General features: G+C 67.3%; 53 protein-coding genes, 34 tRNA genes and 2 pseudogenes. 29 read left to right on the forward strand and 60 right to left on the reverse strand.

The window, feature by feature from the left end; all coding sequences use genetic code 11:
- Positions 1-44 precede the first annotated feature (44 nt).
- From OHA25_RS60450 to OHA25_RS60485, 8 genes are all read left to right on the forward strand, one after another.
- On the forward strand, positions 45-1085 hold the full coding sequence (locus OHA25_RS60450; protein ID WP_327591366.1) for an NAD-dependent epimerase/dehydratase family protein: 1041 nt from the start codon (positions 45-47) through the stop codon (positions 1083-1085).
- Between the two features lie 75 nt (positions 1086-1160).
- Entirely contained in the window at positions 1161-2165 is a 1005-nt protein-coding gene (locus OHA25_RS60455) for a Gfo/Idh/MocA family protein (protein ID WP_327591367.1), read from the forward strand.
- A 38-nt stretch (positions 2166-2203) separates the two neighbouring features.
- Positions 2204-3781: a glycosyltransferase family 4 protein gene (locus tag OHA25_RS60460; protein WP_327591368.1), complete on the forward strand. Its 1578-nt coding sequence runs from the start codon at positions 2204-2206 to the stop codon at positions 3779-3781.
- 46 nt (positions 3782-3827) lie between these two features.
- A complete protein-coding gene (locus OHA25_RS60465) occupies positions 3828-4520 on the forward strand; it encodes an HAD family hydrolase (RefSeq protein ID WP_327591369.1) in 693 nt (230 codons plus the stop codon).
- A gap of 161 nt (positions 4521-4681) precedes the next feature.
- Positions 4682-5269, forward strand: coding sequence for a hypothetical protein (locus OHA25_RS60470; RefSeq protein WP_327591370.1), 588 nt, complete (start codon positions 4682-4684; stop codon positions 5267-5269).
- A 21-nt stretch (positions 5270-5290) separates the two neighbouring features.
- Entirely contained in the window at positions 5291-6634 is a 1344-nt protein-coding gene (locus OHA25_RS60475) for a hypothetical protein (RefSeq protein WP_327591371.1), read from the forward strand.
- Positions 6635-7169: 535 nt separating this feature from the next.
- Positions 7170-7832 (forward strand): 3'-5' exonuclease, encoded by a 663-nt coding sequence (locus OHA25_RS60480; protein WP_327591372.1) that lies wholly within the window; start codon positions 7170-7172, stop codon positions 7830-7832.
- A 130-nt stretch (positions 7833-7962) separates the two neighbouring features.
- Positions 7963-8292: a hypothetical protein gene (locus OHA25_RS60485; RefSeq protein WP_327591373.1), complete on the forward strand. Its 330-nt coding sequence runs from the start codon at positions 7963-7965 to the stop codon at positions 8290-8292.
- A gap of 197 nt (positions 8293-8489) precedes the next feature.
- Here the strand turns inward: OHA25_RS60485 and OHA25_RS60490 are convergent, their stop codons facing one another.
- A complete protein-coding gene (locus tag OHA25_RS60490; RefSeq protein WP_327591374.1) occupies positions 8490-9095 on the reverse strand; it encodes a hypothetical protein in 606 nt (201 codons plus the stop codon).
- A gap of 22 nt (positions 9096-9117) precedes the next feature.
- The gene (locus OHA25_RS60495) at positions 9118-9915 is read right to left on the reverse strand and encodes a GP88 family protein (protein WP_327591375.1); all 798 of its coding nucleotides are present in this window, start codon (positions 9913-9915) and stop codon (positions 9118-9120) included.
- Between the two features lie 504 nt (positions 9916-10419).
- Here OHA25_RS60495 and OHA25_RS60500 point away from each other — a divergent pair.
- Positions 10420-10770, forward strand: coding sequence for a hypothetical protein (locus OHA25_RS60500; protein WP_327591376.1), 351 nt, complete (start codon positions 10420-10422; stop codon positions 10768-10770).
- A 382-nt stretch (positions 10771-11152) separates the two neighbouring features.
- On the opposite strand, the gene OHA25_RS60505 is transcribed toward OHA25_RS60500, so the two are convergent.
- A complete protein-coding gene (locus tag OHA25_RS60505) occupies positions 11153-11332 on the reverse strand; it encodes a hypothetical protein (RefSeq protein ID WP_327591377.1) in 180 nt (59 codons plus the stop codon).
- A 338-nt stretch (positions 11333-11670) separates the two neighbouring features.
- Between OHA25_RS60505 and OHA25_RS60510 the strand changes: the two genes are divergently transcribed.
- From OHA25_RS60510 to OHA25_RS60555, 10 genes and pseudogenes are all read left to right on the forward strand, one after another.
- Complete coding sequence (locus tag OHA25_RS60510) at positions 11671-12261, forward strand: Pycsar system effector family protein (RefSeq protein WP_327591378.1); 591 nt, start codon at positions 11671-11673, stop codon at positions 12259-12261.
- 98 nt (positions 12262-12359) lie between these two features.
- On the forward strand, positions 12360-12719 hold the full coding sequence (locus tag OHA25_RS60515; protein ID WP_327591379.1) for a hypothetical protein: 360 nt from the start codon (positions 12360-12362) through the stop codon (positions 12717-12719).
- A gap of 2 nt (positions 12720-12721) precedes the next feature.
- Positions 12722-13018 (forward strand): annotated as a pseudogene (locus OHA25_RS60520) (HIT family protein); the annotation flags it as partial.
- Positions 13019-13129: 111 nt separating this feature from the next.
- Positions 13130-13606 (forward strand): annotated as a pseudogene (locus tag OHA25_RS60525) (nucleoside 2-deoxyribosyltransferase domain-containing protein); the annotation flags it as partial.
- A 239-nt stretch (positions 13607-13845) separates the two neighbouring features.
- Positions 13846-15333 carry a hypothetical protein gene (locus OHA25_RS60530; protein WP_327591380.1) on the forward strand — a complete coding sequence of 496 codons (1488 nt, stop codon included), beginning with the start codon at positions 13846-13848 and terminating at the stop codon, positions 15331-15333.
- 42 nt (positions 15334-15375) lie between these two features.
- On the forward strand, positions 15376-15954 hold the full coding sequence (locus OHA25_RS60535; RefSeq protein WP_327591381.1) for a hypothetical protein: 579 nt from the start codon (positions 15376-15378) through the stop codon (positions 15952-15954).
- 26 nt (positions 15955-15980) lie between these two features.
- Positions 15981-16151, forward strand: a complete 171-nt coding sequence (locus tag OHA25_RS60540; protein WP_327591382.1) for a hypothetical protein — start codon at positions 15981-15983, stop codon at positions 16149-16151.
- Entirely contained in the window at positions 16148-16291 is a 144-nt protein-coding gene (locus tag OHA25_RS60545; RefSeq protein ID WP_327591383.1) for a hypothetical protein, read from the forward strand. Before OHA25_RS60540 ends, OHA25_RS60545 begins: the two co-directional genes overlap by 4 nt.
- The gene (locus tag OHA25_RS60550) at positions 16288-16635 is read left to right on the forward strand and encodes a hypothetical protein (protein ID WP_327591384.1); all 348 of its coding nucleotides are present in this window, start codon (positions 16288-16290) and stop codon (positions 16633-16635) included. The genes OHA25_RS60545 and OHA25_RS60550 overlap by 4 nt, the downstream gene beginning before the upstream one ends.
- Before the next feature lie 2 nt (positions 16636-16637).
- The gene (locus OHA25_RS60555) at positions 16638-16763 is read left to right on the forward strand and encodes a hypothetical protein (protein WP_327591385.1); all 126 of its coding nucleotides are present in this window, start codon (positions 16638-16640) and stop codon (positions 16761-16763) included.
- A gap of 128 nt (positions 16764-16891) precedes the next feature.
- On the opposite strand, the gene OHA25_RS60560 is transcribed toward OHA25_RS60555, so the two are convergent.
- The 3 genes from OHA25_RS60560 to OHA25_RS60570 all read right to left on the reverse strand — a co-directional run bounded on the left by OHA25_RS60560 (position 16892) and on the right by OHA25_RS60570 (position 18509).
- Entirely contained in the window at positions 16892-17446 is a 555-nt protein-coding gene (locus OHA25_RS60560) for a hypothetical protein (protein WP_327591386.1), read from the reverse strand.
- A 38-nt stretch (positions 17447-17484) separates the two neighbouring features.
- Entirely contained in the window at positions 17485-18027 is a 543-nt protein-coding gene (locus tag OHA25_RS60565) for a hypothetical protein (protein WP_327591387.1), read from the reverse strand.
- Between the two features lie 92 nt (positions 18028-18119).
- Positions 18120-18509, reverse strand: a complete 390-nt coding sequence (locus tag OHA25_RS60570) for a hypothetical protein (RefSeq protein WP_327591388.1) — start codon at positions 18507-18509, stop codon at positions 18120-18122.
- A 481-nt stretch (positions 18510-18990) separates the two neighbouring features.
- On the opposite strand from OHA25_RS60570, the gene OHA25_RS60575 reads away from it, so the two are divergent.
- Complete coding sequence (locus OHA25_RS60575; RefSeq protein ID WP_327591389.1) at positions 18991-20175, forward strand: cytochrome P450; 1185 nt, start codon at positions 18991-18993, stop codon at positions 20173-20175.
- On the opposite strand, the gene OHA25_RS60580 is transcribed toward OHA25_RS60575, so the two are convergent.
- On the reverse strand, positions 20150-20998 hold the full coding sequence (locus OHA25_RS60580; RefSeq protein WP_327591390.1) for an SAM-dependent methyltransferase: 849 nt from the start codon (positions 20996-20998) through the stop codon (positions 20150-20152). The two genes, OHA25_RS60575 and OHA25_RS60580, sit on opposite strands and share 26 nt — an antisense overlap.
- A 549-nt stretch (positions 20999-21547) precedes the next feature.
- Here OHA25_RS60580 and OHA25_RS60585 point away from each other — a divergent pair.
- A complete protein-coding gene (locus tag OHA25_RS60585) occupies positions 21548-23554 on the forward strand; it encodes a BTAD domain-containing putative transcriptional regulator (protein WP_327591391.1) in 2007 nt (668 codons plus the stop codon).
- A 35-nt stretch (positions 23555-23589) separates the two neighbouring features.
- On the opposite strand, the gene OHA25_RS60590 is transcribed toward OHA25_RS60585, so the two are convergent.
- The 5 genes from OHA25_RS60590 to OHA25_RS60610 form a co-directional block, all read right to left on the reverse strand.
- Positions 23590-24939, reverse strand: a complete 1350-nt coding sequence (locus OHA25_RS60590) for a DUF5753 domain-containing protein (protein WP_327591392.1) — start codon at positions 24937-24939, stop codon at positions 23590-23592.
- 91 nt (positions 24940-25030) lie between these two features.
- Positions 25031-25324: a hypothetical protein gene (locus OHA25_RS60595; RefSeq protein WP_327591393.1), complete on the reverse strand. Its 294-nt coding sequence runs from the start codon at positions 25322-25324 to the stop codon at positions 25031-25033.
- Positions 25321-25644 (reverse strand): hypothetical protein, encoded by a 324-nt coding sequence (locus OHA25_RS60600; protein ID WP_327591394.1) that lies wholly within the window; start codon positions 25642-25644, stop codon positions 25321-25323. Before OHA25_RS60600 ends, OHA25_RS60595 begins: the two co-directional genes overlap by 4 nt.
- 288 nt (positions 25645-25932) lie before the next feature.
- Positions 25933-26310 (reverse strand): hypothetical protein, encoded by a 378-nt coding sequence (locus OHA25_RS60605; protein ID WP_327591395.1) that lies wholly within the window; start codon positions 26308-26310, stop codon positions 25933-25935.
- Positions 26311-26497: 187 nt separating this feature from the next.
- Positions 26498-26977 (reverse strand): hypothetical protein, encoded by a 480-nt coding sequence (locus OHA25_RS60610; RefSeq protein ID WP_327591396.1) that lies wholly within the window; start codon positions 26975-26977, stop codon positions 26498-26500.
- Between the two features lie 664 nt (positions 26978-27641).
- Here OHA25_RS60610 and OHA25_RS60615 point away from each other — a divergent pair.
- Positions 27642-27974: a hypothetical protein gene (locus OHA25_RS60615; RefSeq protein WP_327591397.1), complete on the forward strand. Its 333-nt coding sequence runs from the start codon at positions 27642-27644 to the stop codon at positions 27972-27974.
- A 370-nt stretch (positions 27975-28344) separates the two neighbouring features.
- Positions 28345-30276 carry a hypothetical protein gene (locus OHA25_RS60620; protein ID WP_327591398.1) on the forward strand — a complete coding sequence of 644 codons (1932 nt, stop codon included), beginning with the start codon at positions 28345-28347 and terminating at the stop codon, positions 30274-30276.
- 50 nt (positions 30277-30326) lie between these two features.
- Here the strand turns inward: OHA25_RS60620 and OHA25_RS60625 are convergent, their stop codons facing one another.
- From OHA25_RS60625 to OHA25_RS60635, 3 genes are all read right to left on the reverse strand, one after another.
- Complete coding sequence (locus OHA25_RS60625) at positions 30327-32159, reverse strand: hypothetical protein (protein WP_327591399.1); 1833 nt, start codon at positions 32157-32159, stop codon at positions 30327-30329.
- Positions 32160-32197: 38 nt separating this feature from the next.
- Positions 32198-32386, reverse strand: a complete 189-nt coding sequence (locus OHA25_RS60630; protein WP_327591400.1) for a hypothetical protein — start codon at positions 32384-32386, stop codon at positions 32198-32200.
- A gap of 421 nt (positions 32387-32807) precedes the next feature.
- Positions 32808-34973: a hypothetical protein gene (locus OHA25_RS60635; RefSeq protein WP_327591401.1), complete on the reverse strand. Its 2166-nt coding sequence runs from the start codon at positions 34971-34973 to the stop codon at positions 32808-32810.
- 888 nt (positions 34974-35861) lie between these two features.
- Between OHA25_RS60635 and OHA25_RS60640 the strand changes: the two genes are divergently transcribed.
- Complete coding sequence (locus OHA25_RS60640) at positions 35862-36221, forward strand: STAS domain-containing protein (protein ID WP_327591402.1); 360 nt, start codon at positions 35862-35864, stop codon at positions 36219-36221.
- A 956-nt stretch (positions 36222-37177) separates the two neighbouring features.
- Here OHA25_RS60640 and OHA25_RS60645 read toward each other — a convergent pair.
- The 31 genes from OHA25_RS60645 to OHA25_RS60795 form a co-directional block, all read right to left on the reverse strand.
- A tRNA-Arg gene (locus OHA25_RS60645) sits at positions 37178-37254 on the reverse strand.
- Between the two features lie 2 nt (positions 37255-37256).
- Positions 37257-37325: transfer RNA gene (locus OHA25_RS60650), tRNA-Cys, on the reverse strand.
- A gap of 39 nt (positions 37326-37364) precedes the next feature.
- Positions 37365-37446, reverse strand: a tRNA-Tyr gene (locus tag OHA25_RS60655).
- A 5-nt stretch (positions 37447-37451) separates the two neighbouring features.
- Positions 37452-37523: transfer RNA gene (locus OHA25_RS60660), tRNA-His, on the reverse strand.
- An 8-nt stretch (positions 37524-37531) separates the two neighbouring features.
- Positions 37532-37605, reverse strand: a tRNA-Val gene (locus OHA25_RS60665).
- Between the two features lie 20 nt (positions 37606-37625).
- A tRNA-Asn gene (locus tag OHA25_RS60670) sits at positions 37626-37699 on the reverse strand.
- Positions 37700-37731: 32 nt separating this feature from the next.
- A tRNA-Met gene (locus OHA25_RS60675) sits at positions 37732-37806 on the reverse strand.
- A gap of 1 nt (position 37807) precedes the next feature.
- Positions 37808-37882 (reverse strand) — tRNA-Glu (locus OHA25_RS60680).
- Between the two features lie 15 nt (positions 37883-37897).
- A tRNA-Glu gene (locus tag OHA25_RS60685) sits at positions 37898-37968 on the reverse strand.
- A 47-nt stretch (positions 37969-38015) separates the two neighbouring features.
- Positions 38016-38086: transfer RNA gene (locus OHA25_RS60690), tRNA-Lys, on the reverse strand.
- Position 38087: 1 nt separating this feature from the next.
- A tRNA-Ser gene (locus tag OHA25_RS60695) sits at positions 38088-38179 on the reverse strand.
- Positions 38180-38183: 4 nt separating this feature from the next.
- Positions 38184-38270: transfer RNA gene (locus OHA25_RS60700), tRNA-Ser, on the reverse strand.
- A 5-nt stretch (positions 38271-38275) separates the two neighbouring features.
- Positions 38276-38349 (reverse strand) — tRNA-Ile (locus OHA25_RS60705).
- Between the two features lie 3 nt (positions 38350-38352).
- A tRNA-Ser gene (locus OHA25_RS60710) sits at positions 38353-38438 on the reverse strand.
- A 10-nt stretch (positions 38439-38448) separates the two neighbouring features.
- Positions 38449-38522, reverse strand: a tRNA-Leu gene (locus tag OHA25_RS60715).
- 1 nt (position 38523) lies between these two features.
- Positions 38524-38598, reverse strand: a tRNA-Gly gene (locus OHA25_RS60720).
- 93 nt (positions 38599-38691) lie between these two features.
- Positions 38692-38765, reverse strand: a tRNA-Thr gene (locus OHA25_RS60725).
- Positions 38766-38930: 165 nt separating this feature from the next.
- Positions 38931-39004, reverse strand: a tRNA-Thr gene (locus OHA25_RS60730).
- Between the two features lie 159 nt (positions 39005-39163).
- Positions 39164-39236 (reverse strand) — tRNA-Leu (locus tag OHA25_RS60735).
- A gap of 194 nt (positions 39237-39430) precedes the next feature.
- Positions 39431-39503: transfer RNA gene (locus tag OHA25_RS60740), tRNA-Gln, on the reverse strand.
- Positions 39504-39508: 5 nt separating this feature from the next.
- A tRNA-Leu gene (locus tag OHA25_RS60745) sits at positions 39509-39593 on the reverse strand.
- Between the two features lies 1 nt (position 39594).
- Positions 39595-39667: transfer RNA gene (locus tag OHA25_RS60750), tRNA-Lys, on the reverse strand.
- A 1-nt stretch (position 39668) separates the two neighbouring features.
- Positions 39669-39743 (reverse strand) — tRNA-Pro (locus OHA25_RS60755).
- A gap of 110 nt (positions 39744-39853) precedes the next feature.
- A tRNA-Gly gene (locus OHA25_RS60760) sits at positions 39854-39926 on the reverse strand.
- A 129-nt stretch (positions 39927-40055) separates the two neighbouring features.
- A tRNA-Phe gene (locus OHA25_RS60765) sits at positions 40056-40127 on the reverse strand.
- Between the two features lie 2 nt (positions 40128-40129).
- A tRNA-Pro gene (locus OHA25_RS60770) sits at positions 40130-40203 on the reverse strand.
- 14 nt (positions 40204-40217) lie between these two features.
- Complete coding sequence (locus tag OHA25_RS60775) at positions 40218-40430, reverse strand: hypothetical protein (RefSeq protein WP_327591403.1); 213 nt, start codon at positions 40428-40430, stop codon at positions 40218-40220.
- A 33-nt stretch (positions 40431-40463) separates the two neighbouring features.
- Positions 40464-40535, reverse strand: a tRNA-Arg gene (locus tag OHA25_RS60780).
- 85 nt (positions 40536-40620) lie between these two features.
- Positions 40621-40693: transfer RNA gene (locus OHA25_RS60785), tRNA-Arg, on the reverse strand.
- Positions 40694-40782: 89 nt separating this feature from the next.
- Positions 40783-40855 (reverse strand) — tRNA-Asp (locus tag OHA25_RS60790).
- A 285-nt stretch (positions 40856-41140) separates the two neighbouring features.
- On the reverse strand, positions 41141-41302 hold the full coding sequence (locus OHA25_RS60795) for a hypothetical protein (protein WP_327591404.1): 162 nt from the start codon (positions 41300-41302) through the stop codon (positions 41141-41143).
- Between OHA25_RS60795 and OHA25_RS61775 the strand changes: the two genes are divergently transcribed.
- Complete coding sequence (locus tag OHA25_RS61775) at positions 41231-41455, forward strand: endonuclease VII domain-containing protein (RefSeq protein ID WP_442942261.1); 225 nt, start codon at positions 41231-41233, stop codon at positions 41453-41455. The genes OHA25_RS60795 and OHA25_RS61775 overlap by 72 nt on opposite strands.
- Here OHA25_RS61775 and OHA25_RS60800 read toward each other — a convergent pair.
- From OHA25_RS60800 to OHA25_RS60840, 9 genes are all read right to left on the reverse strand, one after another.
- Positions 41415-41488 (reverse strand) — tRNA-Met (locus OHA25_RS60800). The genes OHA25_RS61775 and OHA25_RS60800 overlap by 41 nt on opposite strands.
- A 67-nt stretch (positions 41489-41555) precedes the next feature.
- Positions 41556-41628, reverse strand: a tRNA-Pro gene (locus tag OHA25_RS60805).
- 207 nt (positions 41629-41835) lie between these two features.
- Positions 41836-41908 (reverse strand) — tRNA-Ala (locus tag OHA25_RS60810).
- 118 nt (positions 41909-42026) lie between these two features.
- A tRNA-Ala gene (locus tag OHA25_RS60815) sits at positions 42027-42100 on the reverse strand.
- 196 nt (positions 42101-42296) lie between these two features.
- Positions 42297-42368, reverse strand: a tRNA-Trp gene (locus tag OHA25_RS60820).
- Between the two features lie 805 nt (positions 42369-43173).
- The gene (locus tag OHA25_RS60825; protein ID WP_327591405.1) at positions 43174-43995 is read right to left on the reverse strand and encodes a M55 family metallopeptidase; all 822 of its coding nucleotides are present in this window, start codon (positions 43993-43995) and stop codon (positions 43174-43176) included.
- A 24-nt stretch (positions 43996-44019) separates the two neighbouring features.
- Positions 44020-44679 carry a peptidase gene (locus OHA25_RS60830; protein WP_327591406.1) on the reverse strand — a complete coding sequence of 220 codons (660 nt, stop codon included), beginning with the start codon at positions 44677-44679 and terminating at the stop codon, positions 44020-44022.
- On the reverse strand, positions 44621-45649 hold the full coding sequence (locus tag OHA25_RS60835) for a threonine ammonia-lyase (protein ID WP_327591407.1): 1029 nt from the start codon (positions 45647-45649) through the stop codon (positions 44621-44623). The genes OHA25_RS60830 and OHA25_RS60835 overlap by 59 nt, the downstream gene beginning before the upstream one ends.
- Positions 45650-45669: 20 nt before the next feature.
- Positions 45670-46683: a D-alanine--D-alanine ligase family protein gene (locus OHA25_RS60840; protein ID WP_327591408.1), complete on the reverse strand. Its 1014-nt coding sequence runs from the start codon at positions 46681-46683 to the stop codon at positions 45670-45672.
- A gap of 161 nt (positions 46684-46844) precedes the next feature.
- Between OHA25_RS60840 and OHA25_RS60845 the strand changes: the two genes are divergently transcribed.
- From OHA25_RS60845 to OHA25_RS60860, 4 genes are all read left to right on the forward strand, one after another.
- The gene (locus OHA25_RS60845; protein ID WP_442942262.1) at positions 46845-48383 is read left to right on the forward strand and encodes a peptide deformylase; all 1539 of its coding nucleotides are present in this window, start codon (positions 46845-46847) and stop codon (positions 48381-48383) included.
- Positions 48376-48882 carry a hypothetical protein gene (locus OHA25_RS60850; protein WP_327591410.1) on the forward strand — a complete coding sequence of 169 codons (507 nt, stop codon included), beginning with the start codon at positions 48376-48378 and terminating at the stop codon, positions 48880-48882. Before OHA25_RS60845 ends, OHA25_RS60850 begins: the two co-directional genes overlap by 8 nt.
- Positions 48883-49022: 140 nt before the next feature.
- Positions 49023-49442, forward strand: a complete 420-nt coding sequence (locus OHA25_RS60855) for a transposase (RefSeq protein WP_327591411.1) — start codon at positions 49023-49025, stop codon at positions 49440-49442.
- Positions 49439-50473, forward strand: coding sequence for an IS3 family transposase (locus OHA25_RS60860; protein ID WP_327591412.1), 1035 nt, complete (start codon positions 49439-49441; stop codon positions 50471-50473). Before OHA25_RS60855 ends, OHA25_RS60860 begins: the two co-directional genes overlap by 4 nt.
- Positions 50474-50656: 183 nt before the next feature.
- Here OHA25_RS60860 and OHA25_RS60865 read toward each other — a convergent pair whose 3' ends face one another.
- From OHA25_RS60865 to OHA25_RS60885, 5 genes are all read right to left on the reverse strand, one after another.
- Entirely contained in the window at positions 50657-51580 is a 924-nt protein-coding gene (locus OHA25_RS60865; protein ID WP_327591413.1) for a class II glutamine amidotransferase, read from the reverse strand.
- The gene (locus tag OHA25_RS60870) at positions 51511-51900 is read right to left on the reverse strand and encodes a hypothetical protein (RefSeq protein WP_327591414.1); all 390 of its coding nucleotides are present in this window, start codon (positions 51898-51900) and stop codon (positions 51511-51513) included. The genes OHA25_RS60865 and OHA25_RS60870 overlap by 70 nt, the downstream gene beginning before the upstream one ends.
- The gene (locus OHA25_RS60875) at positions 51890-52318 is read right to left on the reverse strand and encodes a gamma-glutamylcyclotransferase family protein (RefSeq protein ID WP_327591415.1); all 429 of its coding nucleotides are present in this window, start codon (positions 52316-52318) and stop codon (positions 51890-51892) included. Before OHA25_RS60875 ends, OHA25_RS60870 begins: the two co-directional genes overlap by 11 nt.
- Positions 52319-52512: 194 nt before the next feature.
- On the reverse strand, positions 52513-53319 hold the full coding sequence (locus OHA25_RS60880; protein WP_327591416.1) for a hypothetical protein: 807 nt from the start codon (positions 53317-53319) through the stop codon (positions 52513-52515).
- 526 nt (positions 53320-53845) lie between these two features.
- Entirely contained in the window at positions 53846-54205 is a 360-nt protein-coding gene (locus OHA25_RS60885) for a hypothetical protein (RefSeq protein ID WP_327591417.1), read from the reverse strand.
- Positions 54206-54887: the final 682 nt, after the last annotated feature.

The raw sequence follows: 54887 nt of genomic DNA on the forward strand, positions 1-54887 counted from the left end.
ACCTCGTGACGCCTGCTCACCTCGACGACCTGCGCGGAGCCCGCGTGCTGATCACCGGCGGCGCCGGTTTCATTGGCACAGCCGTCCGCCGAATCCTCAACGCCGTGGGCGCCGCCCCCGCACTCCTGGACAACCTGAGCGCCTACGAGCCGACCACCCTCAGCCTGCTCGGCACCGGTCCAGACGACCCACAGCTGACCGTCGGTGACATCTGCGACGAAACCCTGGTGCGCGACATGGTGGCTCAGGCGGACTACGTCATCCACGCCGCCGCCCATTCCACCGTCGGCGGCTGCGCCACCAACCCCGCCACACACTTCCATTCCAACCTCGCCGGCACCGACACGGTCCTGCGCGCCGTCGCCGAAACCCCCGGCGTGCGACGCTTCGTGCTGCTGTCTACAGCTCAGGTCTACGGCAGCGGAGATCCGCACGCCGATCCCGACCAGATTCGCCTCTTCACCGAAGATCAGCCCGTCCGCCCGCTCAACCTGTACGCCAGCGCCAAAGTGTGGGCGGAATTCCACACTAGGCAGCTGCTGGCCCCGGCTGGCCGAGACTTCACGGTGCTGCGCCCGTTCAGCGTCTATGGTCCAGGCCAGGTACCTAAGCCGGCCGCACCCTCCTGGGTGATCGCCCAGTTCACCATGTACGCCGCTCTCGGCCAGGAGCTTATCCTCAACAACGGCGGCCGCCAGGTCCGAGACTTCCTCTACCGAGACGATGCTGCGGAGGCCGTTACCCGATCCTTGCTCGCCCCCGCGGCAAGCGGCCAGACCCTCAACCTCGGCACCGGCACAGCCACCTCCATCCGCACCGTGGCTGGCCATGTCCGGGCACACTTCCCCGAAACCGAGGTCGTCGACGCCCCCCGTCCCGCGCAGGACCCCCTCGGCGGCCGCGCCGACATCACCCGCTCGACCAGCGTCCTGGCGTGGATGCCAAAGGTGTCCGTCACCGAGGGCATCGCCCGCTACGTCGAGTGGGTCAGCACCACACCAGCGGCAATCCCCCCGTGGCTGCGCGAGGAGACCAGCCAGAGCCGGATCACGGCCTGGAACTCATCGGCTGCTTCCCGCCCCTGACTCTGACTCGGGACCCGAACGGCGCTCACCAGCGCGTACGGGTCCCAGCCTCCTACCCGTAACGGAGATCGTGCTGTGAAAAAGCTGCGCACTGCAGTGATCGGCCTTGGTTGGGCGGGCACCGTTCACGCCCAAGCGCTGGCCACCATGCCGGGGATCGACCTCATCGCCCTGGCCGACCCCGATCCGGCCCGGCGCGCCGCCTTTCCCGGCCTACGCACCGTCAAATGCATCAGCGACCTGCTGGATTTGGGCCTGGACTACTGCGTTGTCGCGACACCGACCGCGACACACGAAACCATCGCACTCCGTCTCGCGGACGCCGGCATCTCCTCCCTGATCGAAAAACCCCTCGCCCCGACGTTGGAGGCCGCCTGGCGCATCGGCGACGCCTTCCAGCGCGCCAGCGTGATCGCAGCCGTCGGCCACACCGAGCGCCACAACGCCGCCACCGCAGAACTCGCCCGCCGCCTACGCAGCGGCGAATTCGGCACCCTGTGGCAGATCACCACCTGCCGACAAGGCCCCCACCCTGGCCGCATCAGCGACGTCGGCGTCGCCCGCGACCTGGCTGTTCACGACCTCGACCTCGCCGCCTGGCTCGCTCAGCAACCCATCACATCGATCACGGCCGCCGTCGCGTGCATCGTCGGCCCGCACGAGGACACCGCCACCGCGACCGCGCGCCTGCACAACGGCCTGCTCTCCCACCTTCACGCCAACTGGATCACTCCCTTTAAACACCGCACCCTCCAGGTTCACACCCCAGCAGGGGTCCTGACCGCCGATGCGGTGAATCTCACCCTGACGCTCCACCCCAACACGGCATCACAGCGCAACACGGAAACATTCGTCGACGTGCACGCTGGTCAGGCTCAATCCCTGCCCGTACCCGACCGCCCAGCCCCTTTCACCGTCGAAAACCAGATAATGCGCGACGCGCTACACGGCCACGGCACCGACGGCCTCGTCACCCTCGCCGACGGCGCCGCCGCCGTGGCCGCCACCGAGGCCCTACTCACCGCCGCCCGCACCGGCCAGGCGACCAACGTCATGCACCGCCAAACCGTTCCCGCCTGACCTCTCCACCTTCACGCCGCCGACCACAAGGACCAGCCGTGCCCCGTACTCCCCTGACCGTCGACACCGCCGTCCAGTTCTTCCCTCGCGGCGGCTCCGCGTTCGTTGTCAAATACCTCAACCAGCATCTGATGGCGCGCGGCGTCCGCACGAACGTCATCTGCGGATCCCTCGGCAAGCCCGGCCAGGCCAGCCATGCCGCCACGTTCTACCAGGGCCTGCCCATCGCCCCCTACGACTACAACTCGGCCGCCGCCGCGCATGCGTCCGGCCTGTCCTCCATGGACGGCCAGCGCGCCCCCTTCCACCCCTCCTTCGAAGACCGGGGACCCGCAGCTCCGGACACGCAGGCCACTGCCGTCGCGCCAGCAACCTTCATTCACCTGATCAACGTCTGGCACCGGCATCTGGCCCGCCATCGCAGCGCCAGCCCTGACATCGTGCATCTGCACCATCTCAGCCATCTGCAACAGGCCGCGCTGTACGCATACCCCAACACCCCCCGCGTGACCACCCTCCACGGCACCGACCTCAACCTCCTCCACCAGGCGCATGCCATCCGCGCCCTCGCCGAGCGCGCCGGCACCGACCCTGATCACCTCGCCGACACCCTCCCTCCCGCACCAGACGAGCGAGCAGCCGTCCTGTCCGCTCTCGCCCACGAACACGGCTTTGGCGACGATGACGCGCACCACCTGACCGCCACCGACTGGAGGCTGTGGCGGCACACCACGTCCTGGATCACCTCCATGCAGCGGTGGGCGAGACACGCCGGCCACCTCGTCACTGTCTCCGCCGGTGACCGGGCCGAGGCCCGACACCTGCTCGGCGTAGACGAGGAGCACATCACCGTCATCGGCAATGGCGCCGACCTGACGCGCTTCATCCCGCGCGACCTGACCACCGCCGAACGCTTTGCGCACCTGCGGCGCTGGCTCGTCGAAGACCCCCGCGGCTGGGCGCCCGGGCAACAGCCCGGAACGATCCGCTACAGCGACCACGACCTGGAGCGCCTGCGGGACCACCACGGGCACCTGCGGCCCATGGTGTTGTGGATAGGCCGCTACCAGAAAGTCAAGCGGCTCAGCCTGCTCATGGAAGCGTTCGCCGCCGCGATGCGAGAGGTCAACCCTGCCCCTGCCCTCCTGCTCTGGGGCGGGGCCCCCGGCGAATGCGAAGGCGAGCACCCCCTGCGCACCGCCCAACGCCTGGGCATCGACAAGAACGTCTACGTCATCGGGTGGCGCGGACACGACGAACTCCCTCTCGGGCTGGCCTGTGCCGATCTCATGGCCGCCCCTGCGGTGGGTGAGTCCTTCGGCATGGTCTACGTCGAAGCCATGGCCTGCGGTGTGCCGCCGATCGCCACACACACCGGAGGCCCCGCCGATTTCATCGTCTCCTCCGGACCCCAGGCCAACGGTTGGACCGTCCGCCCTGACGATCCCCACCACCTCGCTAGCGCCCTGCAGGAGGCACTCATCAACCCCGGCGAGCGCGCCCGCCGGGGGCGCAACGCGGCCGCCCTGGCCCACAGCACCTACGGCTGGCCCACCGTCGTGAACCGCTATCAAGCGCTGTACGAACGCCTGCGCCGCAGCGCGTCCTCCGCCTAGAGACCGCTCTCCACTCGAACCTGTGGCCCAACCATCGGAGAAGCCCATGGCCAACACACACTCCCGCCCGATCCGCGGCGTCTTGTGCGACATGAACGGGCTGTTTAGACATTGGCGCAATGCTGGCGCCCGCGAAGCCGAACATCGCGCCCACCTGCCGGTCGGCACCATCGCCCGCTACGCCTACGGACACCCGGCCTACCGGCTGGCCAGAGTCGGCGTCCTCACCGACGACCAATGGGCCGACGACGTCGCCGACCGCCTTGCCCACGACCACGGATCCCACGTCCGCACCGCTCTGACCGCTTGGCGGGCTGATCGCGGCGAGGCCGACCAGACGATGATCGGCCTGTTGGCCCAGCTGCGCCTCCACGTTCCTGTCGGCGTGCTGTCCAACTGCACCGACGCGCTCCGCAATGATCTGGACCACCACGGCATCCAGTTCGACTACGTGTTCCCCTCCGCTGAACTCGGCGTCGACAAACCGTCCCCGCTCGCCTTCTGCGCCGCCGCGGACCACATGGCGGTGTCCGCGCACGAACTGGCCTACTTCGACGACGAGCCCACCTTCGTCACGGCCGCCAGCTCAGTCGGCCTGCAAGCCCACCTGTTCACAGGACCCGAGCGGTTCGCTGCCGATCTGAGCCGACTCGGTCTGCCCATCGTCGGGCCCGAGCCCGGCACACTCGGCACACGACCGCAGGCGTGCGGCGCATCTGCTTTCTGGCGGCTTCCATGACCTCACCAGCCCCTGACCCACGTGCCGGTTCGCTCAAAGTGCTCGCCGAGCGCCGACAGCTACCGGCCCATCAATCTATGGATCGCGCCACACTCGCCTGGATCGCGGCGAACCGACCACACGATCCAGGCTCCCGCCCTCCGCTGCCGCACCCAGCGATCATGCTGCTCCCGCACGCTACGTGGTTCGCCAACCCCCTGTCCAGCGACTCCATTCACGGAATCCTGCACAACGGCCGCGTCTGCGTCCTTGCCGACCTGCTCGCCCACGAGGCTGGGCTCGACCGCGACCACACCCTGGCCGTGTGCGCAGCAGCAGCAGTTCACGACTGCCGGCGACTCAACGACTGGAGCGACCGCGGCCACGGACGCCGCGCAGCCGTGTGGTTCCTCCACAACCAAAATGCCATCACCGCCGTAACCGGACAGCAACTGCGCCCCGCCCTCGCCGCACACGCGGCCAAAGCCATCAGCCTCCACGACATCCCCTACGGTGACTTCACGCCGGCGCAGGAGCGCGCTTACCAATACGCCCCGCACCTGACTGACGTCCTCAAGGCAGCAGACTGCCTGGACCGCTACCGGCTCCCCCTGATCCGCTGGTGGCCGAACCCCTCCTACCTGCGCCTCACCGTGCCGTCCTGGCTTTTCCCCCTCGCCTTCGACCTCGTCGTCCGAAGCGAACAGGCCCGACTCGACGGCGCAACCCACGAGGAAGCCCTCACCCACGCCAACCACGTCCTGGCCTAACCCTGCACCAGAAGGTTCCTCATGGACATCAACTGGGAAAACGTCCACACCGACTACACCACCACCGTCAAGCGTCCTGCCCCCCGCGGGCTCACCGAGAGCGAAGCCGACTGGCGCGCTCATCTCGAACACGAAACACCCAACGGAGGTCTCCTGCGCAACAATTCCATCACCCAGGCGTTGACCAGCGGACGTCCCATCCACCTCATGCACACGACTGTCGCCCTAGATGCCATCCGCCGCAGCGGACAGCTCTATGCCTCGACCGGCTGTCTCATGGCGGCACTGTACTGCGCCCTGCTGACGCCTGAGCCGGCGGGATTGCGCCCCCATAACCTTGGCACCTACTTGTTGGAAACTAAGAAGCACACCCGCACGCTCGTCTTCGAGATCACCCCGGATGCGCCGGTTCCCCCCAAAGGCACGGATTACCTGCGGGCAGGACCAATCCACCTGAAGACCTATCTCGACCACCGCGACTTTCTGACTCCTGCAGAGGACGCCCACCTGCGTCAAGTCGTCGTAGACAAGGTGCGCGCAGCTGCTCCTGTCCTTGACACCCTTCTCGCCAACGCGGTCGGCAAGCATACGCCCGACACCGAGTTCATTGACCAGTTCGCCGCCGCCGTGGCCGTCATGCCATTTCTCGGCTACCTCTACTTCGAGGTGCTGTCTGAGTACCTACTGCTTCACTCCGTCACCCCAGAGACCAAGTCATACGCCCTGACAGGGGAAATGAACAACCGCCTCTACAAGCGCCTGGCGTTCTCGGCCGTGCAAGGCATGGACCAACTCTTCGACCTGGGCCGCTTCGCCCCTCGGCACGAGCGTCTACTTCAGATCATCGGTCAGGTCGAGCCGGGGCTGGAGTCGGCTGTCGTGTGCTACACCCGCCGCCGTCTGTCCCACCTCTTCGCCTGCATCTCTCTCGATTCATCTCTAGACGCTGCGTCCATCACCTTTCGTCATATGCGCTTCGACGAGCTCGCGACCACGGCACCAGGGTTGCTGGGACACCTCATCTTCCGCCATATGCGGATCATGGATCGATATCCTCAGCTCTACCTCTGCTTCGAAGAAGCTAAGGCCTTGTCGCTGTGGAACTACTGGAACACACAGGGCATCCCGACGCCCTACAACGGCACCCTCCCTAAAGGCGAGATCGGCATCAACACGGCCTACCCGAGGTCCACGTACAAGGCGTGGGTGGCTGAAGCGTGCGAGCGAGGTCTCCTCCACCCAACGGAAGAACTAAGGGTGACTCCCGTCCCGCGCCTGGCTGATCTAAGCTTGACGGCCATGCGACGGGACGAAACGGGCAGAGCCACGGGTCACCCGCGCCGGCCCGCGGCAATGGTGCGCTGAAGCTACGCACGCAAACCTATGCCCACGCGTCCGTCCACAACCGATGACGCCCCGTCTACTGAGATCGCCGTCTGGGCGCCAGCGAGAGCCCTTTGGCCCTCGTCACAGAGACCTAGCGCCTTCTTTCTCGAGTGACGGTGTTCAAACCGAGCTCTGCTGCGGTGGTGTCATCGTCGGTTCTGGCCCCACAAGGTGCACTGCGGCAAGCAGGTCCTCAGGAACTGGTACGTGAGGCACCAGCTCGAGGTACCAAGTCAGCAAGCTGATCGCCGAGGGCGTGCCCAGAGCCAGTGGCCGCAGCCGGCACCACTCCCGCCCGAGTTCCTGCCGGTGATGTCGGACCTGTATCGGTCCCTGAGCGAGACCTGGACCGGCGAGCGCCCCTGGAACGCGCCGGACCTGCACGCCGCCACGCAGGCCGTTGCCCGCCTCATCGGTCAATGACGGCACACGACGGCCAGCGCTCAGGCATGCTCGCCTCGATGTGGCGGGTGTGGCCCGGCAACGCTGCGGAACCTGCGAGAACGGTGGACACATGGGCGACTTGACGGAAGACCCCGCCTTCGCGGCGACGACGTTCGTGGTCATCGACTTCGAGGCGACGACCCCCAAGGGCTACCCGGCCCAGCCCATCGAGGTCGCCGCTCTCGCACTCCGCTACGAGAGCGGCGCCTGGGCGGCAGGCAGGCAGTTTTCATCTCTCATCCAACCGCCCGCCTTCGCCCCGGTGACGCCAGCTGTTACGGCCCAAACCGGCTTGACCCCAGAGCAGGTGAGTCAGGCCCCCAGCCCGGCCGAGGCGCTGGGCGCACTCGATCGGCGGTTCGCCGCAGGCAAGCAGTATCTGCTGGTGGCTCAACACGCCGCCACCGAAGCCAACATCATCTACAACCAGCGCGAGCACTGCCCGGCCCTAGCTCGCATTGATCTTCTGGACACGGTCCCGCTGGCCAGATACCTCGTCCCAGGTCTGCACAACTACCAACTCGACACGCTGCTGGCACATTTCTCCATCAAGCAGCCGGCGGATCGCCATAGGGCCTACGCCGACGTCGAGGTCACCGCGCAGGTGTTCATCCGGCTCGTCAGCGCCGCGGACGGGAATCCTGAGCTCAGCGATCTCGCTGCTCTGGTGAAGATCGCGGGGCGCACGGCCAAATGGAACCTGCCCGTCCAAGGCGGACTGTTTGATATCTGAGAGGACGGAGCCGGCAGCGCTCATGGCGTGTACGGGCGGTATTCATCTTGAGATCCAGGTAGGGGAGTGCTGCCTTTGGGGTAGCGATTGGGCGGTTTTCGTCGGCGGTCGAGGGTGCACGATGGAGTCCATGGCGAGCACCGTTGTCGAGATCCACGTTCCGCTGCAGGAGCCCCCGGGCCTTCCTGAGAACGCTTATCCGTTCCCCTGGATCGACGAGATCGACGAGTTCCTGTTCGAGATGGAGCAGCAGGGCCAGACCAAGGTCTTCGACGACAGCGAGGAGTTCGGAGAGGTCTATGTCTTCTTCATCACAGGTGCTGACGAAGAGGCACTCCTCGCCATTGCCTCCCGCGTGGCGGACCTCGATGGGGTGCCCAAGGGTGTCTTCGCCATGGTCACCGACGATCAAGCAGGTGAGTTCGGGTTGGGGCGCCGGGTAGACCTGCCCCTGACGTAACGCCCCAGCCAACAGGGGGCCGGCCTCGGACGCCTTCGGCCTGCCACGGTGGGGTTCTCCTTCACGGAGGACGACGCCTGATCCACTGCGCGCCTTCCACGACATCGCGCGCGGATCAAGAATGTGGCGGCGCCCGGTAGAGAGACGCTCAGGTACTGGACGACCGCGCCTCTTGGTACGGGCGCCTCTCCTCCTGGCTAGTCGATGGGCATAGGCAGTCCGGCCAGGAGAATCCGGCCCATATCGATGGGATCGGGAGGATTGGGTGTGACAAGCCTGACCTTCAGGAAAGAGACCTCACGCAAGTCCACCTGAAGACGGCTCGGGCGGGCGGAATCGGGAACGGCACGGTAGTCGACGGCACGCATCCAGGCGATGTAGAAGGGCGGGAGCGCGGCGCCCGTGCCGCTGGGAGAGGTAGGCGGGAGCGTCCAGAAACGACACTCACACAGATCGTCGCCGCACCTCACGGAGCGAGCCGTGGCACGATAACGAGTCGTCTGCTGGCTGAGAGCGGGGCATGCCCGTCGGGCGTAGGCGGCGCAGTGGGGATGCAAGCCTGCTTCACCCGCATACCCGCGAGTGAAATCCATCGGACGCAGCATGAGCGCAATGCGATCATCGACGCCGAACGGCGCATCGCAGATTCCGCACAGCCGACGGCGCAGGCACCGCCGTAGACGTAGCGGATCATGAAGCCCGAACACGGGGAGGCCGCTGCGGTGGCGTGCCGCGGTGCTGGGGACAGCCAGGCCGCCGTGGACGGGAAGGTGTGCCAGCGGCAGGGGAATGACGGGAAGCATGGCAGGCTCCTACGACTACGCGTTACGAGGGGTCGTGATCCGCAGATGAGGCTTGAGATCGGCGATCGCGCGCCCGGCGGTCTCGTTCGGCTTGCAGCTGGCCGAGGGTGTGGTTGCCCAGGCGGCGCTTGGCCGTCGGATGGTTATTGACGACCATGCCGACCGGCGCAGGACCGAGAACAGCAAGCAGGTCGGAGGCGGTTTGGGGATGCCAGCCGGCATCCTCGATCGCCCTGTCAGTGGGGAAGACGTCGGCGACTCGATCGACCTGCGGATCCAGGCAATTGTCCTGCCTGCCGCCTAAGGAGTAGGCCCAGAGGAAGTTCGGCAGGGATTTGCGCTGCGGCTCGACCAACCTTTGAAAGCGCAGAACTTCCTTGGTGTAGCAGTAAAAGAAGACATTCGGCCGGGCACGGATGATCGAGATCCAGCGTTCGAGATAGGGATCGGAGAAGAAATCGCCCGCGTCGTGGATGCGTACCCGCCCTTCGGCGAGGCGCCGCGATGCCAGCTCAGCGAGCATCGCCTGCTCCCATCCGCGAGGGTCCTCGATGACGAAGGCCAGGTTGGCGAGATGCTTGGCACGCACGTCGGGCCACGTGTAGGCGCCATAGCGGGCATAGCAGATGGATGCGCACGCACCGGCTGCGGGGCAGGTCGAGATCGTACGGCCGTCGGGAAGACGGGCACCGAGCGCGGGCAGGGTCCAGTTCCATACGCCGATCCGGCGGAGCCTTGAATTCTGGGTGAGCAGACGACGTGGACGCTCGTGGGCCGACGCCTGCTTGGCAGGCGGTGGTGGCGGATGAGGCAGATGCATGCAGCATGCTCCGTGATCATCAGGGTGCGCGCCGGTCGCCCGTCCAAGGAGGGCAGGTCGTTTGCGCGCGCGTCGGCACTGGAATCTCCGGTCGACGGATCACAACTCGATTAGATATTAATATACATCAATCCTGGCGTCGGAGCACTCGGGAAGCGCTGAAGGCGCACCTCGTGCGATGCCCGGCACCCTTCACGATAACGATCAGGAGCCGAGCCACTCACCGGCGGCTGACCGCTGCTGGCTCACCGCCTTCGCCGCCAATTTGATCCAGGTCCGCGCCGGCAAAGGACGTCACTCCTGGAAGCGTTCAGGCTTCAGCGGACAACATCCAAACAAGATCGTAACCGTTCTATAACCCAGACCACTGGCTGCTCCCCGCTACCGTCGAGCGAAGCGAGTGCCCTCTGAGAACCGGGAGACTGCGGTGAACGGTCCCACGTTCCCCGACCCGACCCCGAGACCAACGATCACGATGCGGCCAACGCGTCGCACAACAGCGGCGTGGAGCACAGCAAGCTCTTCTGCACCTTCGCGCGCAATAGCGAGCTGGAGATCCAAGGTGCTCGCCGCCAACTTGACACCCTGGCGCTCGATGAGCACGGCGAGTTGAGCGGTGCTCTCAATCCTGCCGACTACTTCGATGCGGTGGCCGAGATCGACACAGCCCTCCGCGCGATGCGCAACGTGGACCGCATCGCTCACCGTCAACTCGACCGAATCATGCCATCTGTCCAGTTGATCAATCACTGTAGATCCCTGCTTTCGCCGCGTGCATCCGACAATGCGCCTGCACAGCAGCCCCGCCCGGCCGACCCGCGGCCTGAGCCCATAACCGCGGCAATCCAGACATGAGCGTAACCGCTCCATAACCCACGCGAACGGTCCTGCGCGCTACTGTCAGTCCAACCCTCCAGGTCTGGTACCTGCCGCAACCCGCACCATGCTCATCCTTCAGGTGTTCGCGCCTGTGAGCTCACGTTCTGGGCTCGGAGGGGGCTTAGCGTCGTAGGGCGGCGGAGAGGCCCCGGCCCCTCTCATTCCTCGCTCGCCCTACGGCCGGCCGGAGACTCTGCCTCGCAACGATCAGCCGTGGTGATCTGCGCGAGGCAGAGTCTGGCTCCGCACCCACCAGCAAGGCCCCCTAGGGCCGACATTGGCTGGCCCATGCCAGAGCATTGGCGCCGGTCACGGGCCTACCGCGAGGTCAGGGAAGCCGGCCGAGATGGAGAGCCCCTCAGACCGTAAGGCCATAACTCTGCAGGTAAGCCAGCACAGCGGCGATGACGTCCCCGCCGTTCCATTCCTCATCGTCCAGTTCCAGGCCCTCCATGGCCAAGTAGCCGATGAGTCTGGCGACGTCGATCGGGACGTCGACGGGTGCGTGCTGTCCGGTGGTGATGCTGACGGTGCTCATGGCGCGTTCTCCTTTGCTCCTCGAGCACCGCCTCCAGGGCAACCAGGCAGCCTGCCGCGGGCCGCAGGACAGATCGCCGGCGGCGGAGGAAAGGGTCCAGCTCAGGCAGTGACAGCGGACATTTCCGGGGCTTACACGCGGGCATAGTCTCCCGTCACAATGAACTCATTGATTGCATGTATTGCATGTAATTAGTCGAATTTCGTAGGGTGGTTTCGTTAGAGCGGAGAAGCCGCGGAAATGCCTGCGGGTTGAGCAGAGTCTGGGAGCTGCCCTCGCACACCCTCAGACGGCACACTCCGCACCTCGACACGAAAACCGGAATCGAGGTGACGTCCGTGACGATATCGCTGGACGAGTATCGGCAATCGCGATCAGCCCGCCCTCGGCGTGCCCGGGCTCTGCCGCCGACCAGGGACTGGTACGTTCCCGCCAAGTCAACACCCTCGCGGCTGTCACGAATCGACGCCCAGGTGCTGGCCGACATGGACAGCGCGAACAGCGCCGCCACCTACGAGTTGGCGCACTGCGACACCACGGCGAGCATCCTGATGCTGTTCCCCGGCCTCATGCTCACGGGACTCTCCACGGCGCTTCAGTCGGGACCACCGTCCGTCGACGCGGCTCTTCCAGCTGTGCTGGCCGCGACGCTCCTGCTCGCGGCGTTGGGGATTCTCGCCTGTCTCGTTGTCATGGCCAGGAGGGCGCGCGCAGAAGGGACGGGTATCTCCGCGTACGCGGCCTGCGACTCCGCAGACGAGGTAGTGGCACTTTTCATGGAAGAGCGCCCAGAGGACCGAAGGGCGTCCCACTTGCGACAGACATCGCAGCTCACAGTACGGAAGTACCGGCGAGTACGAGCGGCCATGCTCCTGATGGTCCTGGCCGTGCCGTTCTGGACCTGGGCCATGGTGACGCAGGTCAGCTGACCCACCGGCTGCCCGCCTGCCAGAAGACCTGCAGCCGGGCGCCATCCCTCAGACCTGACCTGACACGCCGGGATCCCCTCTCGAAAGGATCACACACGATGCGGGCCAGAGCGATTCCCCTTCTGCTCGAGGCAGCCGTGCGCGAGTACTTCCCCGACGACGTCGCCGAGGCCATCACCAGCGCCCAGGACGGTGTCCTGGCGGCCGCCGCATGCGACGCTGGCTATGCTGCCGACACCCCCAAGGACCTGACCGCCCTCGTCAAGGCCATCGCCGCCGACGTCAACGACCGCCTGGCGGACTGGTTGGTCGGCCCGACCGCCAGACCGGCTGCCTGGCTGGCCAGGCAACTTCGCGGCCACATGACCGCCCTCGAATCGCCCACGGGCCCGACAACGTCGGCTTCGAGTGCGCAGGGAGCAAGCACCGCGCCGCTGACCGGGAATCCGGGGGCCTGACCATGACTGTGAAGGCTGGATGTGTCTTCTGCGCCATCGTTGCCGGCCAGGCTCCTGCCACCGTGGTACGCGAGTGGGAGGATGCCATCGCGATCAAGCCGCGTAGCGGCGGCGTAACCGAAGGCCACCTTCTGGTCATCCCGCGGACGCACGTAGCCGATGTCGGGATTGACCCAGCGGTATCAGCCGCCACCATGGCGCGCGCCGCCGAGCTCACGGCCGAACTTCCCGCGGCGAACGTCATCACCAGTCGCGGTGTCGAGGCGACCCAGAGCGTGTTTCACCTTCACGTCCATGTGGTGCCGCGCGCGCCTGGCGACGGCCTGCCGCTGCCGTGGGCCACGCACCATGCCGATCGAGCCGCCAGTGTCACCGCGAACGCCGTGGGCCCACACTGGACCCTGACCGAGATGCCCCCCAACGTCCACTTGGTCTGCGCGCGTGAACCGATCCCCGACGGCCCGAAAGTCTTCCTGGCTGGCCCCACCCCGGATCGGACGATGCCGGTGCCCTCCTGGCGACCCCACGCGATCGCCACCATGGCCGAGCAATGGACCGGCCCCGAGCTCTTGATCGTGCTCTCCCCTGAGTCCCGCGGGCGCGTCCGTACCGGCCGCTACGAGGATCAAGTCGGCTGGGAGACTGAAGCCCGCGCCGCAGCAAACGCGATCCTTTTCTGGGTTCCCCGCGACTTGAAGACGCTGCCCGCCATGACGACGAACGTCGAGTTTGGCCTGGACGTCAGCACCGGGCGCGTTGTCTTGGGCTGCCCACCAGGCTGCCCGAACCCGGAACGCAACCGGTACCTGATCTACGTCGCTCATCGACATGGCGTTCCCGTACGCGCCACCTTGGCCGACACCGTCACCGCAGCGCTGGCCGTAGTCCAGAAACGCATCCCCGCTTCGCCTGAACGGCCGGACCCCCAGGGGCGTGAGCGCCGCTCTGGGGCCGAGGCGACGCACCCGCAGGTGCACTCTCTCGGTTGCTGACAGGAGCGCCCCGCGCAATCGAACCCGATCAGCAGTCGAACCTGGCCGACGCCGTGGCTCAGGCCCACAGGGCCGCAAGTCTCGATCGCGTCCCGCTGTAACCCCACTCGAAGCGAACGAAGGAGCTCGGTTCCATGACCACGAAAGCAGCGCACGATGATGTGCTGGCACTGACACGCCGCGTTACCCGGTTCGGCACGTCGTACGCCCGCACGCGCGTCACGGTCGCCAGCGAGACGCAGATCCGCACCCTCGAGGCGATGTGCCGACTCGCCGGGCGCCGCCCGAGCGCACTGGTCAGTGACATCGTACGGCGCGCGATCCATGCAGCCTGGAGCCGTCGGGAGGTGCTGGAGGCCATCGCCGAGCTGGCGCTGGCCCGCCACGCCGGCGCCGGTCCCGCGTGCTGGCTATGCGGCTGTACCGATGAATCCGCCTGCCCCGGCAACTGTCACTGGGTACGGGATCCGCTGATGCTCGGCGATCTGTGCAGTTCGTGTCAGGACATCGTGCTGCTGCTGAGCGCCGGGCTTGACGGCCGGCAGCCGGGCTTGGCACCCGCCGGCACCTGGCCCAGCCGGAATCCGCTGGTCGACCCGCCGCAGGGCTTCGAGAGTCAGGGCCTGCACCTGTACGACAGCGAGGACGGGGCGTCCCTGTTCACTTTCGGGCACGTCAGTACCGAGCGCATGGTCGCGGCCGTGGCCGACTACGTCCGGGGCACGCAGTTCGGGCCCGGCGCCGTTGTGAAGGATCCGCTGGCCAGCCTGGTCGGCGGCGCTGAGCGGGTGCGCTTGTCGATCTGCTACGGCTACGCCACTTACGATCCCGCGCCGTGCGGGTTCGGCGAGTTCTCCGCCGAGTTGTTCGTCGACCCGTGCAGCGACGGAGCCGTCCCCATCACCTATTGGAAGGGCGCTGAGACACGGCCCGAGCTGCCTCAAGGATCGCATCTGGTCGGTAGCCGGGACGGTATCACCCACGCCATCGCCCGTGCGGACGCGCTGAGGGGCGTGGACTCCGGCGGGGACAGACTTTGGACCGCGTGCTTGGGCTTCGCCGACCTGATCGCCGGTGCCGGGGCGTTCGACGCAGCCGCCCTGCGGCATCCGGCGCCCTGCCCTGCGTGCGAGCGGCGCGATGATCCTTGGAAGGCGTGTCGGCGCCACACCGTATGCGCCAAGTGCGCCTGGGCCGTCGCGCTCCAGGCCGGTCCCGAGGCCATCGAGCGGGAACTGCAGGCCATCACACCGGCCGGCGACGACCCGAAGGCACTGCCGATCCCCGACCCGCTGATCGCCCGCCGGCTGTGCGAGGCGATCCTCGCCGCTGAGAACGCTGCCACCGGCCAGCTGGAGGTGACCAGGCCGCACGACAGGGGCCTCATCGAACTCCTGGCCGCCGTGACGCAGCACGCTCCCGCCGTGCGCCCCGCCGATCACACTGCCGACGAACCGCTCTGGGCCATAGCTGGCTGCGCGGCATGCACGCTCAGCATCGGTGACCAGGCCAGGAGGCTGAGGACCCGAGCCAGTAAGGAGGAGTGCGTGGTGGCCGCGCCTTGCTCGGTGCTGGCCGCTCTGGTTGAACGCTTCCTGACCTCGTCACACACGAACACCTGAAACGACTCCACACCTGACACCGGTAAGAAGGAGATCAACGGAGTGAAGAGCAAGAAGCCCTCGGTGAAGATCCGCCGCCGCCACCCCGACGAGACGACCTGTACGCACAAGATGACGCCCGGCGGTAAGCCACGCCCCGGACAGGGCTGCCCCGGCGGCGCCGGGTACGAGGCCGCGTGCGACTGCGGCTGCGGCTGGAAGAAGACGGCCGGGATCCGCGCGATCGTGGAGGAGCAGCGCACCCTCTACCTGGCGAACCATCCGTACGAGTACGCCGTCCGGCACACCGACCAGCTCAACGACGTGACGCTCGCCTACAACCCGGAGATCGCCAACCCGTTCGATCGGGCCGACGCGTGGGCGCGGGCTGGATGCCTGCGCACCTGGCAGGAGGACCGGCTGATCGAGAAGGACGCCACGCTGATGCGCCGCCAGCCCGGCCAGGAGTGGGAGGATGACCCGGTGTGGGCCGCCGAGCTGGCTGCCTACGCGAGGTTGTGCGCCCAGGTCGAAGCCGCTTTCGACGCCGACGACCCGGCGGCGATCGAGCGGGCCCGAGGCGAACTGGCGGCGTGGGTGGACGCGCCCAAGCGGGCGGTCGCCGCTGGGAGGGCCAAGTAGCCATGGCCGCTCTACCACGGCGACGAATGCTGGCACGACACCTCCGAGGGGCGGCTGATCTCGATCGGCGGCATGCGGATCTCGCCAAGCATGCCGACGCCCTCGACCGGAGCGAGGCGGAGGGTGCGTCGCTGCTGAAGGACGCCAAGGCAGCGCTGCAGCGGCTGGAGAACGCGTTCGGGCTGGGGGGCAAGTGAGGGTCGTCACCATCTCCTACACCGCGGACGGCGAGAGGACCTGCGGCAGCAACGCCCGTGGCGACGAGCTCGATACGTGGCGGGCCGATCGCGAAGCCAGCGGGTGGACCGTCGTCGACGAGTCGGGCGGTGGCCAGTGACCCGGCCGAAGCAGGGTGTCTCGAAGCCTGAGCCGCGGCCAGGCGAGTCCGAGGGCGCCTATCGGGTCCGGACGGCGGGCTGGGACGTCATGGCCGACATCGCGGCTGAGATGAAGACGGTCTCCTCCCGTACCGAGAGCGCGGTCCGGAAGGTCGACGCGCTGCGCAGGGCCGGGCATGTGTGGCGGGTCGACGGGACGATGCCGGCCTCGCAGGTGGTGCGGGTGGCCGCGTGGCACGCGGCGCTGGCGTCCGCTCTGGAAACGTTGCAGGCGTTCGATTACGACGCGTGGAGGGCCGAGGTCGCCGCGGAGGTGGACCAAGTCGGCGAAGGGAGCCGATAGCCGTGCGCATCAAGCCCATGGTCGACGTGGCCGAAGTGCTGTGGCCGGGACATGCACACACCGCCGATATGGGGCTGCTCGTCACCGACCTCGCAGCGCGGGACCTACCGGTTCACCGACTTCGGTGAGATCGCCGTGGGTGAGCTGCAATCCGAACACCGGCCCGCAGCCTTGCGTCAGTGAGCGAGGCGGACGGCTACAAGAACGGAAGGGTGGGCCAGGATGCTAAGCGGCAGTCGCCTACAACAGGGAGCGATCAGCATGCGGCCGATCGGGCCTTGTCAGATACGAGCTCATCCAGCCGCTCGAGAAAACGATCGATCTCGGCGCGGGAGGTGGCGAGCAGCCACACGGTGCGGATGAGCTCGCCGAAGGCATGCCCCCGGTCTTGGCCAAGCGTCGCGAAGCCAAGCCGCCGCCAGCGGTCGGCCTGGCCGAGGATACTGCGCTCATGTGCTTGGCGAGTTGCCTCGTCGGCGTCGGGCGCCAGCAGCGGTGGGTACAGCCGGAGATCGACCTCGTCGACGCCGATGCCGAGGCGTTCCGCCTGTATCGCACGAGCGGCCTCGGTGCGGTTCATGAGGGCCTCGTTGAGGATGTGGAACATCGCCAGCAACTCGCCCACGAGCTGCTGCAGCCGTTCGCCCTCAGCCTGGTCAGCGAGGGTGACGATCTCAGTGACGGCGTCGGCGTACTGCTTGTAGGAGAACAGCAGCGGCTTGAACGTCTCACCGGCGGCGACGAGGGCGCAGGCGGCGAGCCTCGACTCATAGATGATCTTCCGGCAGTGTGCTTCGGCCATTTCGCTCATACGTCCGAATATTAGACCGCGTGCGCCTTGAACGGAGATCAACCGTTGTCGTTCATGGTCAGTGTCTCGCCGATCGCCTCGCGCAGTCGGATCAAGGCGGCGACCCGGGCGTGCGGACGCCAGCGTGGACCGTCCAGGACCGTGGCCAACTGCTGCGTCATCTCATAGATGGTCTCTGCTTGCTGGTACTGGGCTTGAGCGGACAGCAGCAGGCCCCACGTCGTCGATGCGTAGGAGACCAGCAGGGTGCGCACGGGGCCAACGAAGACGCTGACGTAGCGCGGAAGAGTATCGCCCAGCCGCTGGGCTTCGTCGCGTAGCCGGTCGTACTGACGTGTGCGCTCCACCACGAGGCGCTCGCGCACGGTGGCGTCAATGCCGTGCGGAATCTTTGTCCGGACGGCGTCGGCGGCGACTGCCATCACGGTGAGCGAGGTGAGCAGCTCGCGCCGCGCGCGGAGCGCGTCCAGAATCCGCTCCTTGCGTGCCTCTAGCCGAGGTTTGGCCAGATATTCCACCCCGAGGGTGACGATGAGCGCGGTCAGCGCTGATGTCGCTACGGTGCTCCAGTTGATGCTCACCACATCGCCTGCCTACCAGCGGGCGCGGTCCGAATTCCAGCGGTGGTACGCAACCGTCCGCGGCGAACGCGGATATGGCGCCGGTGGTCGGCTCAAGGGCCCCTCCTGCGGCCATGCCCTCGCATGGTCTCGGTGAACATAGCCCCGCGCAGGGCCTGGTCGACCACCTCGATGGAGCGGATCAGCCGAATGAGACGGGGCCCTTCCTCGCGGTAGACCTCGCGTACTGCCTCAATGGCGCCCGGCGGAAGGTGGCCGTGCAAGTCGGTCGGCGCGTTCCGATACCCGGCTCTGGCCGCCTCTACAGCGGCGTTGACGTGCTGAAGGGCGAGCCGGGCCAATGCCAGGGGGTGCCGGCGAAGCACCTCATACGCCCTGTGCTCAGGCGGCACCGCATCCAGGAGCCAGGCCACGGCCGATGTCTCCCACTCGGGGTCGCTCGGTGAGCGGACCTCGGGCGGCCAGTCCGGTGGGAGATACATGGGACCACCGTTCTCCCGCTCGACCTCCATCCCGCCCCTCCCGCCTCGAACGCGGCATCGAGTCGCAGCGTAGCGCAGGAAGAAGAGCGGTCTAGGTGCCGGATGACCCCGCGTCGCCGGCCGTGGAGTGGCGCCTCTCCAGGAACAGACGAAGCCCTCGAGAAGGTTTCCTCGAGGGCTTCGTCCTCCCAGAGGTGCCGCGAGCCACCTCCGGGATTATGTTTCCTATTATAATACATCAAACATGCCTTGGGAAGTCCTAGGGGACGGGGGAGCCATCCTCGGCCGCGCCCAGGACAGCGGATGAATCCGTAATGTAGATCGAATGTAGTCGGCCGGCGCTACCGTTCGTATAACTCCTACAGGTAGAGGAATGCGAATGGAATGCACATCTGCCCCTAGGCATAAGCACCACTTACCGTTAGCGTCACAATCGCGGGTTAGGGGCTAAGTCAGCCATATGGGGCAGAGGAGAACCTCCGTGATTGCGTACAACCCGAACGATCCGGTGACGCAGGCCGACCCCTTTGGGATCTATCAGCAGCTCAGGGATCAGGCGCCGCTCTACCACCGCAGTAAGGCACCCGAATTCTGGGCGCTGAGTCGACACGCCGACGTCGCCGCAGCGTTACCCGACTTCCGCCGCTACTCCAGTGATCATGGTCCTGCTCTGGAGCAGTGGGCGCCCGACGCTCGGAAATCCATGTCCTTTGTGGCGATGGATCCGCCCGACCAGCACCGGATGCGGACGCTGATCTCGCGCGGCTTCACTCCCGGCCGGGTGCGCCAGCTCGAACCGCGCGTCCGCGAGCTCACCCGCATGTACCTGGAGCCGGCACTGGAGCGGGGCACCTTCGACTTCGTCGAAGATCTCGCTGCCAAGATTCCCATGGACGTCATCGGTGAGCTCATCGGCGTTCCCCGAGCGGACCGGGCCGCGCTCCTGCAACTGGCGCAGCAGGTGATGACCCGTGACGACGTCACCGGGCGGCTCACCCTCGCGGTCCGCGACGCGAACGCCAAACTGGCCCACTACTACCTGGAACTCATCAAAGACCGTCGCCGTCATCCCCGCGAGGACCTGGCCAGTGCTCTGCTTAAGGCCGAGATCGATGGCGACCGGCTCAGCGATGGCGATGTCGTGGCCACTCTCATGCTGCTCGGCATCGCCGGCGTCGAGACCACCGTACGCCTGCTCGGAACCGCATGGCGGCTTGCCTGGCAGCATCCCGACCAGCGTGCTGCGGCCTTCGCCGACGTCGGCAGCTGGGTGGAGGAGACGCTGCGCTTCGACGGCCCCTCCCAGTACACCGCGCGCCGCGTCACTCGCTCGGTGCAACTGCACGGCCGCGAGGTGCCCGAGGGCGCGCCCTTACTTCTCCTCCTCGCCGCAGCCAACCGTGACGAACGGGTCTTTCCCGAAGCCGACAAGTTCATCGTCGGCCGCGACACCACACACGTCCTCGCCTTCGGCCTGGGATCCCACTTCTGCTTGGGGGCGCCGCTAGCCCGGCTGGAGGCCACGACAGTGCTGCGTGAACTGGTAGCCGCGGTCGAGCCGGACTACGACATCAATCTGGAAGGGGCCGTGTGGGCACGCAGCCCCATCGTGCGAGGGCACTCTCGCCTGCCTACGACTATCAAGCCACGCGAGCGGCTGATGTGACATGGACGGGAACACGTCCCACGCCGACATAAATGCCGCAGGCCTCCGGAGGCTGACCTTCCCCGATGCCGTCAGGCCGCCACTGCGGCGCCCACACCACCCCCGGCGGCAGCAGCTCGAAGCCCTCGAACAAGCCCTCGAACTCCTCGCGCCGGCGAAGCGCCAGCACCTCCGTGCGGCGCCACTCCCCAAGCGCGGCGGACGTCGCGCTGGACGGCAGGAACTGCTCGACTGCGTCCAGCGTGCCGTGGCTGAGAGCCAGGGCGCTACCAGGCACCATCCGATCGCGCACCTGGCCGACCAGATGCTTAGGCCGATACTCATCGAGCACGAAGTGCAGCAACCCTGTCATCAAGACGGCGACGGGCTCCGTCCAGTCGATGAAGGTTTGCACGACCGAGTCGTCGAGGATGGCCTTGATGTCGCGTACGTCACCGGCGAGGACCCGAACCTTGTCGTCGTGGGCCGTCAGTGCGCGAGCCTGTGCCAGTACCACAGGGTCAAGGTCGACATAGATCACGCGCGCGTCTGGATTGACGTGCTGGGCTACCTCGTGGACGTTGCCGGCGGAAGGCAGGCCTGCTCCGATATCAAGGTACTGGCGAATCCCCGCGTCGCCGAGCACGCCAACGGCCCGGCGCAGGAAGTGGCGGTTTTCGCGCATCCCCAGCCGCAAGAACGGGCTGAGCTGATGCAAGCGCTCGGCCTCCTGCATGTCCGCGTCGAACCAGTCCTTCCCACCGATGAAGTAGTTGTAGATCCTCGCGGCGTTGGGCTTGGTCAGGTCGACTCCACTGGCCCAATCAAGGTCCGAATCACTCATGAGCTGCTCCGAGGCGCTGGTGTCGTCGCTGTTTGGGCGAGGTGCTGTCGTGGCCAGCACCCGGCCTCGCCAGCACGGCGTCGCCCGCCGTCGCGCTGGCGGGTCGGAAACCGATCGGGCATGGGCATGTCGGCTCTCCGCAACAAGGCTCACGTATCAAATCGCCGCGCTTTTCGCAGGCCTTGGTCACAGCTGTCACGAAATGCGCAGTTGACCCTAACGTGCCCGATCCGTGGGTGCGGTTACCACCCAATTATGATCACGTTCGGATATCGAACGCCCGTCATGACTCATCCATAAAGTGCGTGCCGCGGCCATACGCGGAGCGCCTGCGGAGGTAAGCGAGATCCAGGGGCAGAGGTGTACTTCGAGATTTTGGGCACGACAAAAGTCACATCCGATACCGGATGTGCTGTGCCCATTCTGCCTACCGGGCGCCGGCTCCTGTGCGCGTTACTGGCCGCAGGCCACCTTGGACTTTCTCCAACGGACTTGATGATCACTGCTTGGGGGGACGCCTACGAGCGCGCGAACTCACTGAGATCGCAAATGTCGCAGTTGCGCCGCGCCTTGGGAGACCGCATACCCACTGGCGGCACACAGGGCTACCGCATCGACCTCCACGCTGGCGACATCGTCGACGTTCAGACGTTCCGCCACCTGGTGCGCGACAGCGACGACCGTGCCCGGCACGGCGACCTCCACGGTGCTGTAGAGCGGCTGGAGCGCGGCCTGGCCCTGTGGGGCACGCCAGCCCTTGCCGACCTCGACCCGCGCACCACCACGCTCCAGGCGCTGCGCGAGGAACTGCTCCACGAGCAGTGGACCGCGTCGCGCCAGCTGTTTCAGCTGCGACTGGAACTGGGCGACTACTCTCGCCTCATTCCCGACCTACGGCGTGCGGTACTGACCCACCCGACCTCAGAGACGCTTTACGAGTTTCTCATGACCGCGCTCTATCGCATGGGAGAGCGGGTGGAGGCCCTGCGGGTGTACGAGACGGCCACCCAACACGTCCTCGAAGCCACCGGCAACGAGCCTGGAGTCCGGCTCCGCCAACTGCAGAAGGAGATCGCCAACGACACGTTCGTGCCTCACCCTGATCGATCACGCCCTCCCCTCCCCGCGCAGCTTCCCCCAGACGTCTTCGACTTCACCGGCCGCCGGGCTGAAGTGGCTCAGATCCTCGAACACCTCAGCGGTGAAGCACTCACCCGAGGTGTCCCGATCATTGTGCTCAGCGGCCCGCCGGGCGTCGGTAAATCGGCACTCGCCGTTCATGCCGGGCACCGTCTTCGTCACAAGTTCCCCGACGGACAGCTGTACGCGCACCTTGGAGGCGTGGCTCTGCCCCGCGGCGCCGGCACGGTTCTCGCCGACCTCTTGGCAGCGCTGGGCGTTGACGCTCGGAGCCTGCCGGCGAGCAGCGACCAGCGCAGCGCCCTGCTGCGCTCGCTGCTGGCCGGCCGCCGCATGCTGCTCGTACTGGATGATGCGCCCTCCGCCGAGGAGGTCCGATTGCTGGTGCCCGGCACGCCCGGCTGCGCAGTGATCGTGACCAGCCGCTCCCAGATGGCCGGGCCTGGACTCCGCCCTCTCAGGGTAGAGCCGTTACCCATAGAAGACAGCAGACTTCTCCTGAATGCGATCATCGGCCCCGATCGGATCACCGCCGAGCCGACCGCCGCGGAGGAGGTGCTGGCGGTGTGTGGCGGTTTCCCGGTGGCAGTACGGATCGTCGCGGCGCGGCTTGCGGCACAACCGCACTGGAGTCTGGCTCACCTGGCGCAACAACTCACCACCCAGGCTCGCAGCACGCTACACGCGCTGGCGTCGCACGACATGGCGCTCGAGGCCTCAATCGCCGACAGCTACGGCACGCTGCCCGCTCCCGCGCAAAGGGCCTTCCGCGCCCTCGCCCTGGTCGGTCCCACCGATTTCGCGTCCTGGCACCTGGCCATGGTGCTGGGCATACCTGACGCCGACGAACTGCTGGAGATTCTGCTGATCCACAGTCTCATCAGCCCAGCTGGGGTGGACGCTGCAGGTCAACCTCGCTACCGGCAGCACGCCCTCCTGCGCGAATACTCCTGTGTCAAGCTGGCTGAGCACGCCGAAGAACGCTCGGCGGCCGTGTACCGCACGGTGATGGGATGGCTCGAAGTCGCCGACATAACCTCCAGTTCCATGCGGCACGAGCCAGACCGGCACGCCTCCTCGCTGGACGTCCATGGGTGGCTGCCGGATCGTACGCGTGCGCTGATCGCCAGCGACTCGGGTCGCTGGTATGCCGCTCACCAGGCCAACCTTGTCCAGGCGATTCGGTTGGCCTGCGAAGAGCGTCAAGATCGCGTTGCGGTAGGGCTGGCCCAGCGCGTGGACTCGCTGTTGAGCCAGCAACACCGCCCTCACGAGGCCCTCGAGGTGTGGCGTGCTGTCGTCCATGCGGCCGCGGTCGCCGGTGACGAACGCCTCGCCGCTGAGGCCCGACAGCGGATAGCGATCCTCACGTCGCGTGACCAGGCGGCGCCCGACCGGGCGTGGCAGGGATCGTGACTGGGGGAGAGAGGCCAGATGTTCTCACTGCGCGGCTAGCGAAGTGTCCGCAGTAGCCGGCGGCGATGCTGCTGGATCACGTCCAGTGTGGCCGGACCGGGCTCTGTCGCCCGGGTGGCCAGGAAGTTGAACACAACGCGATAAGCGTCGACGCTGGCCGGATCGAGTAGCTCATCCCAGGCGAAGGTGTGCAGCCCGACGACGTCCGGCTTCCGGTGGTCACGGAAGCGCCACAGCGTGAATGGACCAGTCCGAGGCACAAACGCGTCATCGGCCACCCACTCGCTCTCCAACGGGACGATTTGCAAGATGATGTGCTCTTGCTTTGAGCGCTCGATCAGAGCGTCAAGTTGTTGCAGCCGTACCTCCGGGGTGCCGATGGCGCGCAGGAACACGCTCTCATCCACCAGGGCCCACACAATGGGCGGGTCGGAACGTTGAAGGACTTCTTGCCGTGCCAGGTTGAATCTCATGCCGGCCTCGATAATGTCCGCCCGCGTGCCCGGGATGACGGCGGCCTGAGAGGCGGCTCGAGCGTAGTCGGGCGTTTGAAGCAAGGTCGGCATGAACTGCACCGTGTACATCCACACATGGCTGGCCTGCTGCTCCAGGTGGTAGGCCGCGGTCAAGGTGAGGGGCACAGCCGGTTCGTCATACCAGGCAGGCTCGCGCTTCCCGGAAGCGATATCGAGAACGCAGGCGCGCTGGCGCTCATCAGCAACGCCATAGACGTCGAGGAGCTGGGCGACCACAGAGGCGGAAATCTCGGTGTCGCCACCCTCCATCGACTCCACGTCCAAATGAGGAGGCAAGACCTGTTGCACTTGATGAACCTTTAGGCCTGCGTACCGTCGAAGAACATACAGTCGGCCTGCCAGGACCGCACGCTGCCGTGACGTCAAGGGCAGCTGCGGTGATTTCAACGGAAGCAGTATCGCTGGGTCTGTCGTCGGCCGACCGGCCGGAGGAGCCAGAGCCGAGCCAAGTTCGGGCAACTCATCGGCGGAGCTGAGGAGAGACTTGCCTATCTCGGACATGTGCTCTGCCTCGCGCACCATGTCGGCGACGCCGAGCCGTATCGATGAGATTTCCTGCCGAAGCCGGGCAGCCGTCTGATTCAGTTCGGCCGCGCGATCCTGTAGACGATCAGCCGCGGCCGAGTCTAAGAAGTCCTCACCCACCAGCCAGCCCACGCTCACGCCGAGGCTTAGCGCGATAGAGCGCAAAACCGACAGAGACGGATTGTCCTGAACGCCGCTTTCAAGCTGATAGATGTACGACGCGGATACCGGCTCACCGAACTCGGCCATTGCCTGAGTCAGCTGGGGTGCGGTCATCGAACGCGCCGAGCGCGCCTGCTTCAACCGGATCGCCAGAGTCTCCACACGGTCTCCTGCGCACTGCTATGCCTTGCGCTACAGAGTACGGGCCGGGAAGCCGAAGGGGGAGAGGCCGCCCTGGCGCAGAGGACGACACCTAACGCACCCACCAGGCCAGGTCGATCCCCAACAGCACGAGCCAGCTGACCGCGGCGGCCGCAGCGGTGCGGACCGGAATGGTCCCGTGCTGCCACAGACTGACGGTGATTCGAAAGCAGAGGCCGGCGATGGTGAAAGTGGGTGCCCATGCCAGCCACGAACAGAAGGGGTAAGGCAGACCCAGCTCGTACAGCACCCACATGAAGGAAGAACGCTGGGTGAGCGCGTTCAGGCCGAGCAACGCCGCAGCCACGGACAACGCAATCTCCAGCAGTGCCCGATTGCTCCTCACGTCGACTCCGAACTGTCTGCGGCGACGGGCACGATGCTGATGCGGTATCGGTGCCCTTGTCGCCGCAGTACGTCAAGCAGAGCGCCAGCCTCACTGTCCATGTCCTGCTGCCGCAGCCATTCCGCGTCGACCAGCAGATTCACCGGCGTCCGTTGGCGGTCCGACGTCGACGTTCCATCGGTGCGCTCATGAAGCAGCCGGACGGCGGCCTGGAGGGTGGCGAGGGCATCCGGGTGATCGGTAGTGACGATCCAGCGGCCGCTGACGGGATAGAGCCGGTCGGGGTGTTGAATCACCCAGACGTCTGGCTGCAGGCCCATGGATGTGAAGGGACTGATTGCTGTCACGAATTGCCTCCGCTTCGTCCGGTGGGGATACCAGCAGACATAACCAGAGCAAATCGTATGTATTACATGCAATAAGCGTAACTACACTTAGAGGTTAGGGGCAGGTGTCGTCAACGACGACACACAGCCACAGCCGCTTGCTTGATGGTCAGGAAACCCGGGAACGAGCAGGCACCGCTGGTTCGGCAGACACTCACAGCCCTGAAGACGAGGAAGGCCCGAACCCTGGCAGGGTTCGGGCCGTTCATTACGCCGTATGGGCTACCAGCCGCCCATGTGCCGCATGCCTCCCATGTGGCGGAAGCCGCCGCCCACGCTGGGAATCCAGCCGCCTGGGTGGTGTCGCATGCCGCCGGTCACGCTCGCGGCCCAACCGCCCGTGTCGCCAGCACGGGCCCAGCCGCCTTCATCGCCGTGTCTCGTCATGGGGGCGAGCCTGCCAGCGCCCCGAGGCCCCGGCAACCCGAGCCGACTCACCAGCGGCCCGCCGGCGCCAGCTGCAGGACTTCCGCCCAGGATCGCGTCGCCCAGGCCGCGGACGAGCGCCACCTCCTCCACGCCGACCAGCCGCTGAGCGCCGGCGCCCCCGGCCGTACGCTGCTCTGCGTGCCTCGGCGCCGGACAAGGCACCGAGTCCATAAGCGTTCTCCCAGATCAACCGCCGGACTTTTCGGTGCCGAGCTCCTCCCGAGCGAGGCCTGCGCGGCCGCCGCGGCGCTCACGCCGTGTCGCCTGGAACATCGTGGCCGCTCCGGGCGTACCGCGGACCGCCGGTGAGCCGGCACACGTCTGCCGACATAGTTCTCTGGCAGACGAGGACGCTGTCCTATGTCGCGGTGGCCAGCCAGGTGGTCCAGGCGTGCTCGTCGGCATAGACCTTGGGAGTGATGCCGAGAGAGGCCAGTGCCCCGGGGTAGGCGCGGTTGTAGGTGGCTGCCCAGGCGATGGCCTGTTCGGGGGTGGCCAGGAGCCAGATCGCGGCGGCATCGTCCAGGTGCAGGGTGCTGAGCGCGGGCAGGTGAGGGTCTTCGTCGATGTGACCGGTGACCAGGTCTCGGGCCAGGAGTCCGCGCCAGCAGGTGAGGAGTTGGTGGGCGGCGTCATCATCGTGGATGCCCGTCTGGTGAGGCTGTACCTGGAGCGGGAGCGCGGGCTGGTCGATGGTTGCCCAGATGCCCGGGAGGGCGGCCAAGCGGGCGGCGGTCAGCCGGTGGGCGCCGTTCGCGCCCAGCGTGTAGAGCGGCCCGACGGGGCCGGGGATGCGGTGGACGCAAACCGGGTCGTCGTCCAGGCACCAGACTCGCAAGGCCTCCTCGACGGAGGGGTCCGATCGCGCCTGCGGAGGCCATCCGCCGAATCGTCGCCGGCGTCGACGGGTGCGAGCGTGACCCCCTCATCGCTGCTGTCGCCCGGCTTCGGTTCGTCGTCTGTATCGGGGAGTTGATGCACCGGTCCGGTCTGCTGCCCATGCTGAGGATCGACGCCATCCCGCCGGTACAGCCCCGTATCGCGGTCGGTGACGCTCTGCTGGCCAGGAAGGTGGGTGCGGCGGAGTACGCCCGGATCCATCCGAAACTCGCCGACATCCAAAATCTTGGAATCCCCGACCTACGACCGAGCTCGCCCCGCCAGTGGACCTCGCTATTCTCTGAGGTCCCCGGTGCTCGCTGACCTGTTCTCTTCATCTCCCGCCAGCAGTTCCGCGAGCGGCACGGCCGTTCGTCACTGAAGCCACCCGCCCAGAACCCGCGGTACTACGTCAAGCCCGGCCGAGCCGAGCTGGGCTCGGCCGGTGTGCGGCCCATCCAGGCCAGCGCCGCTCAGGCGCCGGACGGGGCTCACGCGCTTTTGGTCTGCGGCCTTGCCTTGCTCTTGACCAGACGATCAGGGTGGCCATGGGGAACGCTTCGGTACCGTCCGTCAGCATGACACTTCCCCGCCGCCGTCCCTTGCCACCCATTGACAGCTCTGTGCGTATCGAGCACGGGGTCATCTCACCGCAGGCCCTCGCCGACTCCCGGATAGACGAGCAGGCCCCTCGATGCCATGTGAGCGAACTGGACGACGAGCTTGAGGCGACTCGTCAGATTGCCTCGATCCTGACTGCCCGCAGCGTGGAGGCGCGCGGCCGGATACTTCGTCACCTGTACGACCGTTGGCAGACGGCCGATGTGCCGTGCGCTCAACGGCACGTCGCCAACGGTGCTGGCTCCGCCTCGCAAGATCTCGATGTGGACCCGGACCCGGACCCGGACCCTGGGCTGGTCGCGGGAGCCGACCATTCTCTCGCTAGCCCGATCTGAACGATCGCATGGATGGCTGTTGCCTGTAATACTCACCCGAAATCGGGCAGATATGGCGTGACCAGCTGTCCGGAGCGCGCAATAAGACGGGCCCGCCCTCACGGTGGGAGTGCCCGCCGTCATGCCGCTACCAGCCGCCCATGTGGCGGCGGAAGCCGCCTACGCTCCACCGCGCCCAGCCGCCGTCATCGCCTCGTGTCGTCATGATCGCGAGCATGCCAGCTTCCCCCCGGAATCCGCCACTGCGGAATGAATCAGCACAACACCACATGATGGGGGCATCGCATCGAGTGACCCTTCGCCGGACGTCATGACGGCTTTGGAATCTTCTGCAATCCTGGGCCCTCGTCACCGGCTACGTGGAGGAAAAGTGCTCGGTTGGGGCATGGCAGGAGAGAGCGCGCCGCCTGATACCTCAGATGAGGTCCGCCATGCTCTTTCGGCCCCTGACCGGCGCTGGTCTGGTTCGGCCCTGCTGGTGTTCCCAGCAGCGGTGGCCGAGCTCCTGGCATGGCTGGAGGACGAACGGAACTTCAGCGCCGCCCACCATGAGGATGCCTTCGCGTCGGCAATCCGTGAATATCGCACTGCCGAGCAGGAAGGGCTGGGACCAAACGTCATCGCTGTACTCCGCACCGACCTGGGCAAGGTCAGCACCGCGCTACAGCACCTCAACCCGGCCGGAAGCCGCGCAACCGCCGTCATGGCTGTGGGGGACCTGCAGTCCGCGTTGAAAGACCAGCGGGCTCTGCAGGCAGCATGGAAAGATCTGTGGTCCAAATGCGGCAAGCTTGAGGCGTCTGCGGAAGCGATCGCGGTCCGCCGTGACCTGTTCCTCGCGCTCGCTCAGTTGGCCGGCCACAATCTCGGCCAGCTGACCAGTACCTTGCGGGACGTGCTCGCGGATGACGCATGGGCGGTAGCCGGCGTGCGGGCCGTTCTGGGCGATCCCGCGCCCGATGACTTCGATGAGGACAAGGACGAAGTGCCGCGAGCCGGGCTGAGGGCCACGGAGCGGGCCACGTTATGCGAGCGATTCCTTACCCTTCCTCCTTCAACGCACTCGCATGTGGTGTGGCTGGCCTACGAAAAGGCCAGCATGTTCTTGAAGCCCGTCGCCTCGCTCGGCGACATCACGTTCATCATGAGCGAGTACGTGCCCGATGAAGCGACGGCGGCCTCAGCCAAGTACAGCGGCCACTGCACGCACTGGACAGCGACCGACGGTGAGTTCCTGGCGGACATGCCGCACAAGGTCGGCACCGTCCTGGCTCGGGTGTTCCTGCCGCCACGCATCTACGCTGACCCGATAGCAGTCGCCCGAACGCGCGTAGAGGCCCTTGTCACGGTCGGCAAATTCCACGCCGGAATGCCCGCCGGCTACTGGAGCATCCTTCCCGGGCACAAACACATTCCCGACGGGCAGCGCGGGGAGGAGCGCCGCCTCGACGCCAGCCAGTACTCCGTTGAGCCGCTCGATCATGGCCGCCAAGCGGCCATCTACTCGGCAATGGCGGCCTTCTGGAACCAGATCGACGGGACCGTGGCCATCGACGACGTGCGCCTGGCCGAGGCGGTCGACCTGCTGCAGTGGTGGCAGGCCGCGGGGGAGCAGCCCCCGCTGGCCCAGGTCATCGCCAACGTGCGTGTCGTCGAGACCGCCGCATCCCGGGTCGGCACCGCGCCATGGGACGACCACCTGGCTGCCTACCTGAAAACGACCTGGGTCGTGCAGGCCATCCACGAGGAGCTCGTCACCACCATCAGGCACGCCGCCAGCTGCGAACCCACGGGGCTGACCGTCCAGGCGTACAAGCGCCGGCAGGCCGTTGCAGACGCGACGCTGGACGTCCACGAATTCGGCTACATCGACCTCGTCCCCGGATCCACGCAGGCCGCGCTCACCGAACTCATCGACATCTATCCACCACATCACCAAATGGCGCGCCGCCTGCGCACTCTGGCCAAACGCCTGGACAATAGGGATGCGTTCGAGAAATGGCGCGCCCAGCTGGAAACCAGGTGGACACGCCTAGCTGACCGTATGGCGCGGACCCGTGACGCGATCACCCACGGCGGACCCGCGACGGCCGAGGTCGTCGGCTCCATCGTCGCCTTCAGCCGGCAGGTGGGAGCCTGGGAGGTCCAGATCGCGCTCGAGTCCGCGCTCGCGGGCACCGACCTCATCCCTGAACACATCAGGTTCCGCGATGACAGCACGACCTTGCTGGAGCGGATCCGCCAGGCAGCGAAACCTGGCGATGTGATCCACTCATCGGCTGTGCCACCCCGCCCCAGATAACCCCGTGCGCGGGCCCGCTGGTCGACGGGCCCGCGTCCACCCCCTTCCTCCTACCGGCGGGAGGCCGCTTTGGCGGCGTCGTCGCGGGCCCACTGCTGTACCTGTGGCCAGGGCAGCCGCAGGGCGCCTTTGGTGAAGACGATGGCGTGCCACAGCTGGCTGCGTTCGGCGCTGTTGAGCTGCGCGCGCTCGTCGTGGGGAACGTCGTTGAGGGTGAAGGGCGCGGTGACGGTGCCGATGGCGGCGCGGATGAGCGCCTGGTACAGGCTGTAGGGGCTGCCGCCGCTGTAGCCGTGCCGGAAGGCCGGGCCGGTGTCAGGCTCGAACGGCAGCGGCTCGACGCGGGACTGGCCGTCCGGCTGGGGGGTGATGGCCAGCACCGCGCCGGTGCCCGGGTCGGCGGCGATGACGGTCTGCTCGCTCCAGCCGGCCGGCGGCGCGTACGGCCACTCGGCAACGAAGGCGGGCGGGTTGCCGGCGATGTCGGGGTGGAAGGCAGCCACGTACCGACCGGCCGCGTCCCGCCACATGCCGACCAGGCGCTCTGCGTCGGCGTGGCGGGCCAGGCGCTGGCCGCGACGGGTGGTCCGCAGCGCCGCGGCCGGGTCATCGACCGGGGTCATGCTCTGCTGCCACAGCTCCACGACCGGGCCCTCCCAAGCACCGGCGTAGGCCTCGACGTCGTCGAACGCCACGTCAGGGCGCGTGCTCCGCAGCCGGTTACGCAACAGAAAGATGGCCTCCTCGTAGGCCTCCCCCTCCACGGCGGTCGCGAGCAGGTCGGGCTCGATGGCGCGCAACCGGGCCAGGTCGTCGGCCGCCTGGTCCTCCTCCAGCTCGGCCGCGGCGGTGAGCAGGGACTGCTCGACGCTCCAAGGCAGTTCCGGCGGGGCGGGCTGGGCGGCCAGGTACCAGCCGGTGCCACGCAGCCGTAGCTCGGCATGCCGGCGACGAGCCTGCTCGAGAGCGTCGCGCAGGTCCGCGGCCAAGACGGCGAAGGCGGCCGGGAACTCCTCGGCCATGCCGTGTTTGAGCGCCGCCTCCAACTGGTCGCGTTTGACCTGCCAGCCGTCGGCCGGCCCGGGCACGGTGAGGGTGCGCGCGGCCGGCTGCGCGGCCTCGGCTCGCCGGACTGCGGAGGCGGTGCAGGTGCCCGACAGCCACACGGGCACCGGCGTGCCGATGACCAGCGCCAGGTCCTCAGCAGTGACCAGCCCTCGGAAGAGCGTCTGGGGCTGCACCGCCGACCGGGCCCGGGCACCACCGTCGGAGGCGTCACCCGGGGCGCCGGTCCTCTCGCCGCCGAACAGATGCCAGCGCGGCCGGGCCGGGGCATCCGAGTCGTCGTCGGCGCCGTACTCGGCGGCCTGCAGGCCGAACAGCTGCATCTGGACGTCGTCGCTGTCGCCGTACTCGGCGCCGAGCTGCACCGCGATGACCGCGTCCGGCCAGAACACCGGCTCGATCAGGGCGGCCGCGGCCAGCGGCTGGGCGTCGAGGTTCGGCACCGGGGCGTCGGCCAGGGGCGTCAGGGAGATGACGTGGCCGTGTGGAGTGTCCCAGACCACGGCGTGCATGCCGTAGCGCTGACCCCAGTGGGTGACGGGGGCGATGCCGTGGAAGAGCACCGGAGCGGGCTCGGCGGCGACGGCCTCCGGCCGCCATAACCACAGCGCCTCCTCGGCCGGGGCTCGGCCGGTGCGCCGGCACCAGGCATCGATCGTGGTGGCCGCCCACAGCGGGCGGCCGTCGGCGTCGTGCCCGTCTGGGGGTGGCAGCTTTCCTGCGGCATACAGTGCGCGTGCGCGCGACTCGGCGATGCGGACCCGGCGAGCAAACTGCGCGAGCGTGTACGGCTCGGGCGCAGAGCGGAACTGCGACATGGATGAGCCCATCTGGTCGGAAGACGATGACAAAAACGCTACCCACGGCGAGCGGTTCCGCTCGGGTCTGATAGCCATTCGGCATGGGGCGCCGTGTCGCTGGCCGGACCGGCGTCGGCGGCCACGATCACCGCGCAACTCGACAGCGGCAGAATCCTCGTCCACGGCAGCTCGGCGGCCGAAGGGATCGACATCGAGCGCAACGCGACGGGCACCGTGGTGACCATCAGCAATACGCTCGGCTCGGTCGCAGGGCCAGAGCCCTGGTCAGAGCAAGTGAGAGTCGTGGCCAGAGTCAGAGCAACCGCCAGGAGATCCACTGCGAGCCCGCTCCCCGGCCCCGCCGCGCGGGGGCCGGCGTGCTGGCCCTGCTGGCGGCGATCCCGGCGCAGTCCGACGGGCCGCACGCGTGACCGCGGCTGCATAGGCGCCTGCGGCCGACGCCCGGCCAGCCCGAACGGTACACCGGCCTGGCCGGCTCCGCAGGACACGCTGGCCGGCGATCTGCGAGGAGGCTTCGTCGAGCCCGAGCAGCCTGGGCCAGACCTGCCCCGCAGCCCATCGCCAGCTCCCGCAGGCCACCAGCCGCGCCATCCGGATGCGGGCGCAGGAACGCGCCGAGCTCGACGAGACCCCAGCCGACTGACGTTAGGGCGGTGTTTGAGCCTGAGCGGGCCACGAGCTGAGGGGCAATGTCCAGGCTTGGCGGAAGTCGTCGATGAGTTGCCAGGCTAGGTGTGGGTTCACGGCGAAAGCCGCACGAGCCTCTGCCAGGCGGTCGAAGGTGGCTGGGTGGTTGGTCGGTTGGGTAGCCCGGTCCATTTGGTCTTTGTCGAGGGCATCGTTGAACACCTGCAGCAGCGTCATGCAGAAATAGACGTAGCAGGCGAACTCCAGGCGCATCTCGCGGGCTTGCTGATCGGCATCGAGGCCGTCTGAGGACAGGGTGGTCAGGATGTCGGTTAACGGTGGCACCACTACCTCGACGGTGCTGGTTAGGTGATGGAGTTGGCGCAGCAGAGCGGGTTGGTCTTGAGTGGCCGGGTGGTGAAGGGTGGCCAGGGCTTTGCGGTGAAGCTCTTCTCCGACCAGGTCAAGGCACAGTTCGGAGAGTTTGATTTGTGGAGTGCCGAGGCGGACGAGGCGGCGTGCGATGCGGATTAGGTCGCGGGCCTGGCCGCCGGCCAGGACATGGCACAGGCCCACGTACGGTTCGTTCAGGCCGATGACCCGTTGATAGAGCAGGCGACGGGATTCGGCGTAGGTGAGGGGTGGCACGCGCAGGATCTCATCGAAGGAACTGTCGAAGACGTCCCGGAAGGGAAATCCGCGCCGTTCGAAGGCGGTCATGGCGTCGTCGGAGACCGACACCAGGAAGTAGACGCCCGGAATTCCGAAGATGCCTTTGACCTCGTTGAGGAACTTCTCCACCTGGGTGGCGGAGCCGATCTTGTCCAGTTCGTCGACGCCGATGTACACGCGGCTGCCGGACCGGGCGAGGTAGCGGGCCACGGCTCGAGTGAAGGCGCGAAACTCCGCGACGATGTCGGGATAACTGAGGGGCTGCTCGGCGCGAGAAAGACCGCCGGACGCCTGGGCTTCCAGCCCGACGCCGAGTTTGATCGCGCCCGACCAGCCTGTGGTGTGGGTCTGCAGGAACCGGATGCGGGCGAGATTGCGTCGGGCGCGTCGGCGCAAGCGCCGCTCGGTGGCGAAGCGCAGGTGGCGTCGGTAGCTTGCACGTCCATCGAAAAACAGGCCGAACAGGAGGAACAACCCGCCCACGAAGAGACCAAGGAGGGTGAGGGGAGCCGGGAGGAGATCTACCCGAGCTATCACGATCAACCCGGCGGCCAGGCCAAGGTATGTAACGATGGTCAGCACGGAGTGGAGCCGACTCCAGCGCCTCCGTTGTCTCCAGGTACGACGCGGGTTTCTGAATCGCTTAGCCGTGGCGCGGCATAACTCGGCGAACAAGTGGAGCACGAAGTCGCGGCCGCTGTAATCGACCGGCGCCGAGACCAGGCAGGTGACGTGGGAGGGCAGATGTCGAGGCGAGACGCAATACTGGCGGATGAGCGCTGACTTCCCGGTCCCGCGCACGCCGGCGATGCCGATGCTTCCGCCGTTCATGCCGCTGAGCAGTGCCTCGATGTCGTGCCATATAGAGGTGGGCACGTAGTAATCGGAGCCGTGCAAATCGCGCAGGCCGCGGCTGTCTTGGACCGCGTAGTCCTGGTCAAGGCGGTCGTCGCGGGCATCGTTGATCGCGTACCGCACGATCTGGGTCAGGCCCTTCCCAGAGTCGGAGATGGCGGCGATCAGGCGGGTGCGAGCGGCGTCGAGGTGCCGTGCGACAGGGTCGCCTTGGAGGGCGATGCGCGCGCCCAGCCGGGTTGTGCGCACTTTCTTGAGCCCGGCGGCGAGCAGAGCCGCGCCCACGCAGAAGAACCCAAGGTCTGCCAGAACAGGCCAGGGCTCCCACCACACGCTCACAAGTAGACGGACCGCCAGCACGAAACCACCGACGCCGCCACATAATGTCCGCACAGTTGCCAGCATCCGACTGAGTGGGTCGTCGCCAGCGGCGCTGATGTATTCCTCAATGGTCACTTCGTGCTGGGCGAGGGCATGTTCGTACTGCTGGTATTCCTGCGGGGTTTCGACGAGCAAATTGTCGATCAAGTTCGTCGCCGTCTCGTGGAGGCGGTCGGGATCGACACCCAGGTCCTGGACGGCTTCAGTGACCTCGGGGTTAGCCAGCTCGTCCTCCACCAGGGCGACGAGAGCGCGGCGAAGTGCCGGATCGTCCATGGACACCTCTTGTCATGAACCCTATTTCGCTTTGCTGACAGAAAGAGGAACATTCCGCCTGATCGTACATATCGCCGTGCGCCCCCTCGCGCAAATACTGCAACTTCCGATAGAAACCGACCTGGTCGGGACTTTGACATTGATGGAGAAGACCGATTTCCGGTCAGGCTCATAAACGCCAAACGGGCGATCGAGAAGTTCCGGTGTCGGGCGATCATGGCAGCACCAAAACCCACGGCGATGCGGTACTGCCCCCGCTCGTAGCCCTTGTCTATGCCGCGCTGGCTACGCCCCCCGGTGACAAGGAAACTTGTGAAAACGCGCCCCCGGTTCCCGAAAGCTACCGCCGAGGTGGAGGCCGTCTACGAGGCCCGCGACGCGCTGGGCGCGTGGGAGGGGGCCCGAGGAGGCCAAGCAGGTCACCGGCGGAAGGGACGCCTACCTCTGGTTTCGTTCAAGCCGGTGATCGATATCGGCGGAGCGCGGGATCCACAATCACTTTGTTGTGCGCCTGATCAGCTACTGGTATGTAGGTGACGTGCGGCTGACTGCTGGAGGAGCGTCAGCCTCGCATGGGGGGCATGGGCGCCTGGAACCTCCGCTCACGCACTTGGGTGACACCCATGTCCCCCGCCGCTAGAGCCCTCGTGTCGGTGCCCTCACCAGCGGCGATTTGCTGTTAGCAACCGGACGAATACGGATATGAAAAGCGGTGGGGCGGGTTCGGATTCAGGGGGGAGCCGAACCCGTGACAAGCGCGGGCGTTCGGCTACTGAGCTGACAACGGACGCCCGCGCTCCCGTGCCCGAGACCACCCAGCGGTGAGGGCCCCCGGCCATCACATGATCGTCGCGAATCTGGGCAGTGAGGGCGCGTGAGGTGATTTCGATGCAGGAGCGCGGGCAGCGTCAGGACGCGCTCGGAATGTGGCACTCGGACGTGTGCCCGGTGGTCGGCCTGCAGGGCGAATTGCAGGAAGCCACCGTTGCCGACTTCTTCGACCAGATGGGACGCATTTTGGCCGAGCGGCCCGACCTGGTCGTCGTGGACATCTCGCGGCTGGCCTTCTGCGACTTCGACAGCGTGGCCGCGCTGGTCGGCGCTCATCGGCGAGCGCGACAAATCGGAGCCGAGTTGGTGCTGGCGGGAGTGCAGGGCAGATGCGCCCAGATCTTGCACCGCACCGGCCTGGACCACATCTTCCGTCCGCTTCCCGTCCAGACCGGCGCCGCCGCGACGGCGGCCTGACCGGCGGGAGCCAGGGTCGGTCTCCCCCCCTCGGCTCCGGCTCCCGCAACCCGGTCATCGAGTAAACCCGCACCAGGCAAAGGATCCTCGCGGGCCAGGCAAAGATGCGCCCTGCCCGGGCGGGTGACTACCCCGGATCAGCGCGGGGTCGAATCTAGAATCACGTCAGTGAACCCATCGATAACGCCTGGTAGGCGGCGCATGGAGCCGTCGCTGTGATCACGGTCATCGCCTTCGCCATGGCGGCGCTCTGCGCCCTGGAAGCCGTGCTGTGCCTGGGGCTGCTCGGCTGGGGCGTCCTTGAGCTGAGCGCCTTCCTACGCCGGCACCCGGACGGGGCAGCTGGTGGCCTGCGCGAGCTCGCGACAGGTGCGGGGCGGGTCTGGCCCGTGGCCAAAGTCTCTTCGAAGATCGCGGGCCGACGCGTCCTGCGGAGTCGGCCAGGCCGGTGGGTTCTTCGGGCCGGCCGGAGGTCGGCCGCAGGCGCCTATGCAGCTGCCGGGCGTGTCCGCCGGGATGGTCCAGGCTCACCTTGTCGCAGAGCCGGCGGGCTGGCCGCAAGCCGACCCCGCGCGGCGCGGCGGGAGCGGGCTCGACGGTGAGGTACTCGCCAACGCTTTGAGCAGTGGTGTGCTCTCAGCCCAGGGTTTCCGTGGGGCGAAGACTGAAGAGTTCTGGGTGCCATAGCGGCGGTGCTCACCGTACGTGTACTAAAGCTTGACTGGCTCGGGCGAAAGGGAGCACTGCGGCGACCGCGCAAGCCTCACCGGTGAGGAACTCGGCGGCCGTGGTTGAGCGCCGGCTGGGCTCGGAAACGCCCACGGACACGGCGCCGGCGTGCCTCGCGCAGCGCTCCTCCACAGTGGAAGACTCTCATCATCGTGCCGTCACCCAGACTCCAACCGGATGAGAGCATCGGCCCCTGAGCAGCAATACGTGCTCGAGACGAAGGGCTCTGGTCGGCTCGGCAGGACTCGAACCTGCATCAGACGGCTTAGGAGGCCGCCGCTCTGTCCAATTGAGCTACGAACCGGGAGACGCGGGCGGGAGTCGAACCCGCTCAGGCGGCTTTGCAGGCCGCCCTCCGCACCAGCGAACCGCGCCCCGTGCCACTCGACCAGGTGGCCGCAACGGGGCTTATCGTGCGCGAGGACGGAGTCGAACCGCCACAGCTCAAGGCGCCCGGTTTACAGCCGGAAGGGCTCGCCGCGTGCCCAGCTCGCGCAAGAGGGTGATCGGCCAGATTCGAACTGGCGCCGTCCAGAGTCACAGTCTGGTGTGCTCCCTTTACACCACGATCACCACGAACGTCGGCCTGACAGGACTCGAACCTGCGCCGCCCGGTTTGTAAGACCGGCGCTCTGACCATCTGAGCTACAGGCCGAAAGACGAAGCGGATAAGGGTGGCTGGCACGGGGAGATTCGAACTCCCATGACCTTCTTAACAGGAAGGCGTCCTGCCGTTGGACGACGTGCCACTAAAGAATCGAAAGAACCCAAACCGGCGTTGTCGCGGAGGCGGGAGTCGAACCCGCGTCACAGGGCTTATGAGGCCCGGCTGGAACCACCTCCAGTCCACTCCGCAATGGCAGCCCCTACGGGACTCGAACCCGTTCCCCAGAATTGAAAGTCCTGGAACCTAACCCATGGTCCAAGGGGCCAATGTTGTCGCTACGTAGCCCGTACCGGGATCGAACCGGTGCCACCTGGCTGAGAACCAGGCATCCTCCCATTAGACGAACGGGCCATGGTGCCGGGGCGCACGTCTGCCAACCGACAATCGCGCACCGGTCGTACCCCCAGCGGGACTCGAACCCGCACCTCGACGATTAAAAGTCGCCTGCTCTGCCTTGAGCTACAGGGGCGCGGAGGAAGAGGGGATCGAACCCACAAGGCGGCTCACGCCGCTCGCCCGCTTTCGAGGCGGGTGCCGTCGCCATCCGTCGGCGTGTTCCTCCAGGGCGGAAGGCGAGGGACTCGAACCCCCAGCACGGGCGAGCCGTGCTACGCCGCTTCCAACGGCGCTCCTCGTCCAGCCGGACGCCTTCCTTAAGTCCTCGGGGCTGGGATCGAACCAGCGCTCTCCGCCTTATCAGAGCGGTGCCTTCACCTGCTTGGCCACCCGAGGGAGCGGAGAGTGCGCGGATCGAACGCGCGCGGGTGTAACCCCGGCCACGCCTTAGCAGGGCGGCACCTTACCGACTCGGTCAACTCTCCTGGCGGTACGTGCCGACCCCGGGATTCGAACCCGGACTGCCCTCGTCCTGAGCGAGGTGCCTCCTGCCGTTGGGCCAGGTCGGCTTGGAGTGGGTGACGGGGCTCGAACCCGCCCTCACGGCATGGCAAGCCGTAGTGCCTCCATCAACACTTCACCCACAAAGAACCCGCAGGCCGGATCGTCGGGCGTGAAGGACGGGGCCGCGGCGACCATTCGCCGGACCGTACGGTCAGGGCGTACGGCCCGCGGGAGAGCCCCTGCCGGGAGTCGAACCCGGCGCCTCCGCCGTACCAGGGCGGCGTCTCCACCTCGGAGACCTCAAGGGCGTGAACAGGGGTCGGCGCACGCCAGGCGTGCGCGCGGGTAATCACGATGCCGCCGTGAACACGGCGGAACCTCCACTTCTTCGGCGAGCTCCGGGGCCAGGACTCGAACCTGGATAGGCGGGATCCAAAGTCCCGTTGCCGGGCCGACGGCGTCCCCGGACCGAGAGCCTCCGCCGGGAATCGAACCCGGGGCCTTCCGCTTACGAGGCGGGCGCTCTGACCTGCTGAGCTTCGGAGGCGGGTTGCCGTGCTGCCAGGGGTCCATCACCGAACTGCCGCGTCCCCGTGGAGGGGTACAGCGGGTTCACCTCTGGCAGGCTGGCCTGGGCTGCCGCTCGGCCAGCGGCCCCCGGCCGCGGCCCGGGTTTGGCGGGTGCCCCCGCCGGCCCCATTGCACGTACGTCCGGCGGGATTCGAACCCGCACCGTTCGGCTCCTTAGGCCGATGCCTCTGCCATTGGGCTACGGACGCTCAGCCGCCCCCCGGAATCGAACCGGACCTGCCCCCTTACAAGGGGGGCGTCGGCGCCAGCGCGCGGCGGCGAAGTGGACCCGGCGGGACTCGAACCCGCATCTCCGGCTCTATCCCTTGCCGCGCGCTGCCCGGAAGATCGTTGTACACCGACGATCCGGCGGCCACGGCCGATTGAGTTACGGGCCCTGGAGCTGCCAGAGCAGGATTCGAACCTGCACCATCCCGCTCCAGAGGCGGACGTCCTCCCAGTTAGACCATCTGGCATGGAGTAGGGGAAGCGGGAGTCGAACCCGCACGGGCCGAGGGCCCACCGGGACTTGAATCCGGCGCGGCTGCCTGTTTCGCCATTCCCCCGTACGCCGCCAGGGACTCGAACCCTGAACCCCCTGGTTAAGAGCCAGGTGCACTACCAGTTGTGCTAGCGACGCTTGGTCGGAACGGCAGGAATCGAACCTGCGCCCTCCGGTCCCCCAGACCGGCGCTCTCCCATTGAGCCACGTTCCGAATTCGCCCCGGCCGGGTTGTCGATCAGCCTGCCCAGCGGCTGCGCGCCCCACCATGGATGCCAATCTCGTCGATGAGTGGCGATGCCACATCGCCCGGAGGGGGCGTCGAGCCGTACCGGGGAATCGAACCCCGCTCGTTCCTGGTTGGAAGCCAGGTGCCATTCCACTAGGCGAGTACGGCATGAGGATGTCCGGTATTGTCGCGGAGGATTGGCAGGTGCACCTACTTGGTCTTCGGTGTCTCCTGCCCGTTGCCCGCCGGGTATGACTGCCGATTCGGCTGGGGAGGCCCCTGCACCGGCTGGGCTCGTGGCTCCCCAGGGACTTGAACCCCATCCCCCTGCTTTTCAGGCAGGTGTCCTACCGTATGGACCAAAGAGCCAGTCGGGATGGCCGGATTTGAACCGGCGGCCCCTGCGTCCCGAACGCAGTGCGCTACCAAGCTGCGCTACACCCCGTCGTTCATGGAGGGCTATCGGCGACGCAGGTAGCCGAGGCCACGGTTGAGCGCCTCGTGATGCTCCTGGCCGTACACTCCCTCGACGGCGGCGAGGACACGGCCCAGCGCCGTCTTGTACGCTGCGCGGGCGGCGGCCCCGCGGTCCGGCGGGCTATAGGCGGCGAACCGCGCATCCTCCCGCTCGACGTCCCGGACCAGGTCGGCAAGCAGCTTGTTGACATCCATGTGAGACTCCTGTGGGTTGGGATCGCTCCGCAGTACCCGCGACAGGACTCGAACCTGCATCCCCCACGTTCGTAGCGTGGTGCTCATCCATTGAGCTACACGGGCTTGCCCTGGCCGACCACGCGGGCGTCTCACCCCGCGACCGGACCCCCTAGCGCCGGATCGGCGCAGCCTAATCGGCCAGATTGCGCGCCCACAGCAGGACTCGAACCTGCGACCGCCTGATCCGGAATCAGGTGCCCTGTCCTCTGGGCCATGCGGGCGTGATGCGGTTCCTCCGATCCGGGGTGTCCGATCGTCAGGAGTCACCGCCAACCCGTGACGGGTCGCCGCGCCGAAGCCGACGACCGCGCGCCTGAGACGGGACTCGAACCCGCACCTGCCGGATCGACAATCCGGGGCAATGACCGTTTTGCTACTCAGGCTCTGATCTTCAGCTCACTTCTCGATGGGCGATCGAGTTGAGATTTATAGACATCTGCCCTGCCACTTCTCGCACCGGGACGAGGTACGGGCTGGAGCACTCGCCGTTGTGCTACCCGGGCAATTCGCGCCGAGAAGTGTCAGTACGAGTCACTATCGTTACGTTCGTGAAGCATTGTCCTCGCTGCGCCACCGAGAAGCCGTTTGAGGAGTTCTACAGGAACCGCACCACCCCGGACGGGCTGGCTTGGTATTGCAAGCTCTGCTATCGGGACCAGGCGAAAGAATCACGCCTGAAGAACCCTGACCGGCTCCGGCGACACGAGCGGAAGCGTGTGCTCCGCCGATACGGCCTCACCCTGGAGGATTACGATCGCCTGCTTGAAGCGCAGGGTGGTGCGTGCGCGGCATGTCGTCGCGTCACCGATCAGAACCTCCATGTCGATCACTGCCACACCACGGGCAAGGTGCGCGGCCTCCTGTGCGTTGGCTGCAACACCGCTCTCGGTCTCCTCGCCGAGGACTCCGAACGAATCCGGGGCCTGTTGGGATACCTCGAAGTAGCGATGGCAGGGCTCGAACCTGCGACTTTCTCGTTATGAGCGAGGCGCTCTAACCTGCTGAGCTACACCGCCAAGACTAGGCCCCGAGGGTTCATCCCTGGCGATTCTGTGTCGGGACGTCCGCGAGAGCGTCCCCGTGTGCGGATGGCGGGACTCGAACCCGCGTTGTCCTGCTCCCAAAGCAGGCGGGATTGCCGCTTCCCTACATCCACTGAGGCGTCTGGGATGCCGTTGACACACCCACCCCCTCCGTTAGGAGTGACCTAGCACAGGAGTCGGAATCCCCAGAACGCCATGCTGTGCTGTTGGGGGACCTTCACACAGAGCGCGCACGCTGGCGGGCGCCGCTTGGTCTGCTGCTGCCTATGCCGGATGACGGGCCGCCACCCGCACATCCGGCCGCGCCGAAGCGTCCCCGGTGGACCCAGCGGGACTCGAACCCGCCGCCTTCGCGCTGCCAGCGCGATGCTCTGCCCGATGAGCTACAGGCCCTAGGCGGGGACATAACCCTGGTCCCCTGCGGGAAAACGCCAGCGGGGCTGGAACCCGCATCACCCTCCGGTGCTGGTCGGACGAAGCCGTCTCGGAAGGGCACCATGCTGCGTTTTTGTGGACCCGGCCGGATTCGAACCGCGCAACCTTCTCCTTGCAAGGGAGTTGCTCTGCCGTTGGAGCTACAGGCCCGTGTGCCCCTGGGGCGCCGTGGGTGGCTGCGCCAGGGGCGTGCCCCCGGGTGGTGCCGGGGGCGAAAGGTTGATGTGCGGGTACTGAGCGGGCCGCCCGGCGGCGGGCGTGCTCAACCAGCACACACCTTTTCGTTGTCTTCCACTGTGGAGTTGTCAATGTGAGCGGACCCGTCCACTCGAAAGTGTGGGTGTCGCATGGGCGGCAGGAGTCGAACCCGCATTTGTTCGGTTTTGGAGACCGAGCGCCTATCCGCTGGCTCGCCCATATGTAGCTGTAAAAAGAAGGAAGCCGCCGGGGGTTTGCCCTGGCGGCTTCGTCGGGTTTCCCCTTGGGGGTTATCCGGAAGCCTGCCGGGGTGCGATGGCGTCGCCGAACAGCGCGCTGTGCCAGGGCTGACGGCACGGCTGCATCTGGGCGGCTTTGCTGATCACGGTGCTTCCTTTCTTCTGGAGGGGTCTCCAGATCCATCTATATAGTATTAGAGTACATCAATCTGTCGGCATGTCAACAGGGTTTTCCAATTTGCCGGGGCCTGTTCCATGGGTACCTGCCCCGCGGTGCAGGATTCCCTCTACTGTAGCTTTGGCACGCCGAGCGGTTCCACTCACTTATTTCGACGCCGACCTGTCGGATCTGGTTTCCCCCTAGGCGTTTCTTCGGCCAGATGGCGGAAGCATTTCCTCGACAGGCAGGGGCCGGCGTAAGGGGTTCGAAGTCGGGTGTCCGCGCGGCCGGCCGTATGCAGCCGAGCGGCAGGAGGCTGGCACCGTGTCAGTGGATCCAGCCCGTGCGGGGCAAACTCGTCGCAGGCAGAGCTGTGGGCGTTTCATCGCAATCAGTAGCCGTACCAGTGGACAGGCATAGCGCTGCACCTCACGGTGTACCACGGTCCGCCATCCGCTCCTGGCGCGCTCCCACTCTGTCGACAGTGGTCTGCTGATCAGCGTTAACGCCTCTCGCGTGTACCTTGTCGCAGCTCATCGGTCGCGGGGACGACGGTGGCCGTCTGCCAGTGGTGCGTGTTGTTCTAGGTCATGGGCGCGATCCTGGCCACCAGGCGTGCCGCCCGGTCAGGGGCCGATGTGGGTGAGCAGGGCGAGCAATTGGAGCATGCCGTAGGCAGCCGTCATGTCCTCGGCAGTGAACGTCACCGTGCGTCCGGTTCTCGCGATACCGGGAATGAGGGCGGCCAGATCGGCCGAGCGCGGCTGGTGCAGGTCGACCTCGATGCCGAGCTGGCGCGGAACCGCAACGGGCCGATGCTCGCCATGCCGCCGGATCGCCTGGCCGGCACTCTGCCGCAGGCGGTCGTTGGCCTCCTGCGGGTGCAGGCTGTCGGCCGCGTGCTGGCCGAGACCTCGTTTGACCGGCACGATGATGCCGCCTGGCACCAGTGCGCTGAACTCCTCGCACGCCGCGTCATCGCCGCTGGCCAGCACGACGGACGCGCCGCAGGAGCCCGCCAGCAGGGTGTTGATCCCGATCTCACCGTGGGACCGGCCGTTGATGCGCACGTCGAGGATCGCGTCGGCGATGGTGTGGGCGAGCACGCCGCTCGCGCCGGCGCGTGCGTGGTAGCCCACGAACATGACGACCTGGGCGCCGGCCTGCAGGCCCGCTAGCATGCCGAGTTCGCGGGGTTTGCCGCGGATCAGCCGGGCCCGCCGGTCAAGGTCTTCGGGCAGGATATTGCGGTAGGGACCGTGGGAGTCGGCCACCAGCACCTCGGCCGCGGGCTCAGTATCGATCACCCCCTCCACGACGGCGTTGGCCGCCGCCGTCATCAACCTCCGGCCGCGCTCGTAGTCGTAACGCTCCGGTGTGGTCTCTGCGGGATGCACGATGCCGGCGATGCCCTCCATGTCCACCGAGATCAGCACCTTGATGACCATCGTGATCCCCTCCGGAGCGTGTTTCTAGCGCGTCCGCAGGGCGATGCCGCGTCCGCCGAAGAACGTCTCGAACACATCGATGGGCAGACTGGCCCGGCGGGCGTTGGGGGTGTGGCCGGAGGGATTGTGCAGGCGGATCAAGCCTTGCTCGTGGCCGGTGATGAGGACCAGGTGGCCGCCGCGGCCGGGGGCGGGCAGGTCGGGGCGGCGGATCTCCCGGTGGACTGAGGCCATCACTAGGTGTCCGTCGGCGAGCAGGTCGGGGATCTCGGCGGCAGCCAGGTGTGGGTGCACGTCGGCGTGCATGCCGTGTTCGGCGCGTACGTAGTCGGCGAACGGGGCGTAGACCAGTCCCCTGATCTCACCACTGTCGTCTTCGATATAGCCGCCGTAGGCGCGGCAGCCGTGTAGGAGTTCCAGCAGGGGCGGGGTGTACCCGTCGCGGTGGTCGAGGACCATCTGCAGGCAGGCCATGCCGCAGGCGTGCCGGCACCAGCGACCGTACTCGGCTCGGGTGCGCGCCCCCGAGGCGTGCCATCGTGGATCATCAGCGGGATCGGCGCCATTGTAGACGATGGCGCCGATCCGCTCTGCGCTCATGTACTGGGTGAACAGGGCGACACCGTCATGCAGTGCCTGCTGGCTGCTGCCCCCGCCGGGCGTGCAGGCCAGGCACCCCACCATCTCCCCCAGCAGAGGCTGTGCGGTCGATCAGCGACCGGAACGTGGCCCAGGAGATGTTGCCCCCGGACAGGACCACGCCCATTGTGCCGGATGTGATCTCGATTCGCCCGCATATCGCTGCGGCGAGCGCACACGCGCCGCTGGGCTCGACGACGGCCTTCAGGTAGGTGAAACAGGCCGCCATTGCCTCGACGATCTCGGTGTCGCTGACGGTGACCACCTGGTCGAGAAGGGCCCGGTTGATGGCGAACGGCAGCGGCGCCGGCGTGCGGTGAGTGAGCCCGTCCGCGATCGTGGCCGGAGTCGGGATGCTCACGCGGCGGCCCTCACGCAGCGACAGCGCGGTGTCTGCCCCCTGCTCCGGCTCCACGCCAATCACGGCCACGTTCGGGCTGAGGGCCTTGGCCGCCACCGCACAGCCTGCCGCCAGGCCGCCCCCGCCGACCGGCACCACCAGCGTGCTCACCTGATCAGTCTCGGCGAGGATCTCGGCGGCGACGGTGCCGCCGCCCGCGATCACCTCCTCGGAGTTCGCGGACGGCACGATCGCCAACCCGCGCTCGCGCGCGATCTCGGCCACGATGGTGTCGCGATCCTCTCCGCCGCGGGCGTAGTGGTACACCTCGGCCCCGAGCTCCCGGGCGGCCTGCACCTTGGCCTGTGGTGCGTCGGCGGGAACCACCACGACCGCGTACGTGCCGACCAGACGCGCGGCCCAGGCGATCGCCTGGGCGTGGTTGCCGGAGGAGGCTGCGATGATTCCTCCGGCGCGTTCGTCCCTGGTGAGGCTGAGCACGTGGTTGAGCGCGCCGCGCACTTTGAACGAGCCGGTCCGCTGGAGGTTTTCGGCCTTGCACAGCACCGGGGCGCCGCACAGGGCGTCCAGCGCGTGCGAGGCCAGCAGTGGCGTGGCAGTGATGTACCCGGACAGGCGTGCGGCGGCGGTACGCACGTCGTCGATGCCGATCATGACGTTCTCCTGGTGCGGGCTCACGGCCGGTAGCCGTGTGGCGTGAGCGCGGTGGACAGGATGAAGGTGATCAGCGCGTCGTAGCCGATGCCGCCGGCCGCCGCCATGGTGGCCAGGTTGCCGGTGGCCGACAGGCCAGGCAGGGTGTTGGTCTCCAGCCACCACACCTGCGGGCCGTCGCCAGGCAGGCTGGCGTCAACGACGAAGTCGCTACGCGAGTAGCCCGAGCAGCCCAGCGCGCGGTGCGCGGCCTGGGCGTGCTCGCGCACCAGCGCTTCGGTGGCCGGTGGCAGGATGGCGGGGCAGTGGTTGGTGAAGGCGGCCGGGTCGTTCTTGGTGGTGTAGTCGTAGAAGTCGCCGCCCTTCGGCCGGGTCTCCAGTAGCGGCAGCACTCGTAGCTGCTCGCCGTCGTCGAGCACGGCGGCGGTGATGGAGTGGCCGGGCCAGAACCGCTCGGCGAACAGCGCCTGCCCGTCGGCGCGCAGTTCGGCCACCGCGGCGGCGACGTCGTTCTCGCTGCGGCTCAGGCGCATGTCGATGGAGCCGCCCTCCGACACTGGCTTGATGATGATCGGCAGCTCGATGGCGTCGGTCAGGTCCTTGGCGACCACCTCGGCGGAGGTCTCGCCGTCGATGAGGCGTCCGGGCAGGACGTCGACGCCGTGCGCGGCAACCATGGTCTTGGCGGCCGTCTTGTGCATCGCCAGCGCGCTGGCCAGCACGCCGGAGCCGGTGTAGGGCAGGCCGAGATGCTCCAGCAGGCCCTGGAGCTTGCCGTCCTCGGCGTACTGCCCGGCGATCGCCAGGAAGGCGACGTCGATCTCGGCGAGCGCCTCGATCAAGCCGGGCTCGGCGGTGTCGATGAGCACCGCGGACAGGCCTTGGCGCAGCAGGCTGGCGTGGACGGTGTTGCCGGACAGCAGGGAGCGGGCGCGTTCGCGGGACCGGCCGCCGGTCAGCACGCCGATCCGGCCGCGGCCGGGCAGTGCGAGCTCGTGGGTGCCGGTCGGCAAGGCGTTGTTGAGCGGGGTCACGAGGACCTCCACGGGGTTGGGGAACGACGGTCGCCTGCAGCAGACCCCGGCCCCGGCCGATGAGGTCACGGTGAGGCGGACTCATTCACCTTTCACGCAGGCGTTCACGCTCGGCTCAGGAGAAGATGGTGGGTGTGGCGGACACCCCCGAGCACGGCCAGATCGAGCACACCACTACCGAGCACAACCCGCAGGCCTTCGGCGAGGTCTTGACGTTCTGGCGCAAGCGCCGCGGCATGTCGAAGAAGGCGCTGGCCGAAGCGATGCGTTTCGACCCGTCCTACATCAGCCACATCGAATCCGGGCGGCACCAGGCCAGCGAGGACTTCGCCCGCCGCGCCGATGCCGTGCTGTCGGCCGGCGGCGAGATCTGGCGGGCATGGCAGGCCGGCCAGGCGAACAAGGGTGTGTTCGCCGCGTCGGCGTCGTCGGCCTCGGCGGTGGATGGCTTACTGGTCGAAGACGACCACGCCGAGCTGCGCTACGCCGATGGCCTCTACACCGCGACCATGCGCCGCCGGCTGCGCAACCTCGGCGCTGACCCTGCCACCCGCTACCTGGTGCGCATCAGCGTTGACCGCTACCCGGGCGAGCCCGCCCGCTCCAACGCCCACTACCGTCGCCACCCGCTCACGTGGGACGAACTGAACCTCCACGCCTACTGCGACGGCGAGCCGATGGACTTCCAGTCCAAGCACGATCGCGACAGCTTCAAGGAGCTGTGGCTGTGCTTCGCCAACGAGCGCGGCAAGTTCCCGCTGTATCCCGGTGAGCGCGCCACGATCACCTACGCCTACACCGTCCCCGACACCAAATGGGGCCAGTGGTTCCAGCGAGCGGTGCGGCTGCCCACTCGGCACCTCGGCGTGGCGCTGCGCTTCCCTGCCGAGCTGGAGCCGATGGTGTGGGGCACCGAGACCTCCACCACTGCCGAGGCTGTACCGCTGCACGACCCCATCACTCGCACCCAGCGCGAGGAGGAGGTGCTGTTCACCTGGGGCACCGCCGACCCGCCGATGGGTGCCCGCTACCGGCTGGAATGGCGCTTTCGCGCCCGAGCCGACGACAGTGCCGACGACAGTGCGGCGACCTTGCGGACCGGCAGCGACCGGATGAAGGCCGCCGGCATCGTCCAGGCCGGGCACCCCATCCTGGCCGCCATCGCGGCGAAGTTCGATCTACCTGTCGAGGCCGACCAAGCCCGTGAGGTGATCGACGCTCTGTTCGCCGCGCTGCAGCGGGTGCGCGAACAGCATGTCTTCGGCAAGGGCATGGGGCTGGCCGCGCCGCAGATCGGCATCGGACGGGCCGCCGCCATCGTCGTCCCGCCCGACCCCGACGCCGACGCCGTCGTGCTGCTCAACCCCCGCGTCACCGACGCCTGCGCTGAAACCGACGAGCAGTATGAGGGCTGCCTGTCCTTCTTCGACGTGCGCGGCCTGGTCCCTCGCTCGCTCACCCTGGAGGTCGAGCACACTACCCTGGACGGGCAGCGGAAGATCACCACGTTCCCGTACGGCGTGGCCCGGCTCGTCGCCCACGAGATCGACCACCTGGACGGACGCCTGTACACCAGCCGCATGCGCGACGGCGTCACCCCGATCCCGGTGGAGGAATATCGCGGCATCGGCCAGCCCTGGATCCCGCCAACGCGCGCGCCCCATCCTCAGGCCGGAGAGAATCGCGCGGCCCATGAGTAAAAGGCAACCGCCTGCGCTGGCAGGCCACCGCCGCGGCAGAGCTGCGCGAGCGCAACTCACCGAGGGATGGGCCGGCGGCCGGCGCGTGCGGGTACGCCAAGCCACCTTCACCGACCTGTCCGCCATCGCCGACCTCGTCCCGCTGGCCGGGGTACGGCTGGAGGACGCCCTGGCCGAAGCGGTCCGCGACGGCTTTAGCGGCGCTGCCCTGCCTGCGGGCATCCGAGCAGGGCAGCCCGGTTTCCAACACCACATGGCCACGCAGTTCCTCGGGCACCGCGACCTGGTGCGCGCCTACCTGCACGCCTCCCTTAGGGCATCGCGGCCGCCGCGGAAAGGGCATTGGATCGAAGCGTTGATGCTGCCCATCGCTGCTTGCCGGTCGAGCACACCAGCCTGGTCGACGGCCCGCCGGGAGGGCGGGGCGTGCCGTCCGTGGTCGGCGTGGGATGGCGTGCGGGTGCGGCAGCTGGTCGATGCCGGCTGCGGTCACCGGTGAGCTCAGCGCCGGCGCACCGGTGGGTGCCAGCGCCGAGCACGCTGCGCCGCCCCTCTGTGTCAAGCTCAAGTGAGACAGATGGGACTAAAGTTCCTTAACTGACATGAGTAGGGCGAGAACGGGTATCCACCGCAGTGACCATGACCAGCCATGACCTCCAGCGCGGCACCGGGCCGCGTGCCGACCGGCCCAAGCGGCGGACCTTCACCGCCGCCTACAAGCTGCAGATCGTCGAGGAGTACGACGCGGCGCCGGACGGCACCAAGGGCGCGATCCTGCGCCGGGAAGGGCTGTATGAGTCCAGCATCTCGCTGTGGCGGCGCCAGCGTGACAACGGCGAGCTGGCCTCCGCCACCGGCCCGGTCAATGCACCCCGGGCCCGCAAGACGCCCGAGCAGCTGGAGTTGGAGCGGCTGCGTAAGGAGAACGCGGCGTTGACGCGGGACAAGGCGCGGGCGGAGAAGAAGCTGGCGCAGACCGAGGCCGCCCTGGACATCATGGGAAAAGGTTTCGCGCTCTTGGAAATGATCTCCGAGAGCGCGGAGAACGAGCCGTCGTGACCACGGTCCGGCGCGAGACGCTGGACCTGTTGCTGGCCGCCTGCCTGCCGATCGCAGTCTGCTGTGCGCTGACCGGGATTCCCCGGGGCTCCTACTACCGCAGCCTGCGTCCGCGGCCCGAGCGCGCGCCGGCGCCACGTCCGGCGCCGCCGAACAAGCTGACCGCGGCCGAGCGTGAGGAGTTGGTCGTGGTCTTGAACAGCCCGCGCTTCGTCGACAAGGCTCCCCGCCAGGTGTGGGCCGCGCTGCTGGACGAGGGCATCTACCTGGCGTCGGTGTCGACCATGTACCGGCTGCTGCGCGAGCGCGATCAGGTCCGCGAGCGCCGTGCCCAGGCCCGCCACGAGGCCCGTAAGAAGCCTTATCTGGCCGCCCGCGCCCCGAACGAGATCTGGTCGTGGGACATCACCAAGCTGCCCGGCCCGGCGACGCGCCAGTTCTACGACCTGTACGTGATGATCGACATCTTCTCCCGCTACGTCGTGCACTGGGAGATCCACCTGCGCGAATCGGGTGAACTGGCCCGGCAGTTCATGGAGAACTCCCTGATTGCCAACGGCGGGATCGCCCCCCAGACGATCCACTCCGACAACGGCACCTCGATGACCTCCAAGCCGGTCACCGACCTGCTGGCCACCTTGGACATCATCAAGTCCCACTCCCGGCCGAAGGTCAGCAACGACAACCCTTACAGCGAGGCGGCGTTCAAGACCCTCAAGTACTGCCCGGTGTTCCCCGAACGGTTCGGCTCCCTGGCCGAGGCCGAGACGTTCTGCCACCACTTCTTCGGCTACTACAACCACGAGCATTACCACGCCGGCCTGGGCCTGCACACACCATTCACCGTGCACATCGGCACCGCCCCGGCCATCCAGGACCGGCGTGAGCAGATGGTCGAACGCTTCCGCATGGCCAATCCACACCGGTTCACCCGCACGCCGCGACTGCCCAAGATCCCAACGGTCGCCTACATCAACCAGCCCGAAGAAGACCAGAACAGCGCATCCACGCCCGCGCAGGAGGCTGCCTAGCGATCATCTCGGCAGAGTCCCTGTCGCACTTGACTTGACACCTACCGCGCGTGCACGGCGCTCGCCGCGGTGACGCCCTGCTCGGCGTCCCTGCCGGGCTGGGCACAAAGAAGGCGTCCGGCCCTGGTTAGGGCAGGACGCCGTAGGGGCTTGCCCGGACCCACGCCCGGGGCGGCCCTGCGGTTAGCTGGCGTGGGAGAACAGCCAGCGCGGCGGGTCGTCGTCGGCGATGGTGTGGCGGATCTGGGCCTGGTCGGTGAGTCGGTCACGGGTGGTGAAGCCGCGCCAGACCCAGGTAGCCACGCGGGCGGTCACGTCCCTGGCGCGAGCGGTGGGGATAAAGGACGTGCACGAGCTGATGGTGACGGCGGTCTTGGCGCGCCGGATTACCAGCCAGGTGCCCTCGGGCAGCATGACGGGCGCGTTCATGCGGACGAAGGTCTGTTTGGCGACAGTGCGCAGCCAGCCCGGGTTGGAGGCCCAGAACAGGTTGCCCTCGTCGTCGGTGGCCACGGCGAGCGGGGACAGCGCGGCGCGGGCGAGATACAGGTGCCGGGGGTGATCCAGGTCAGCCCAGGCCAGTGCAGCACGGCCGCGCAGGTCCCGCAGCACCTCCAGCGGGTCGGCCTCGGCCAGGGCCTCGAAGATGGCCTGGGAGTCGGTCTGGTCCGCCGAGCGGGGCAGACCGTAGCGCATCCGGAGGTCGAAGGCGTCGATGTCGCCGTTATGCGTGCCGACGATGCTTCCGGCCAGGAGCGGAGCGGCGTTGGACAGGCGGGTAGCCGAGCCCTGGGTGGCCCAGCGGGTGTGGCCGATCACGATGGCGGCGCGGTCCAGGTCGTGGGAGAGCGTGGGCCGCCACAGGCGGCGGAAGCTGCCCACACGCTTGACGATGCGGCAGCCGTCGAGCGTGATGTCGCTCTTGGCAGCCAGGCACTGTTCACCGTCGAAGGCGTCGGGTGCGCTGGTCTGAGTACGGAGGAACGCCAGGCCACTGGCGTCCAGGCCGCGCTCCTGGGCCAGCCGTCCGAGGAGGGTCAGTGCTGTCGAGGCCCGTTGAGGGTGCGTGGCGGCGGAGTTGCGGACCAGTCCGAACAGTCCACACATGGGGTACGTCGCTTTCTACGCTCTGGTGGGGAGCGTCGGGTCGTGCTGGGGGTCTTGTCGGTCAGGTTGCGGGCGCGGTTGGCCACGTAGGGGTAGGTCTTGGGGTCGAGGTGGCCGTGCTTGTACAGAAGGTCGGCCACCAGGTGAGGGGGTAGAGCGGCCAGCTCGCGGACGGCGCAATCGAGCACCGAGCCTTGGGAGACGTGCAGGGCGGCGGCCAGGTCGCGCAGTTGCTCGCGTGCGCGGTCGCTGATGTCCAGCGACCGCTGGCGCAGCGGGCTGTCGATGTTCTGGCGGTTGACGACGGGGTTACGCGGCACGGGTTCGCAGCCAATCGCCGGAGGGAACACGCAGGTGCTCCGCGTAGGTGAAGTAGGTGCTGCCGCCCTCGTAGATCCAGGCGCGGGTTTCCTGCCAGTCACCCTCAGGTTGAGTGAGGTAGTGCGCAAGGCAGACCTTTCGGTTGTACAGGCCCGCACCGTTGGGGCGCACGCCCTCCAGCGCGTCGAGCCGCCGCAGCAGCTGCGGGTACGTCTCGGGCTCAGGGATCACCAGGGTACCGATGACCTCGTCGGCGACATCACCGCTGGCGCGTACGTAGGGCAGGCCGTTGGCGTACAGCACGAAGCCCGGCGCACGTGCGCCGTCGTACTCTGCGCTGATACGGCCCTCGAACAGGCGGTGGTTGCCCTGACCGGGGCGCAGTGTGCCATACACGAAGAAGGGGAGTCGTTCCACGGCGATCCTCCAAACCACCGCTTGTAACCACTTATTTCTATTAGAATACATCATTCACGAAGAGAGATCAACCCCCCTTCTCGAGCGGCTCCCCAAACAGCCCCGCCGCACTTGAGCAGCTCGTCATCGACGTCGGCGCTGCAGGGGCGTCCCCGCCGGTGGGTTTCCCGGCCGGGTGTCACGTCCCTCTGGTCTTAGATGTTGGCGGCTCGGCCGGCGGCCCGCTGGCCGCGAGGTCGAGGGGTTGCGGGGGGCAGGACACCTTCCATGTGGATCACGCGGCGGCCGTCGATCAGTTCGTCACGCGCCTTGAGGAACGGCTGGTGCGGCCCCAGCAGCAACTCCCGTTCGTCCCTCTTGCACGGGACGCCAGAGGCGTTGACGTCGAGCGCTCGGGTGCCGACTGGGAGGTGCCAGTAGATGAACACGTCACCGAACACCTCGGAAGGGGCGTGATCGACCGTGAGGGAGACGAACCGGTCCTGCGTGACCGTCTGCCCGACTCCTGATCCGACTGGGCCGTAGATCTGCTCAGCGACCGCGGCTGGGACGGCCTGTGCCGCCTTCGTTTGCGTGGTCAACTTGGACCGGTTGACCGCGCGCTTGAGGGCGGCCACCTGCTGGCGCATAAGACGCACGTAGTCGCGGTCGTCGGCGAGGTGATCGGGCACCTGGTAGCCATTCTGTACGAATTGGTTGATCGACGCGGATTCGCCGCCGGTGTAGGCCGACAATGCCTGGCGCTCGGCGCGATAGAGCCCAGCGGCGTTGGGTGGGTCCGGCTGGTCGGCGCCGGCGAGGATCCGGGCGGCCGTGACGCCCTCCTGTGCGTCGGCCACCCGCTGGTGCGCGGCTGCGATCGCTTGTGCGTCTCCGGTGGCCTCGGTGGCCTCGAGGGCGCGGCGGGCGCGGCATAACCGTTGGCGGGCGGTCTGCGCGTCGCGGCTGCTGGTATGGCCGCCGGGGCAGCGGCGGCCACCTTCGGCGCGTGAACGGCACACGAGAGCGTCCCTTCGCGTGGCGGTTGCGTGCGCGTACCCCGGTAGCCGGTGCCTGGGGACCGTCGATGCAGGTCAGCGGGCGAGGTCCGGTGGCACACCTTCTCCCGTATAAGACTAATTGCATGCAATACACGCAACAAGCGATTCCGGTGTCTACGGGCCGGGGTACGGAGTCGGTGGGCGAATCCCGTACGGGAGAGAGAACGATCCGACGATGTATGTGACAGGGATGACTTTCCGGAGGCCGTGATGCCCTGGGATTTCCGGCATGGGCTTGGCTGAGCACGGGTCAGGAAGACGACGTGGGAATGAATCCCCGCTTCTTCTGAGGAGTCCGACGCCGTAAATGGCTGTGTGGCCGAGGCTAGGGACCCGGCCACAAGTCCGAGGTGTCCGGGGGAGAACTGTGCGGTGGTCGCAGAACCCAAGCCGTCCCGGGCCCGCCCGCGTGGGCCTGGCCGTCTTCATGGCCGGTGGCGTACGACGGGTGCGTTGATGGCGGGCGGGCCGCTGGGGACGCGTTGCGCTAGGAGCCAGTGGGTTCGTTGTCGACGTCGTCAGGATCGGCGGTGTCGATCAGGTGAGCGGTGTGATCGACGACCTGCTGGAACGTCCAGCTGGGGTTGAGGGCGCCCACTTGGATAAGGAGGAGCATGTGAGCCTGGGCGGCCTTGCCGCCCCATTCGTGGGTGTCGGGCAGACCTGCGAGCTGGGTGACGAACTGGTGCGCGCCTTCGAAGTGGGCAGCTTCGGCCGCGAGACCGGGGACGATTTTGTCGCGTACCTGGTCACGGAGCGTGTAGCCGGGCTGATCACCGTGAGGTTCGTCCAGCATCTCGGGGCGGTCGAGCATGGGGATCGGCATGGGGAGTGTCTCCTTTCTCATTTTTTATATTATAATACATCTATCGGACGTTTTTGAGGTCGCGGCCGAGCCGAGTTCCCGCAGGCGCGGCTGACCGCGTCCCCAGAGGCGCTGCGCGGATTCCGTGGGGTCTGGCAGCGCACGCGGAAGCGAGGGCGGATCGGAGCCCGCGACCGGAGCGAGTTCGTTCGGCGGAAGAGGTGTTAAGGGTGGACGAGGTTCGCGTGACGATAGCCGAGCACACCAACGATATAGGCGACTGGTGCCCCTTTTCGGGACGCGCGTTCTATGTATCGGTCGATGAGGCCGACGATCTACGAGGCGCAGACCTACGCCCTCAAGGGTGCAGCGCAGCGGCCATAGAAGGTGAGGGTGACGCGTAACACGCGTCTCAGGGGACGAGGTCTCATTCTCGGTTGGGCGCGCCGCTGGCTCACCGGCGGGGCCGGAGGGGCTCGGAGCGAACGGAGACAGATCGCAGGTCTCCCTAGTCGGACACGCTTTTTGCGCACGCTATGCGCCCACGTCGTCTCGAACGAGACCTTCGAGCTCATCTACGGCCGCGACGTGTTGAACGGGGTCATCGAGGACTACTGCGAGGTCCAGCCCACCAAGGTGGCCGCCGAGCAGGGCGAGGCGATCCAGGCGCCGCGTGCCGACCGCATTCGCGCGCCGCGAGAAGTTCGAGCCACTGGTAGCCACT

This window comes from Nonomuraea sp. NBC_00507 (assembly GCF_036013525.1).
Classification (GTDB): Bacteria; Actinomycetota; Actinomycetes; order Streptosporangiales; family Streptosporangiaceae; genus Nonomuraea.

Coding starts and splice junctions, on each gene's coding strand:
- OHA25_RS60465 (WP_327591369.1), top strand. CDS start 3,828: ATGGCCAACACACACTCCCGCCCGATCCGCGGCGTCTTGTGCGACATG.
- OHA25_RS60470 (WP_327591370.1), top strand. CDS start 4,682: ATGCTGCTCCCGCACGCTACGTGGTTCGCCAACCCCCTGTCCAGCGAC.
- OHA25_RS60475 (WP_327591371.1), top strand. CDS start 5,291: ATGGACATCAACTGGGAAAACGTCCACACCGACTACACCACCACCGTC.
- OHA25_RS60480 (WP_327591372.1), top strand. CDS start 7,170: ATGGGCGACTTGACGGAAGACCCCGCCTTCGCGGCGACGACGTTCGTG.
- OHA25_RS60485 (WP_327591373.1), top strand. CDS start 7,963: ATGGCGAGCACCGTTGTCGAGATCCACGTTCCGCTGCAGGAGCCCCCG.
- OHA25_RS60490 (WP_327591374.1), bottom strand. CDS start 9,095: ATGCTTCCCGTCATTCCCCTGCCGCTGGCACACCTTCCCGTCCACGGC.
- OHA25_RS60495 (WP_327591375.1), bottom strand. CDS start 9,915: ATGCATCTGCCTCATCCGCCACCACCGCCTGCCAAGCAGGCGTCGGCC.
- OHA25_RS60505 (WP_327591377.1), bottom strand. CDS start 11,332: ATGAGCACCGTCAGCATCACCACCGGACAGCACGCACCCGTCGACGTC.
- OHA25_RS60515 (WP_327591379.1), top strand. CDS start 12,360: ATGCGGGCCAGAGCGATTCCCCTTCTGCTCGAGGCAGCCGTGCGCGAG.
- OHA25_RS60530 (WP_327591380.1), top strand. CDS start 13,846: ATGACCACGAAAGCAGCGCACGATGATGTGCTGGCACTGACACGCCGC.
- OHA25_RS60540 (WP_327591382.1), top strand. CDS start 15,981: ATGCTGGCACGACACCTCCGAGGGGCGGCTGATCTCGATCGGCGGCAT.
- OHA25_RS60560 (WP_327591386.1), bottom strand. CDS start 17,446: ATGAGCGAAATGGCCGAAGCACACTGCCGGAAGATCATCTATGAGTCG.
- OHA25_RS60570 (WP_327591388.1), bottom strand. CDS start 18,509: ATGTATCTCCCACCGGACTGGCCGCCCGAGGTCCGCTCACCGAGCGAC.
- OHA25_RS60580 (WP_327591390.1), bottom strand. CDS start 20,998: ATGAGTGATTCGGACCTTGATTGGGCCAGTGGAGTCGACCTGACCAAG.
- OHA25_RS60585 (WP_327591391.1), top strand. CDS start 21,548: ATGTCGCAGTTGCGCCGCGCCTTGGGAGACCGCATACCCACTGGCGGC.
- OHA25_RS60600 (WP_327591394.1), bottom strand. CDS start 25,644: ATGGGCCTGCAGCCAGACGTCTGGGTGATTCAACACCCCGACCGGCTC.
- OHA25_RS60605 (WP_327591395.1), bottom strand. CDS start 26,310: ATGGACTCGGTGCCTTGTCCGGCGCCGAGGCACGCAGAGCAGCGTACG.
- OHA25_RS60625 (WP_327591399.1), bottom strand. CDS start 32,159: ATGTCGCAGTTCCGCTCTGCGCCCGAGCCGTACACGCTCGCGCAGTTT.
- OHA25_RS60630 (WP_327591400.1), bottom strand. CDS start 32,386: ATGGTCACCACGGTGCCCGTCGCGTTGCGCTCGATGTCGATCCCTTCG.
- OHA25_RS60635 (WP_327591401.1), bottom strand. CDS start 34,973: ATGGACGATCCGGCACTTCGCCGCGCTCTCGTCGCCCTGGTGGAGGAC.
- OHA25_RS60640 (WP_327591402.1), top strand. CDS start 35,862: ATGCAGGAGCGCGGGCAGCGTCAGGACGCGCTCGGAATGTGGCACTCG.
- OHA25_RS60775 (WP_327591403.1), bottom strand. CDS start 40,430: ATGGATGTCAACAAGCTGCTTGCCGACCTGGTCCGGGACGTCGAGCGG.
- OHA25_RS60825 (WP_327591405.1), bottom strand. CDS start 43,995: ATGGTCATCAAGGTGCTGATCTCGGTGGACATGGAGGGCATCGCCGGC.
- OHA25_RS60830 (WP_327591406.1), bottom strand. CDS start 44,679: ATGGTGGGGTGCCTGGCCTGCACGCCCGGCGGGGGCAGCAGCCAGCAG.
- OHA25_RS60835 (WP_327591407.1), bottom strand. CDS start 45,649: ATGATCGGCATCGACGACGTGCGTACCGCCGCCGCACGCCTGTCCGGG.
- OHA25_RS60850 (WP_327591410.1), top strand. CDS start 48,376: ATGAGTAAAAGGCAACCGCCTGCGCTGGCAGGCCACCGCCGCGGCAGA.
- OHA25_RS60855 (WP_327591411.1), top strand. CDS start 49,023: ATGACCAGCCATGACCTCCAGCGCGGCACCGGGCCGCGTGCCGACCGG.
- OHA25_RS60865 (WP_327591413.1), bottom strand. CDS start 51,580: ATGTGTGGACTGTTCGGACTGGTCCGCAACTCCGCCGCCACGCACCCT.
- OHA25_RS60885 (WP_327591417.1), bottom strand. CDS start 54,205: ATGAGAAAGGAGACACTCCCCATGCCGATCCCCATGCTCGACCGCCCC.